Origin of the sequence: Salipiger bermudensis, from assembly GCF_017309175.1 — a bacterium.
GTDB lineage: Bacteria > Pseudomonadota > Alphaproteobacteria > Rhodobacterales > Rhodobacteraceae > Salipiger > Salipiger bermudensis.
In genome coordinates this window covers 1-57,671 of sequence record NZ_JAEKJV010000015.1, presented here as the reverse complement: position 1 = coordinate 57,671, position 57,671 = coordinate 1, and the positions used below count along the sequence as shown (strand labels likewise).

Annotated in this window: 45 protein-coding genes and 2 pseudogenes; 27 read left to right on the top strand and 20 right to left on the bottom strand. The window is 66.9% G+C overall.

From position 1 onward, the window contains the following. Positions 1-214: 214 nt before the first annotated feature. Complete coding sequence (locus JF542_RS18250; RefSeq protein ID WP_207076891.1) at positions 215-3,376, top strand: CARDB domain-containing protein; 3,162 nt, start codon at positions 215-217, stop codon at positions 3,374-3,376. Positions 3,377-3,400: 24 nt separating this feature from the next. Here the strand turns inward: JF542_RS18250 and JF542_RS18245 are convergent, their stop codons facing one another. Genes JF542_RS18245 through JF542_RS18235 form a run of 3 tightly spaced genes read right to left on the bottom strand, consistent with a single transcriptional unit; the run spans position 3,401 to position 5,957 of the window. Then, on the bottom strand, positions 3,401-4,126 hold the full coding sequence (locus JF542_RS18245) for a GntR family transcriptional regulator (protein ID WP_207076890.1): 726 nt from the start codon (positions 4,124-4,126) through the stop codon (positions 3,401-3,403). Beyond that, positions 4,114-5,130 carry an asparaginase gene (locus JF542_RS18240; RefSeq protein WP_207076889.1) on the bottom strand — a complete coding sequence of 339 codons (1,017 nt, stop codon included), beginning with the start codon at positions 5,128-5,130 and terminating at the stop codon, positions 4,114-4,116. The genes JF542_RS18245 and JF542_RS18240 overlap by 13 nt, the downstream gene beginning before the upstream one ends. Beyond that, positions 5,127-5,957, bottom strand: a complete 831-nt coding sequence (locus JF542_RS18235; RefSeq protein WP_207076888.1) for a sugar phosphate isomerase/epimerase family protein — start codon at positions 5,955-5,957, stop codon at positions 5,127-5,129. The genes JF542_RS18240 and JF542_RS18235 overlap by 4 nt, the downstream gene beginning before the upstream one ends. Positions 5,958-6,171: 214 nt before the next feature. On the opposite strand from JF542_RS18235, the gene JF542_RS18230 reads away from it, so the two are divergent. The 8 genes from JF542_RS18230 to JF542_RS18195 all read left to right on the top strand — a co-directional run bounded on the left by JF542_RS18230 (position 6,172) and on the right by JF542_RS18195 (position 14,163). Next, positions 6,172-6,924: an amino acid ABC transporter ATP-binding protein gene (locus JF542_RS18230; RefSeq protein WP_207076887.1), complete on the top strand. Its 753-nt coding sequence runs from the start codon at positions 6,172-6,174 to the stop codon at positions 6,922-6,924. A 100-nt stretch (positions 6,925-7,024) separates the two neighbouring features. After that, on the top strand, positions 7,025-7,855 hold the full coding sequence (locus tag JF542_RS18225; protein ID WP_007798916.1) for a transporter substrate-binding domain-containing protein: 831 nt from the start codon (positions 7,025-7,027) through the stop codon (positions 7,853-7,855). A gap of 81 nt (positions 7,856-7,936) precedes the next feature. After that, on the top strand, positions 7,937-8,599 hold the full coding sequence (locus tag JF542_RS18220) for an amino acid ABC transporter permease (RefSeq protein ID WP_007798917.1): 663 nt from the start codon (positions 7,937-7,939) through the stop codon (positions 8,597-8,599). Positions 8,600-8,602: 3 nt separating this feature from the next. Next, the gene (locus tag JF542_RS18215; RefSeq protein WP_007798920.1) at positions 8,603-9,334 is read left to right on the top strand and encodes an amino acid ABC transporter permease; all 732 of its coding nucleotides are present in this window, start codon (positions 8,603-8,605) and stop codon (positions 9,332-9,334) included. After that, positions 9,331-10,710 (top strand): MmgE/PrpD family protein, encoded by a 1,380-nt coding sequence (locus JF542_RS18210; RefSeq protein ID WP_207076886.1) that lies wholly within the window; start codon positions 9,331-9,333, stop codon positions 10,708-10,710. Before JF542_RS18215 ends, JF542_RS18210 begins: the two co-directional genes overlap by 4 nt. Next, entirely contained in the window at positions 10,695-12,194 is a 1,500-nt protein-coding gene (gene argH, locus JF542_RS18205) for an argininosuccinate lyase (RefSeq protein ID WP_207076885.1), read from the top strand. The genes JF542_RS18210 and argH overlap by 16 nt, the downstream gene beginning before the upstream one ends. 106 nt (positions 12,195-12,300) lie before the next feature. Beyond that, positions 12,301-13,314 (top strand): SIS domain-containing protein, encoded by a 1,014-nt coding sequence (locus JF542_RS18200; protein ID WP_207076884.1) that lies wholly within the window; start codon positions 12,301-12,303, stop codon positions 13,312-13,314. 54 nt (positions 13,315-13,368) lie between these two features. Beyond that, the gene (locus tag JF542_RS18195; RefSeq protein ID WP_207076883.1) at positions 13,369-14,163 is read left to right on the top strand and encodes a PfkB family carbohydrate kinase; all 795 of its coding nucleotides are present in this window, start codon (positions 13,369-13,371) and stop codon (positions 14,161-14,163) included. A gap of 11 nt (positions 14,164-14,174) precedes the next feature. Here JF542_RS18195 and JF542_RS18190 read toward each other — a convergent pair whose 3' ends face one another. The 8 genes from JF542_RS18190 to JF542_RS18155 form a co-directional block, all read right to left on the bottom strand. Further along, positions 14,175-15,248: an ABC transporter ATP-binding protein gene (locus JF542_RS18190; protein WP_207076882.1), complete on the bottom strand. Its 1,074-nt coding sequence runs from the start codon at positions 15,246-15,248 to the stop codon at positions 14,175-14,177. Next, on the bottom strand, positions 15,236-16,942 hold the full coding sequence (locus JF542_RS18185; protein WP_207076881.1) for an ABC transporter permease: 1,707 nt from the start codon (positions 16,940-16,942) through the stop codon (positions 15,236-15,238). Before JF542_RS18185 ends, JF542_RS18190 begins: the two co-directional genes overlap by 13 nt. Further along, complete coding sequence (locus JF542_RS18180; RefSeq protein WP_207076880.1) at positions 16,939-17,910, bottom strand: ABC transporter substrate-binding protein; 972 nt, start codon at positions 17,908-17,910, stop codon at positions 16,939-16,941. The genes JF542_RS18185 and JF542_RS18180 overlap by 4 nt, the downstream gene beginning before the upstream one ends. A 246-nt stretch (positions 17,911-18,156) precedes the next feature. Continuing rightward, positions 18,157-19,164 (bottom strand): endonuclease/exonuclease/phosphatase family protein, encoded by a 1,008-nt coding sequence (locus JF542_RS18175; RefSeq protein ID WP_207076879.1) that lies wholly within the window; start codon positions 19,162-19,164, stop codon positions 18,157-18,159. Continuing rightward, complete coding sequence (gene ugpC / locus JF542_RS18170) at positions 19,161-20,234, bottom strand: sn-glycerol-3-phosphate ABC transporter ATP-binding protein UgpC (protein WP_207076878.1); 1,074 nt, start codon at positions 20,232-20,234, stop codon at positions 19,161-19,163. Before ugpC ends, JF542_RS18175 begins: the two co-directional genes overlap by 4 nt. Then, entirely contained in the window at positions 20,234-21,076 is an 843-nt protein-coding gene (gene ugpE / locus JF542_RS18165; RefSeq protein ID WP_007798950.1) for a sn-glycerol-3-phosphate ABC transporter permease UgpE, read from the bottom strand. The genes ugpC and ugpE overlap by 1 nt, the downstream gene beginning before the upstream one ends. A 4-nt stretch (positions 21,077-21,080) precedes the next feature. Next, the gene (locus JF542_RS18160; protein WP_007798951.1) at positions 21,081-22,052 is read right to left on the bottom strand and encodes an ABC transporter permease subunit; all 972 of its coding nucleotides are present in this window, start codon (positions 22,050-22,052) and stop codon (positions 21,081-21,083) included. Positions 22,053-22,169: 117 nt separating this feature from the next. Continuing rightward, on the bottom strand, positions 22,170-23,465 hold the full coding sequence (locus JF542_RS18155) for an extracellular solute-binding protein (RefSeq protein ID WP_007798953.1): 1,296 nt from the start codon (positions 23,463-23,465) through the stop codon (positions 22,170-22,172). Between the two features lie 208 nt (positions 23,466-23,673). Here JF542_RS18155 and JF542_RS18150 point away from each other — a divergent pair, with 208 nt between their 5' ends. Genes JF542_RS18150 through JF542_RS18120 form a run of 7 tightly spaced genes read left to right on the top strand, consistent with a single transcriptional unit; the run spans position 23,674 to position 30,013 of the window. After that, entirely contained in the window at positions 23,674-24,129 is a 456-nt protein-coding gene (locus JF542_RS18150; protein ID WP_207076877.1) for an NUDIX domain-containing protein, read from the top strand. Beyond that, entirely contained in the window at positions 24,116-25,750 is a 1,635-nt protein-coding gene (locus JF542_RS18145) for a phosphotransferase (RefSeq protein WP_207076876.1), read from the top strand. Before JF542_RS18150 ends, JF542_RS18145 begins: the two co-directional genes overlap by 14 nt. Next, positions 25,743-26,624, top strand: coding sequence for a GAK system ATP-grasp enzyme (locus tag JF542_RS18140; protein ID WP_207076875.1), 882 nt, complete (start codon positions 25,743-25,745; stop codon positions 26,622-26,624). The genes JF542_RS18145 and JF542_RS18140 overlap by 8 nt, the downstream gene beginning before the upstream one ends. After that, positions 26,621-27,697: an HprK-related kinase B gene (locus tag JF542_RS18135; protein ID WP_207076874.1), complete on the top strand. Its 1,077-nt coding sequence runs from the start codon at positions 26,621-26,623 to the stop codon at positions 27,695-27,697. The genes JF542_RS18140 and JF542_RS18135 overlap by 4 nt, the downstream gene beginning before the upstream one ends. Continuing rightward, on the top strand, positions 27,690-28,394 hold the full coding sequence (locus tag JF542_RS18130) for a histidine phosphatase family protein (protein ID WP_207076873.1): 705 nt from the start codon (positions 27,690-27,692) through the stop codon (positions 28,392-28,394). Before JF542_RS18135 ends, JF542_RS18130 begins: the two co-directional genes overlap by 8 nt. A gap of 27 nt (positions 28,395-28,421) precedes the next feature. Further along, on the top strand, positions 28,422-29,723 hold the full coding sequence (locus JF542_RS18125; RefSeq protein ID WP_207076872.1) for a metallophosphoesterase: 1,302 nt from the start codon (positions 28,422-28,424) through the stop codon (positions 29,721-29,723). 17 nt (positions 29,724-29,740) lie between these two features. Next, entirely contained in the window at positions 29,741-30,013 is a 273-nt protein-coding gene (locus tag JF542_RS18120; RefSeq protein ID WP_007798966.1) for an amphi-Trp domain-containing protein, read from the top strand. Positions 30,014-30,296: 283 nt separating this feature from the next. Here the strand turns inward: JF542_RS18120 and JF542_RS18115 are convergent, their stop codons facing one another. The 7 genes from JF542_RS18115 to JF542_RS18085 all read right to left on the bottom strand — a co-directional run bounded on the left by JF542_RS18115 (position 30,297) and on the right by JF542_RS18085 (position 43,091). Continuing rightward, on the bottom strand, positions 30,297-36,872 hold the full coding sequence (locus tag JF542_RS18115) for a choice-of-anchor I family protein (RefSeq protein WP_207076871.1): 6,576 nt from the start codon (positions 36,870-36,872) through the stop codon (positions 30,297-30,299). Positions 36,873-37,203: 331 nt separating this feature from the next. Next, positions 37,204-38,436 carry a four-carbon acid sugar kinase family protein gene (locus JF542_RS18110; RefSeq protein WP_207076870.1) on the bottom strand — a complete coding sequence of 411 codons (1,233 nt, stop codon included), beginning with the start codon at positions 38,434-38,436 and terminating at the stop codon, positions 37,204-37,206. Between the two features lies 1 nt (position 38,437). Next, the gene (locus JF542_RS18105) at positions 38,438-39,703 is read right to left on the bottom strand and encodes a RuBisCO large subunit C-terminal-like domain-containing protein (protein WP_207076869.1); all 1,266 of its coding nucleotides are present in this window, start codon (positions 39,701-39,703) and stop codon (positions 38,438-38,440) included. A gap of 7 nt (positions 39,704-39,710) precedes the next feature. Beyond that, complete coding sequence (locus JF542_RS18100; protein ID WP_007798975.1) at positions 39,711-40,250, bottom strand: VOC family protein; 540 nt, start codon at positions 40,248-40,250, stop codon at positions 39,711-39,713. An 8-nt stretch (positions 40,251-40,258) separates the two neighbouring features. Next, positions 40,259-41,536 carry a TRAP transporter large permease gene (locus tag JF542_RS18095; protein ID WP_207076868.1) on the bottom strand — a complete coding sequence of 426 codons (1,278 nt, stop codon included), beginning with the start codon at positions 41,534-41,536 and terminating at the stop codon, positions 40,259-40,261. Further along, entirely contained in the window at positions 41,533-42,078 is a 546-nt protein-coding gene (locus tag JF542_RS18090) for a TRAP transporter small permease (RefSeq protein WP_207076867.1), read from the bottom strand. Before JF542_RS18090 ends, JF542_RS18095 begins: the two co-directional genes overlap by 4 nt. Then, a complete protein-coding gene (locus JF542_RS18085) occupies positions 42,078-43,091 on the bottom strand; it encodes a TRAP transporter substrate-binding protein (protein WP_207076866.1) in 1,014 nt (337 codons plus the stop codon). The genes JF542_RS18090 and JF542_RS18085 overlap by 1 nt, the downstream gene beginning before the upstream one ends. A gap of 152 nt (positions 43,092-43,243) precedes the next feature. On the opposite strand from JF542_RS18085, the gene JF542_RS18080 reads away from it, so the two are divergent. From JF542_RS18080 to JF542_RS18045, 8 genes are all read left to right on the top strand, one after another. Then, the gene (locus JF542_RS18080; RefSeq protein ID WP_207076865.1) at positions 43,244-44,275 is read left to right on the top strand and encodes a LacI family DNA-binding transcriptional regulator; all 1,032 of its coding nucleotides are present in this window, start codon (positions 43,244-43,246) and stop codon (positions 44,273-44,275) included. A 580-nt stretch (positions 44,276-44,855) separates the two neighbouring features. Continuing rightward, a complete protein-coding gene (locus JF542_RS18075) occupies positions 44,856-45,983 on the top strand; it encodes an ABC transporter substrate-binding protein (RefSeq protein ID WP_207076864.1) in 1,128 nt (375 codons plus the stop codon). Between the two features lie 10 nt (positions 45,984-45,993). Next, positions 45,994-46,863, top strand: a complete 870-nt coding sequence (locus JF542_RS18070) for a branched-chain amino acid ABC transporter permease (RefSeq protein ID WP_007798987.1) — start codon at positions 45,994-45,996, stop codon at positions 46,861-46,863. Positions 46,864-46,874: 11 nt separating this feature from the next. Continuing rightward, the gene (locus JF542_RS18065; RefSeq protein ID WP_207076863.1) at positions 46,875-47,750 is read left to right on the top strand and encodes a branched-chain amino acid ABC transporter permease; all 876 of its coding nucleotides are present in this window, start codon (positions 46,875-46,877) and stop codon (positions 47,748-47,750) included. Then, positions 47,747-48,511 (top strand): ABC transporter ATP-binding protein, encoded by a 765-nt coding sequence (locus tag JF542_RS18060; protein ID WP_207076862.1) that lies wholly within the window; start codon positions 47,747-47,749, stop codon positions 48,509-48,511. Before JF542_RS18065 ends, JF542_RS18060 begins: the two co-directional genes overlap by 4 nt. After that, positions 48,508-49,218: an ABC transporter ATP-binding protein gene (locus tag JF542_RS18055; RefSeq protein ID WP_207076861.1), complete on the top strand. Its 711-nt coding sequence runs from the start codon at positions 48,508-48,510 to the stop codon at positions 49,216-49,218. Before JF542_RS18060 ends, JF542_RS18055 begins: the two co-directional genes overlap by 4 nt. Continuing rightward, on the top strand, positions 49,218-50,804 hold the full coding sequence (locus JF542_RS18050; protein ID WP_207076860.1) for an AMP-binding protein: 1,587 nt from the start codon (positions 49,218-49,220) through the stop codon (positions 50,802-50,804). Before JF542_RS18055 ends, JF542_RS18050 begins: the two co-directional genes overlap by 1 nt. Beyond that, positions 50,801-51,259, top strand: a complete 459-nt coding sequence (locus JF542_RS18045) for a MaoC/PaaZ C-terminal domain-containing protein (protein WP_007798996.1) — start codon at positions 50,801-50,803, stop codon at positions 51,257-51,259. Before JF542_RS18050 ends, JF542_RS18045 begins: the two co-directional genes overlap by 4 nt. A gap of 435 nt (positions 51,260-51,694) precedes the next feature. On the opposite strand, the gene JF542_RS18040 is transcribed toward JF542_RS18045, so the two are convergent. Then, positions 51,695-53,134, bottom strand: coding sequence for a DUF6880 family protein (locus JF542_RS18040; protein WP_207076859.1), 1,440 nt, complete (start codon positions 53,132-53,134; stop codon positions 51,695-51,697). A gap of 587 nt (positions 53,135-53,721) precedes the next feature. Between JF542_RS18040 and JF542_RS18035 the strand changes: the two genes are divergently transcribed. Beyond that, positions 53,722-54,774 carry a phage late control D family protein gene (locus JF542_RS18035; protein WP_207076858.1) on the top strand — a complete coding sequence of 351 codons (1,053 nt, stop codon included), beginning with the start codon at positions 53,722-53,724 and terminating at the stop codon, positions 54,772-54,774. Between the two features lie 31 nt (positions 54,775-54,805). Here the strand turns inward: JF542_RS18035 and JF542_RS18030 are convergent. After that, positions 54,806-55,502, bottom strand: a pseudogene (locus JF542_RS18030) (integrase core domain-containing protein); the annotation flags it as partial. Here JF542_RS18030 and tnpB point away from each other — a divergent pair. Next, positions 55,415-55,861 carry an IS66 family insertion sequence element accessory protein TnpB gene (gene tnpB / locus JF542_RS18025; protein WP_242533822.1) on the top strand — a complete coding sequence of 149 codons (447 nt, stop codon included), beginning with the start codon at positions 55,415-55,417 and terminating at the stop codon, positions 55,859-55,861. The pseudogene JF542_RS18030 and the gene tnpB overlap by 88 nt on opposite strands. Before the next feature lie 54 nt (positions 55,862-55,915). Then, a pseudogene (gene tnpC, locus JF542_RS18020) lies at positions 55,916-57,455 on the top strand (IS66 family transposase). The last annotated feature ends 216 nt before the right edge of the window (positions 57,456-57,671 follow it).

The following is a 57,671-nucleotide window of genomic DNA, read 5'->3' as shown; positions in this document are numbered from 1 at the left end:
CGCGCTGGGAGGGCTCGGGCGGAGCAGGTGCCATGCCCGCGCACATCGCCCCCGCGGGACGGCGCCCTGCAAGCGTCGCAACCTTCGGATCTCGCTGGTTTCTCATCGTGAGAATCGCCTTAAAGTGGTATTGTCCTCGCATTGAATTCACCATTTTTCTTTGCGAGGTGTTATGGTCCGGTCTTTTCACTTTCGTTTAGTGGCCTGTTTATTAATGGCCTTTCCTGCGTCCGTTGCCGCCGATCTGGATCGTGATTGTCGTGACGAGCTGGTGGTGGGGCGTGACGCGGGAGACAATCACAGGTGGTTCGTCTTCGGAGATGATCCGTCCGGCTATGCACTCGAAACGCGTGGCGGCGACGGGTGGGGTATCGCACGCGAAGCGCTGTCGGTCGCGGTCGGCGACATCGACGGCGACGGGCGCGACGAGTTCGCTGTCGGGCGAGACGGCGCCGCTTCGCAGTCGGTGCGTGTGCTGCTTTTCGACGATGCCAATGCCGGCTTCGGGCAGATCGCCTCGCTGGGCAACGGCTGGGGCGCCGGACGCAGTGCGACCGCCATCGCCTTCGGCAATGTCGATGGCGATGCCGCGCTTGAGATGGCCGTGGGCCGGGACGCGCCGGACGGGATGCGGTTCGAGATCTACGATGACCGCGACGCCAATTTCGCCGTGCTCCACACCGGGGGCTCCAGCTGGGGGAGCGACCGCCGCGTGACCGCGCTTGCCTTCGGGGACGTCGATGGCGATGGCCGTGACGAGCTGGTCGTCGGGCGCTCGGGCGGGGCCGTGGCGCGGCCGCGCTGGATCGTGGTGGACGACGCAGCCGGCGGCTTCGCCGAGATGATCGCCGCGGGAGCCAGCTGGGGCGCCGGGCGCCGGGTAACCGCGCTCGCGACCGGTGACGTCGACGGCGACGGCTTCGACGAGATCGCCGTCGGGCGCGATGCCGGCGCCAATTTCCACTGGGGCGTCTTCGACGGGGCAGACGGCAATTTCGCGCTTCTTCAGAGCGGCGGAGACGGCTGGGGCACGACGCGTGAGACCACGGCACTGGCGCTCGGAGACCTCGATGGCGACGGCATGGACGAGCTGGTCGTGGGGCGCAACGGCGGCTCCGGTGTGCGCGTCCTGACCTTCGATGATGCGGCTGCGGGCTTTCGGATGCTGGAGGAGCTGGCCTCCGGCTGGGGTGTCACCCGCGGGGTGCGGGCCATCGCGGTGGGGGATCCCGACGGCGACTTCGTCGATGAGATCGCCGTCGGGCGCAACGGCGGCTCGGGGCCGCGCTGGTTCGTCTACGACGACCGCCTGCGCGGCTTCGAATTGCTGCAGGATGGTGGCGACGAATGGGGTGTCGGCCGTGCGGTCAACGCGCTGGCCTTCCGCGCGGCGCGACCGAGCGGCATGGACAGCGATGTCGACGGGCTGTTCGATGTCTGGGAGCAGGCCGGGATCGATATCGACTGCGACGGCGTGGCCGATTTCACCCCGCCGGGGGCCGATCCGGACCGCAAGAACGTCTATGTCGAGATGGACTTCATGACCAACCACGACCCGAACGACGACGCGGTCAACGACGTGATCGCGGCCTTCGCGACTGCACCTGTCAGCAATCCGGACGGCAGCACCGGCATCGATCTGGTGATCGACCAGGACGATCAGATCCCGGAGGTGCTCGACATCACCACATGGGGTGATGTCGACGACATCAGGGAGGCGAATTTCGGCACCGCGGCCGAACGGGCCGATCCCGATGCCGACAAGATCCTCGCGGCCAAGGCGCTGGTCTATCGCTACGCGCTCTACGCCCACGCCCGCGATGGCGGCAAGTCCTCGGGCCGGGCGAAGCGCGGCAATTTCGTCGTCTCGCTCGGTGACGGCTGGGGGCAGGACGCGAGCGGGCATAGCGTCGGCACGCGCCGGCAGCAGGCAGGCACCATCATGCACGAGCTTGGCCACACGCTCGGCCTTGGTCACGGCGGCGGTGACAATGTGAACTGCAAGCCGAACTATCTCAGCGTGATGAGCTATTCCTTCCAGACCCGGCACATCCCCAACCCCGGCGCGACCGGGCCAAGGCTCGACTATTCGGGTCTGGCGCTGCCGGATCTCGACGAGTCGGCGCTGAACGAGGGGCTGGGCATCCAGGACGGCACCGACAACACGATTTTCGGCACCGACGGCAGCACCAACGTCGTCGGCGCGGGCAGCGGCGCGATCGACTGGGACCAGTCGGGCGGTATCGACGCCGGCACCGTGCCTTCGGATATCAACTTCACCACCGCCAGTGCCTGCGCGGCCTCGCCGGGCGAGACGCTGCTGGGGTTCGATGACTGGCAGAACCTGTTCCTGCCGACCCGCTCGGCGCCCGGCCAGCCGCTCGACGACGTGATGTTCCCGCAGGACGAGCTGACCGCCGAGGACGCGGCCGCGATCGAAGCCTGCGCCACCGGTGAAGACAGCGCGCGCTGCACCATGCCGCCCTTCGAATACGCCGCCAAGTTCGTCTGCGGCGTGCAGGATGATCCGGAGACCCTGCGGCTCACGCGCGGGGTCTATGGCACGACGGTCAATGTCCACAACCCGTGGGACCGTGACGCGCTGTTCTACAAGAAGGTCGCGGTGGCCTATCCGCCGGCAGAACAGGCGGCGGGCGATATCCTGCAGATGGGCAAGGACCTGCTGCGCTACGACGAGGCGCTGAAGGTGGATTGCGAGGATATCCGCGAGAAGGCCTTCGGCGGGCGCTTCCCGACGCCCTATGTCGAGGGCTTCGTGGTGATCCAGAGCTTTGACAGCCTCGACGTCACCGGCGTCTACACCACCGCCGCGCTGATCGATGACGGCGCCGCCTGCTGTGGGCGTCAGGACCGGGAGGTCCGCAACACCGGCATGGAGATCGTGGAGATCGACGAGCGTCGCAAGCCGCGCCGACCCGACCCGGATCCCGATTTGGGCGCCCCCGACCTGCTGCCTGAACCGGTCTTTGCGCCGCCGCCCTCGGATGCGCCGGGCACCTTGCCGCAGAATTACTGCGGCGAGTTGCCGGCAGGCGTCCCGATCAGCGCGCTGCAACTGCACCTGCGCATCCGCAACCAAGGCGACGCGGGGGCGGGTGCGTCGACCACGACGGTGCTCTTCAGCCCCTCGGCGCAGCTTGATCCTGTGGCGGGCACAGTCGATCTGGCGACCCCGGCGCTTGCGGCTGGCGCCGCCCATGAGCACGTGGTCGACATCCCCCGGCGCTGCTTCCCCGGCGGCGGCTCGGGCTGTTCCTTCCGCATCACTGCGGATGCGGCCCAGCCCGAGGATGTGGCGGAATCCGACGAGGGCAACAACGTCGCGCAGAGCTTCTGCCCCGGCATCGCGCCATGATCGGGCTGATGGCGCGGGGCGGTTTCACTTGCGGACGAAGCTGAACGAGAACGCCGAGCCGCGGTGGTAGTCCTTGGCGAAGATCACCCGGGTTCCGTCGTCCGAGAAACAGGTCTCCTCGATCAGCAGCGCGGGGCCGAACTGCTCGAGCTTGTGCAGCTTGGCGACAAGCTCCGGCAGCATCGTCGCGCTGATATTCGCGGTCGAGGCGATGGGGCGACGGTCCATCTCGGTCAGCATCTCGACGATGGATCCCGCCCAGTCCATGCGGCCCTGTTGGCCGTCGTGGAACAGGGCGACGGGGATCCAGTCGAGCGAATAGACCAGTGGTTCGCCATTGGCATGACGCAGACGCTCGACCCGCATCACCGGGTCGTCGACGGCGATGCCGAGCGCGGAGGCGACCTCGGCATCGGCGGGGATGGTCGAGAAGCCGAGGATGCTGGTCTCGGCGACGTAGCCGTGGCTGCGGACCATGTCCGAGACGCTCTCGAACTTGGTGATCGGCCGGGCGATGGTCAGCATGGCGCCGGCGGTCACGAAGCGGCCCTTGCCCTGCTGGGCCTCGATGATCGAGTCCTGTTCGAGCAGCTTCAGAGCCTCGCGCAGGGTCGGGCGGGACACGTGGAACCGCTCGCTCATCTCCTTCTCGGAGGGCAGTTTGTCCCCGAGCGTCAGCCCGTCGTCGCGGATCATCTCGAGCACGCTGCTCCGCAACCACTCGATGCCGCCGGTCTTCAGCTTCTCCATGTTGGCCTCCCTGCTTCGCCTCGCCTGTCAAACAACTCCGCGATCTGCGCGGGCGATCTTTGCGATGCCAGTGCATATTGCAACAATATTCGAGCTTTTGCCGGGGAAAACCCTGCGGCAGGAAGAAAGCCGTGGCCCCGGTTGCGGCTGTTGCCGGGCACTCGGCCGAAAGCCTGCGAGGCGGCAATGACGATGCCGTCGCCCTCACGCGCCCAGGTCTCGAGCGCCTTGGCCTGCCGGCTCGTGGCATAGCCCGGTGCGAAGCCTGCGATCACGATCCCGCGGGCCCCTGCGGCGATGAACGCCTCGATTGCGGTGGCGTCGCCGTCGCTGTGGCAATGCAGGATATCGACGCGGGGAAGGGCGCCGAGCCGATGCCAGGGCAAAAGCGGGCCGGGCGCGGCAGAGCGGGCGAAGAGGTCGAGCTCTGAGCCTGCGAAGCGCCCCAGCGGACCGAACCTGGGCGAGTGGAACGTGTCGAGCGCGCTGTTGTCGAGCTTGGTGACATCACGCGGGTCGTGCAAGACGCCTTCGAAGGCGACTGCGACCGATCCACCGAGGCGCGGGTCCGCGGCGGCGGTCAGGGCGTGAAACAGGTTCATCGGCCCATCGGCGCCCTGCGCCGACGCTGGGCGTTGCGCACCGGTAACCACCAGGGGCACGTCGAGGTCCCAGCACAGGGACAGGAAAAACGCCGCCTCGGCCAGGGCGCCCGTGCCGTGAGTGAGCACGAAACCCGAGATCGATGGGGCCTCCTTCAGCGTCGCGGCGCAGGCGGCACAGATTGCGGCCCAGCGCTCGGCCCCCATGTCGAAGCTGGGAGCCGGGTCGACGGGCACGTTTGTGACGTCGAAGCGCCCGCGAAGCTGCCCAGAGCGCTCGAGCAACGCGTCGGGGGAAAGGCTCCCGGCGTCGCCGTAGTCGTTGATCTCAAAAGGATCTTCGGCAAGGGCGGTGATCGTTCCGCCGGCGACGATCAGCCCGATATGCGGCAGGGCGCTCATGCGGCTTGCAGCATTGCTGCGCGGGCGCTTTCGAGCGGCGTCCGCGGGTCGAGCCAGTAGGCCTGCGACACGAATTCGAAGCTGTAGTCGCCTTGGTAGCCCGCGGCTTCCAACTCGGCGACATACTGCGCCAACGGCAGGCTGCCGTCGCCCCAGGCGAGGTGCCCCTCGGGCGTGCCGTCACAGACATGCACATGCCGCAGCGCGTCTCCGAACCGGGCGAGGTAGTCTGCCGGGGTCTCTCCCGCCGCGGCCATGGCATTGAGGTCGAGGATGGCGGCGACCTGCGGTGAGGCGAGCTCGGCCATCATGCGGGCGAGCTCGGCACTGGTGGTGATGAGGTTCGATTCCGTGCGTGAGAGCGGCTCGAGCAGCAGCGTGACACCCTCTCTCGCGGCTTCGTCGGCGAGCGCGCCGAGCTGGTCTCGGGCGCGCTCCCACGCATCGGAGGCGGGAGCGTCGGCATAGCCCCATCCCGCCGTCACCAGCAGCTGCCGGCAGTCGAGCGACGCGGCGCTATGCAGGGCCCTGCGGAAGTAGTCGAAACTACGGCGCGCGGTGCCGGGATGCTCCGAGGCGAGGTTGATCGGGTAGACGCACTGCTCGGGTGTGAAGCAGCTGAGCGAGAGATCACGGGCGGCGATCATGCGCCGCACATCGCGGAGTTCCGTGGCGGAGGCGTCATCGAGGCTGAGATGCGGCATGCCTGCCCAAAGTTCGATTCGTGCAAAGCCGAGCGCCGCCGCATCGTCAAGGAATCGCGTCAGGCTGTGACGGAAATAATGGATGTTCATGGCGGCCAGCCTGCTGGACAAGGTCTGCGACATGAGGCGACTCCCTTTGATGTATTGTTTGACAACATAAGGTCACCACTCGGGGATTTGCGCAAGTATTATCCTTGTTTACATGGGTGTAATCGAAATTCATTCAAGAAATTCAAAAGCCGATTGACAGTGCTCGGAGCTTTATGCTGGTATCTTGTCAAACAAGTTGCAAGATCTGCCAGCGAAAGAGTGGTGCGATCGTTCGGAAAGGTCAGGGATGCCGGTGATGGATGCGGAGCGGGACGGGATCAGCTTCCGGAAGGTGAATAAGTGGTTCGGCCGGATGCATGTCCTTCGCGACATCGATCTGGGTGTCGCGAAAGGTGAGAAGGTCGTGGTCTGTGGTCCCTCGGGGTCGGGGAAGTCGACGATGATCCGCTGCATCAACCGCCTCGAGGAGCACCAATCCGGCGCCATCCTCGTCGACGGAATCGAGGTCAACGACAACAAGGCCAACATCGGTCAGGTGCGCGAGCGCGTCGGCATGGTGTTCCAGAACTTCAATCTTTACCCGCACCTGACCATTCTCGACAATTGTACGTTGGCGCAGCGCTGGGTGCGCGGCCGGTCACGGGCCGAAGCCGAGGAGCGCGCGATGCACTACCTGGGCCGGGTGCGCATTCCGGACCAGGCCAACAAGTATCCCAGCCAGCTTTCGGGTGGCCAGCAGCAGCGCGTGGCCATCGCGCGTTCGCTGTGCATGTCTCCTGACATCATGTTGTTTGACGAGCCCACATCGGCGCTCGACCCGGAGCTGGTGCGCGAGGTGCTCGACACCATGGCAGAACTGGCCTCGGAAGGCATGACGATGGTCTGCGTGACCCACGAGATGGGCTTCGCCCGGCAGGTCGCCGACCGCGTCATCTTCATGGATCAGGGGGCCGTGGTCGAAAGCGCTCCGCCGCAGGAGTTCTTCGACGCGCCGAAAGAAGAGCGCACGCGGCGCTTCCTCAGCCAGATCCTGCACTGATTTCTCACCGGATTGTCACCGGCCCAAAAAGAAGGCCGGGATCGCGGCGGCGCGTCCGCCCACTTCCACAGATTACGTCCATAACAACAGGGAAATACTCATGAAAACGACCTTTACCTCTGCCCTCGCGCTGCTGGTCGCGGGGCTCGCTGCGGCCCCGGTTGCCGCCCAGGACTTTCCGCCGCTGCCTGCCTCGATCGAGGAGCAGGGGGTTCTTCGCATCGGCGTGAAATGCGACAGCCCGCCCTTCGGCGCCTCGGGTATCGACGGCACCCCGATCGGCATCGAAGTCGAGATGGCCAAGAAGATCGGCGAATACGCCTTCGGCTCGGAAGAGGGCGCCGAGCTCTCCTGCGTGACCTCGGAATCGCGCATCCCCTCGCTCAATTCGGGCAAGATCGACCTGATCCTCGCCACGCTGGGCCGTTTCCCGGCGCGCGAGGAAGTCATCGACTTCTCGAACATCTACTTCTGGGGCACCTCGAACGTGCTCGTGCCGGTCGACAGCCCGGTGCAGGAGCTTTCGGATCTTGCCGGCGAGACCCTGCTGATCGTCAAGGGCGGCTCGCAGATCCGGTGGCTCGAGGAGAATATCCCCGACATCGAGATGATGCAGCTCAACACCACCGCCGACGGCATCCAGGCGCTGCTGCAGGGCCGCGCCGCGGGCTATGTGGGTGACGGCGGCCTGATCTACACTCTGGCGGGCAACTACGACCAGCTGCGCGTGGTCGAAGAGGGGCTCGATCTCGGCGTGAACGGCATCGGGCTGCGCAAGGACGAGCCGGAACTCATGGCCTTCGTCAACGCGGCGCTGGACCAGCTTCGTGCCGAGAACTTCTACGAGACGGTGATCACCGAGTTTGTCGAAGAGCCCGCGGTCGCAGACGTCATGACGCGCGGTTTCACCGAAGAGCCGCCGCAGATGTAAGCTGTTGCATCGCGCGAGGGAGGCAGACCGCCCCCTCGCGTCCCTCCTACTTCCAAGACGCAAGAGCGGACCAATTCCACCATGATCGACTGGGCCTATATCTGGGCAGCGGTGCCGGACCTTATGCGGGGTCTGGGCATGACGCTGATCGTCAGTTTCCTCGCCATACTGTTCTCACTGATCGGCGGGGTGATCGGTTGCGCGCTGCGTGTCTCTCCGATCAAGCCGCTGAGTTGGCTGGTGGCGGGCTATGTCGAGTTCATTCGCGGCACGCCCTACCTGGTTCAGGTCTTCTTCGTCTTCTACGGTCTTCCCAGCCTCGGGCTGCGGCTGTCGATCTTCTGGTCGGGCGTGGTGGCACTGTCGCTCTGGGCCAGCGTCTTCCATATCGAGAGCTTCCGTGCGGGGCTGTCTTCGGTCAGTAAGGACATCCGCAACGCCTCGGCCTCGCTCGGCCTGCGGCGCTGGCATCACGGGCTCTTCGTGGTGCTGCCCATCGCGGCGCGCTCGGCGTTGCCCTCGACGCTGAACACCATCGTGTCGACGATCAAGAACTCGGCCTACCTGCAGGCGATCGGCCTTGTCGAGCTGACCTTCGTCGCGGTCGACCGGATCGCCTACGAGTTCCGCTCGATCGAGATGTTCCTGTCGATCTGCGTGATCTACCTCGCCGTCGTCCTCGTGGTCTCGACCCTTGGCCATCGTCTCGAACGCCGGCTCGACCGGCCCTATGCGGGGCGCTGAACCATGTCGCTGCTCTACGAATATCGCGTCTTCCTCTTTTCCGGCTTCGTCCAGACCCTGCTGATGTCTCTGGTCGTGGCGCTCGGGACCACCGCCGTCGCCATCCTGCTTGTCGCAATGTTGCAGTCGAAGCTTCGTCTCGTCAGCCGGCTCGGCTATGCACTGGTCGAGGTGCTGCGGGACATCCCGCTGATGGTCAACGTGCTGATGGTCTACTTCATGCTGCCGCTGATCGGGCTGGGCTTCGGGCCGTTCTGGTCGGTCTGTGTCGCCATCTCGATCTGGGGCGGGGCGAACGGGGCGCAGATCCTGCGCGCCGGGCTGCACTCGGTTGGCCAGGGCCAGCGCGAGACCGCCGCGGCCTTCAACTTCGGTCCGGTGAAGACTCTGTTCCTGATCGTCCTGCCGCAGGCCATGCCGGTGATCCTGCCGCCCTATATCAGCCTGATGACCGCCGTGGTGCAGGCAACGTCCCTCGGTGCGGTGGTCGGCGCGACCGAGCTGCTGCGGGCCGGGCAGATCCTCATCGAGCAGACCACCATCATGCGCGGCGGCAGCCCTGCCTACCTGGTCTACGGTTCGATCCTCGTCGTCTACTTCGTTCTCTGCAGCCTGATCTCCTTTGTCGGCGCCCGTCTCGAGGCCTATTACCAGCGCCCGTACCGGACCGACGCCAGCCGCAAGATCGATGCCAGGGCGCACGAGATCGAAGCCACGGTGCAGACCAGCGCATGACCTCTGCGGCCCTCATATCGCCCTCGCTCGACACCGGCCTCGCCCAGCTTGTCGCGGCGCCCGTGACCGAGACCGAGCGGCTCGCTTCGGCGGCGACGATCTGCGACACGCTCGCGGTCGCGCTGGCGGGGGCGGCTGACCCGCGCGCCTCTGCACTGCTGGCGACGCTGGCCGGTGGCCGGGTGCGGGCGCCTGGCTGCGCGCGCGGCTTGGCGGCGGTGGATGTGGCGCTCTGGTTCGGGCTCTGCGCCCACCTCCTGGATTACGACGACGACGAGACCGAGCGCGCCATGGCGCATCTTTCGGTGCCCTGCCTCGCAGCGGCCCTTGCGCTTGCGGGCGATGACGGCGCGCTGCTGTCAGAGGCCTATGTCACCGGTTGCAAGGCCATGCTGATGCTTGGCGCGGCATGGAACCCGGCGCTGCACGGCGCGGGCTGGCATCCGAGCTCGGTGCTGGGCGTGTTCGGAGCGGCGGCGGCCGCGTCCCGGATGCTGGCGCTGTCCGAGGCGCAAAGCGTCGAGGCGCTGCGGCTGGCAGCGGCGCTGGCCTCGGGCACGCGCGGTGCCTTCGGGGGCATGGGCAAGCCGCTGCAGGTGGGGCAGGGCGCGGCCTCGGGGCTGCGCTGTGCCATGCTCGCCGCGCGAGGTTGGCAGGGCAGCGCCGAAAGTCTGGACGGTCTCGCCGTGGCGCTCTTCGGTCGGCCAGGGCGGCTGCCGGAGGAGCAGGCGCCGGAATTCCCGCCGCAGGGCTTCGTCACCAAGCTCTACCCCAGCTGCACCGCGACCCACGCCGCGATCCACGCGGTGCTGACGCTTCGTGCCGCCCGCCCGGGCGCGATCCCGGCCCGGATCCGCGCCGGCCTCGACCCGCGTGCGCTGGCGATCCTGATCCCGCACCGGGCGCGCACCGGCGACGAAGGGCGGTTCTCGCTGGGCTATTGCCTCGCCGTGGCCGCTGCCACCGGCACGGTCACGCTCGGGGCCTTCGAGGCGGCGGCCTTCGACAATGCCTTGCCCGCCGACCCGCAGGTGCGGGCGCTGCTCGACCGGATCGAGGTCGTAGAGGCTGATGATCTGCCGTTCGGACCCAGCGGCATCGCCACCGGCGCTCATGTGGAGATCATGTGGCCGGACGGGGGCACCGATGGCCTGACCGTCGACGCCGCCCCCGGCAGCCGCGCACTGCCCGCCCGATCCGAGGCGCTCGAGGCCAAGTGGCACGACTGCCTCGCGCGCCATGCAGGGGCGGAGGCCGCAACCGGGCTGTTGCCGCTCCTGCGCCGCGCCACGCAACCCGGAGGGATCGCCGACTTGCGCGCCGCCCTCGCTGACCTCCCCCAATTTCAAGGCAAGGAAGAATGCAGAATTCCGTAAGTTCCCGTCTGGCCGAGGCGGCCGCGCCGGAAGTGGCGCAGACGATCTATGCCCCGCCGATGCGCGGCTTCGATGCCGCGGCGCTCGAGCGCATGTGCGCGCTCAACGAGGCCCACGCGCTGATGCTGGCCGAGCGCGGCCTGATCGCCCGCGACACCGCCGAGGCGATCCTCAGGGGCATCGCGCAACTCCGTGCCGAGGGTCCGGAGGCCATCGACCTCGATCCGCAGTTCGAGGACAGCTATTTTGCCTTCGAAAACCGTCTCGGGCAGGTGATCGGCAAACCCGCCGCGGGCTGGCTGCACATCGGTCGCAGTCGCAACGACATCGGCTCCACCATTGATCGCATGACCACCCGCGAGTGGTGCCTGCACCTGCTGGCGCAGCTCAACGTGGCGCGTCAGGCCTGCCTCGAGGCGGCCGGGCGCCACGCGGACACGGTGATGCCGGGCTACACCCACCTGCAGCCCGCGCAGCCGATCACCTTCGGCTACTACCTCGCCAACGTGGCGCGCGGGATGGAGCGCGAATACGATCGCGTCGCGGCCGTCTATCCGAGGGCCGACGATTGCGCGCTGGGCTCCGCCGCCTTCGCAGGCACCTCGTTCCCCATCGACCGCGACATGACCGCCTCGCTTCTGGGCTTTGGCAATATCGCGACGCCGGGCCTCGACGCCGTGGCATCGCGCGATTTCGTCACCGAGCTTCTCTGGGCGGTGACCAGTTGCCAGGTGCTGCTGTCGCGGGTCGCGCAGGATCTCTACACCTTCACCACCTGGGAGTTCGGCACCCTGCGCTTTCCCGATGGCGTCGCCGGCACCTCGTCGATCATGCCGCAGAAGAAGAACATGCTGCCGCTCGAGTTCTTCCGGGCCGAGGCCGGTCGCAGCATCGGCGCGCTTGCCGGCGGGCTCTCGGCGGTGAAAGGCTCGAACTATTCCATCGGGCTCGACAGTGTCCGCGAGGGCCTGAGCGATGCGTGGCCGGTGTTCCAGCGCTTTGCCGACGCTCTGCCGCTGCTGCGCCTGGTGTTCGAGACCGCCGAGCCCGACACCGACATGCTGCTGGCCCGCTGCTCGGCCAACTTCTCGACCGCGACCGACGTGGCCGACGGGCTGGTGCGCGAGCACGGCATCTCGTTCCGCGAGGCGCATCACGTGGTCGGGCGCGCCGTGCAGATGGTAATCGCGCGCGGCGCCGATGCCTCGGGGCTTGACGTGGCGACCCTCAACGCCGCCGCCGAGGCCGAGATCGGCCGCAGCTTCGAGATCGCCGAAGACACGCTCCGTGGCTGGACCGATCCGGCCTCGGCGGTGGCAAGCCGCGTTGTCACCGGCGGGCCTGCGCCCGCTCCGATGCGGGACATGCTCGACGGCATGACCGCGAAACTCGCGGCTGACGCTGCGGCGCTCGATGCCCGCCAGACCCACCTGCGCGACAGCGCGTACCAGCTTTCGGAGCGGATCTCGGCCTTCCTCGGCTGAGCCCGCGCCACCCTCACGCCCCGCAGGGCAAACCCCGCCGTCCCGATGATCGGGCGGTGAACGCTAGAGCTATGCCCGTGGACGGGCGAACTGCAAAGGACTGATCATGCTCAATTTTGACGAAGCCCGCTTTCTCGAGATCCAAGGCGGCGCCGTGGCGCTGGCGCCGCGCATCGATGCGGTGATTGCCGAAGCGATCTCGGCCGGGGCGACCAATCTCTACTTCCTCGGCACCGGCGGTGTTGCCTACCTGATGGAGCCCGCCGTGCAACTGCTGCACCGCCGCTCGGGGTTTCAGGTGTTCAAGGACTACCCCGCCGAGGTGGTGCTGACCGGCACCGCCAACCTCACCGACAAGTCCATCGTGGTGATGCCGTCGCTCTCGGGCACGACCAAGGAGAGCGTCGCGATGCTCGAGAAGGTCAAGGAGATCGGCTGCACGCTGATCACGCTGGTGGGGCACGCCCAGACGCCGCTCGGCCTTGGGGGCAACCCGGCGCTGGTGAACTTTGCCGAGGACGACACGTCGTCGGAGTCCTTCTACATCCAGTCGCTGCTCATCGCGCTTTCGGTGATGAAGGCCCGCGGAGAGATCGACAATTACGACGCGCTGGTGGCCGAGATGCAGACCGTGCCGCAGGCGCTGCTCGACGCCAAGCGCGCCTTCGAGCCGAAGGCCGAGGAGTATGCGAGCATCATCGCGGGTGCCGACTATCACATGTTCACCGGTGCCGGGAACATGTGGCCCGAGGCGCTCTACTATGCGACCTGCATCCTCGAGGAAATGCAGTGGATCCGCACCCGCCCGGTGCACGCATCGGACTTCTTCCACGGCCCGCTGGAGCTGATCGAGACGGGCGTGAGCCTCATTCTCTTCCGCGGCGAGGATGCCTATGACGCTCTGGCAGAGCGCGTGGCGCAGTTCGCGCCGCAATACACCGACCGCTTCACCGTGCTCGACGTCGCAGAATTCGCGCCGCGCTCGCTGTCGGACGAGATGCGCGCGCTGCTCTCGCCTGCCATGATGGCGACGCTGCTCGAGCGGCTGAGCGCCCATCTCGAGGTGATGCGCGACCACCCGCTGGTGACCCGCCGCTATTACAAGCGCGTCGCCTACTGATGTTCTGACGGGGCCCGGTGCGATGCCGGGCCCCTTTTCCTGCCGGAGACCTTCGTGACCAGACTTCGACTTGCTGCCGCCGGTGACAATTGCATCGATCGCTTCCTGACCCGCAAGATCGCCCGTGTCGGGGGCAACGGGCTCAACGTCGCCGTGAACTTCGCGCTCGCAGGTCATGGCTCGGCCTATTTCGGCGCGGTTGGAGACGACGCGGACGGGCGCTGGACCCGCGCCGAGCTGAAGGCGAGGGGGGTCGATGTCGACCATCTCGAGATCCGGCCCGAGCCGACCGCCTACACCGACATCGCGCACACGCCGGAAGGCGACCGCCGGTTCCTGTTCGAGGAGTTCGGCGCGAGCGGAGCCTATTTCCCCTCCGACGAGGCCGTGGAGACGCTCGGGACGATGCAGCATCTGCATCTGGGGCTGCTGCATGGCAGCGAAACGCTGGTGGCCTGTCTTGCGGGGGGCGGGGCGACGATCTCGGTCGATGGTGCCGTGAACCCGTTGCCATTGCCGGTCGATGTGGCCTTCGGCTCTGTCGGTGAGGATCTGGCGGCGGCGCTCAGCGAGCGCGATCGCCTGCTGGCAATCGGCCACCGGCTGGTGATCGTGACCCGGGGCGCCGACGGCGCCATCGCCTCGGACGGCCAGAGCAGCTGGTCCGTGGCCGGCAAGCCGATCCGCCCGGTCGATACCACGGGCGCGGGAGACAGCTTCATCGCTGGCTTCATCGCGTGCTGGAAGGAAACGGGAGACGTGGCGGCCGCGCTCGACGCCGGGACCGAGCGCGCCGCGGTAACCTGCATGACGCTCGGGGGCTTCCCGCAGGACGGGCGCGCGCTCTAGCGGGGCGGCCCTCAGGCCTCCGCCATCGCGCGTGCCATCAGCACCTCGCCTTCCGGGTCGTGAAAGCTCCACAGGTCGTGCAGGCTCAGGCCAACGGTCTCGCCGAGGCGGGCGCGTTGCGTGGCGAAGGCGGTGAGCGTCTCTCCGGCGGCCTCGAGCGTCAGGCGGAAGCGGCCGCCGAGATAGGTGCAGCCGGTGATCCGGCCGCGCAGAGGGGCGTCGTGCGACAGGCGGATGTTCTCGGGGCGGATGCTGGCATGGGTCGGGCGACGCGTGTTGGTGCGGGTCGGCACGCGACAGCCCAGCACCTCGATCCGCAGCGCGTCCGGGGCCGGTTCGCAGGCCCGTGCCGAGACCACCGCGCCGTCGCCCACGAAGCCCGCCACGAAGCAATCCGCCGGCTCGCGGTAGAGCACTTCGGGCGCAGCGAACTGCCGGATGCGGCCACGCTCCATCACCGCCACCCGGTCGGCCAGTGCCAGCGCCTCGCCCTGATCGTGGGTGACGTAGAGCATCGTGGCGCGGGTGCGCTGGTGGAACATGCGAAACACCTCCTGCATCGAGGCCCGCAGCGCCAGGTCGAGATTGGCCAGCGGCTCGTCGAGCAGCATGGCGCGCGGCTCGAACACCAGACAGCGCGCCAGCGCCACGCGCTGCCGCTGCCCGCCCGAAAGCTGCGCCGGCATGCGATGGGCGAACGCGCTCAGCCCGGTCAGCGCCAGCGCCTCGGCAACGCGGGCGTCGCGCTCGGGCTGCGGAACGCGGCGCACCTCGAGCGGAAACGAGACGTTGCGCGCCACGCTCTTGTGCGGCCAGAGGGCGTAGGACTGAAAGACGATGCCGATCTCGCGCGCCTCCGGGGCGACGAAGCGGGTGGCGTCGGCCATGACCTCTCCGCCAAGCGTGACGCTGCCCTCGCTCGGTGCCTCGAACCCGGCAGTGAGGCGCAGGAGCGTGGTCTTGCCGCAGCCCGAGGGGCCGAGCAGCGCCACGAATTCGCCCGAGCCGATATCGGCGCTGACGCGGTCGAGCGCGGCCGTGCCGTCGAAGCGCTTGGTGAGGCCGGAGAAACTCAGCTCTGCCATGGGATGGTACCTTTCGGAAAATGCCGGGCGCCAAGCTGCACCGCTGCCATCAGGGCTACGATCAGGCAGGTGATCGACATCGCCAGCGCCGAGGCCATGACGGTCTCGCCGCTGTCCTCAAGGTTGAAGATCACCACCCCCAGCGTCTCGGTGCCCGAGGACCAGAGCAGCGCCGACACCGTAAGCTCGTTGACCGCGGTGAGGAAGACGAGGATCGCGCCAGCCGCCGCTGAGGGCGCGGCGAGGGGCAGCACGATGGCGCGCAGCCGCCGCCCCAGCCGGGCGCCGACGCTGGCCGCGGCCTCCTCCATCGCCGGGTCGAGCTGCGCGAGGCTCGACTGGATCGGCCGCAGCATGACCACGAAGAACCGCGCAAGATAGGCCATCAGGATGATCCAGATGGTGCCGTAGAGCGTGAGCTCAGTGAAGGGCAGGCGCGTGAAGGTGAGGATGCAGGCGATCGACAGCACCACGCCGGGCAGCGCATAGGGCAGGTCGATCAGCCCGTCGAGCAGGCGGGTGATCCGCGAGGGGCGGCGTTCCATCAGCCAGGCCAGAGGCAGGCAGATGGCCATCAGGATCAGCGCCGCCGCGACCGCGAGGAACAGCGAGTTGGCATAGGCCCGGCGGGTGACCGGCTGCACGAAGAGCGCCTCGTGCCAGGCCTTGAGTGTGGCGGTCTCGAAGCTGAGCGGCACGCCGTAGGCCGGGATCAGGGAGGTCGTCAGAAGCGCCAGCAGCGGCAGCACGAGGATCATCGCGATGAAGGCCCAGAGCGCAATCTCCACCGGCAGCCGGGCGCGCCCGAGCGAGAATGCCAGCGGCGTGCCCGAGAGGCCAACGAGGCCGAAGCCACCGCGCGACAGGACGGCCCGTCCGGCCAGCACGCCGGCGATTGCAACCAGCCCGATCAGCAGCGACAGTACCGCCACCTCGGGCAGCACGCTGGGGCCAAGCCCAACGAGACGCTGGTAGATCAGCGTCGGCAAGGTGGAATACCGGGCCGGAATGCCCAGCATCGCGGGAATGCCGAAATTGCCGAGCGCGGTGACAAAGGCCATCGCCGCCCCGGCGATCAGCGCCGGCATCGACAGGGGCAGCACCACCTGCGCCCAGACCCGGAGCGTGCCGCCGCCGCACATGCGGGCGGCCTCGACGAGATCGGCGGGGATCATGCGCAGCCCGGCGCGCAGGGTGAGAAACACCAGCGAGGCGTGCTGGATGCCCAGCAGCAGAACGATGCCTTGCGGGGAATGCAGCGGCTGCGGGCTGCCGAGCGGCGGCGCGAGGCCCAGCATCTTGAGCAGCACCGAGGAGGGGCCGGTGACCTGCATCCACGCCAGCGCGGTGATCTGCGGCGGGATCATCATCGGCACCATCAGGCAGAACACCAGCGCGCCCTTGCCGCGGATGTCGGTCAGCGCCACGAGAAAGGCGAAGCTCGCGCCGATCAGGATCGAGACCAGCGTGCCGCCGCCGGCGGTCACCAGCGAGTGCAGCAGTGCCGTGCGCGTGCCCTCGCGGGTCAGCACCGTCGTCAGGTGCTCGGATGTCAGCCCGTCGCCAAGGCCCACGCCCTCGAGCAGCAGCCGCAGCACCGGGCCGAGCGCGATCAGCGCGACCGGCAGGAGGATCAACGGCAACAGCCGGTCCAGGGACCGGCTGCCACCTTTTCGCAAACGCGTGGCGATCATTGCACGCCGAAGATCTCGGCGAAGCGGGCCTTGTTGGCCTCGGCGTCGTCAAGCGCCTTGGCGGGGTCGAAGTCCATTAGCGTGATCTCGTCACGCGAGGGAAAGCCCTCGGGGCTGGCAATGCCGTTGCGGGCCGGGATGTAGCCCATGTCGACCACCAGTTCCTGACCGGCTTCGCTGAGCACGAAGTCGACGAATTTCTGCGCCGCGACCTTTTTGTCGCTGGCCTCGAGGATGGCGACCGGCTCGGTCACGTAGGAGACGCCCTCCTCGGGGAACACGAACTCGACCGGCGAGCCGTCGGCCTTGGCGCGCAGCGCGAGGAAGTCGACCAACACGCCATAGGGCTTCTCGCCGGAGGCCACGGCCTTGAAGGTGCCGCCATTGCCGCCTTCGGCGCGGGCGTTGTTGTCGGCCAGCGCCTGGTAGTAGTCCCAGCCCAGACCGTCGGTCTCGGTCAGCGTTGCGAGGTGGATCAGCGCGGCGCCGGAATAGAGCGGCGAGGGCATGGCCACGAGGTTGGCCATCTCAGGCTTGGCAAGATCGGCCCACGAGGTCGGCACGGTCTCGGCGCCGGTGTTGTAGGCGATGCCGGTGGTGATCAGCTTGGTCGAGTAGTAGTGGCCGTCGGCGCTGTAGAGCGCGGCGTCATAGGCCTCGGCCTCGGGCGAGTCGTAGGCCGCGAGCAGGCCCTGCTGCGCCATGCCCTCGAGCGTCACGGTGTCGGCGATCAGCAGCACGTCGGGAGAGGGGGCACCCGCCTCGATCTCGGAGGTCAGGCGGGCCATCAGCTTGGTGGTGCCGTCGCGGACCCAGTCGACGGTGATGTCAGGGTTGGCTTCCATGAAGGCATCGACGGTCTGCTGCGCGTCCTGGTTCGGCTGCGAGGTGTAGAGCGTCAGGGTCTCGGCGGAGGCAAGGGTCGGCAGGGCCAGCGCGCAGGCCGCAGCAATGAGGGAACGGGTCATCGGAAACTCCGGTTGGGTTGCTCTTGTCCGAAGGCCGGTCGGGGAGATGCCTTCGGTTGCGGACCGTCTAGGGGGCTTCGATGACAGCTGAATGACGTGCTTCAAGATATTGAAAATAATGACGAACGTGACGTATTGGCAAAGCCTGTCAGGGCTGCCCGATGGCCGGGGCAGCCTGTTGCATGGTGTCGGAATATGATGCCGATGGCTGCGCACAGGCGCTGATGGCTTGCCGGCGTAGCGTCCCTAGGTCTCCGGCGTCTCCGGCCTCTGCGGTGTCATCAGGTCGGTGATGCGCGTCACGATGGCGTCGTGATCCGAGAGCGGCCGGCTGGTGTCATCGAGCGAGGAGCGGATCTTGGTCTCTTCGAGGCGCAGATTTCGGGCGAGGAACCAGTCGAGCTTCATCTGCCGTTCAGGCCAGCGGGTGATCAGGCTGGGCCGCGTGGTCGGCTGATCCTCGGGGCCGCCATGTACGGTGAAACCGGCCTCGCGGGCGGCGTCGAACAGCCCCTCGGCGCGCCAGTCGCCTTCGTTGTGGTTGCCAGTGTTGAGATCGCCGCCGATCAGCACCGGCAGGCCGGGGAAGGCCGCGTCCAGCGCCGCGATCAGGCCGCGGATCTGCATCTCGCGATGCTCCGGGCCGCAGGCGCTTTCGAGATGGGTGGAGATCGCCAGCAGCGGGCCGGCCTCGGTGTCCATTGTGGCGCCGACCGCGATGCGCTCGCCAAGCCGCGGCTGCTCGGCATCCGAGAACCACTGCCGCTCGCCCCAGAGCCGGAGCGCGAAGGGATCGCGCAGGTCGGTCTTCGCCATCAGCGCGTTGCCGTGGTAGCCGAGCGCATTGTGATCGTCCTCGCAAAACGCGTGCTCGATCGGCGAGCCGAGCCCCAGCTCGAGAAACTCGACCGCGTAGGCGTAGGCCATGCCGAGCCCGCCCGCGATGTCGCGGGTGGTGTTGCGCTGGCCGGTGCGGGCCATGCCGTGATCCATCTCCGACAGCAGCAGCAGGTCGCAATCGGCCATCTTCTGCGCCGCCGCCTCGGGAAACAGGCAGCGCTCGAGGTTCCACGCCCCCACGGTCAGGGGCAGGGCGAGCGCCGCTGCGGGCGCCGCGCCGCCGGTCTCGATGAGGTTCATCCCCGCGACCTGCGCCATGTGGGTGTCATGAGCGCTGAGGCTGCGCGGCAGGGCGCGCAGCGCGAGGTCGGCCTCGGTCGGGACCGGCAGGTCGGGAACCGTGTCGCGGATCATTCGGCGGGCACCGCGACGGGCTGCGATGCGGTCTCGATGCGGCGGCCGGTGCGGGCGTCGAAGAGATGCACGCGCGAGGGCGCGACCCCCAGATGCACGGTCTCGGGCAGGGGGGCTTCGCTGGTGTCGATGATCGCCAGCGCCTGCTCGCCCACGAAGCCGTGCACGATGCGCTGCGCTCCAAGTTCCTCGACATGGTCGACCCGCATCGGTACGCCGCCGGGCGTGATGCGCAGATCCTCGGCCCGCAGCCCGAGCGTGACCGGCCCGGCCTCATGCGCCACCGGCGCCAGAGCGTGGCCGTCGAGCATGACCTGGCCGTTCTCGACATGGGCGTCGAGCAGGCTCATCGCCGGGGCACCGATGAAGGAGGCCACGAAGGTCGAGGCCGGGGCGCGGTAGACCTCGAGCGGCGCACCGATCTGCTCCACCCGGCCGCCGTTCAGCACCACCAGCCGATCGGCCAGAGTCATCGCCTCGAGCTGGTCGTGGGTGACATAGAGCGAGGTCGTGCCAAGCCGCTTCTGCAGCTTGCGGATCTCCATCCGCATCGACACGCGCAGCTTGGCGTCGAGGTTCGACAGCGGCTCGTCGAACAGGAAGGCCGAGGGCTGGCGCACGATGGCGCGGCCCATGGCGACGCGCTGGCGCTGGCCGCCCGAGAGGGCGCGCGGCTTGCGGTCGAGATAGGGGCGCAGCTCGAGCATCCGCGCCGCCTCGGCGACGCGCTCCTCGATCACCGCCTTGCTCTCGCCGCGGTTCTTCAGGCCGTAGGCCATGTTGTCGCGCACGCTCATGTGCGGGTAGAGCGCGTAGTTCTGGAACACCATGGCGATGTCGCGCTCGGCCGGGTCAAGCTGGTTGACCAGCCGCTCGCCGATGCGGATCTCGCCTTCGGTGATGGTCTCGAGCCCGGCCACCATGCGCAGCAGGGTGGACTTGCCGCAGCCCGAGGGGCCGACGAGCACGATGAACTCGCCGTCGCGGATCTCGATATCGACATCGGCCACCGCTGCTTGGGCGCTGCCGCCATAGGTCTTGCCGACATTGGTCAGAGAGAGATGTGCCATTACTTGTCGCTTTCCGTCAGGCCCTTGATGAACATGCGCTGGAAGATCACCACCACCGCAACCGGGGGGACCATCGCCAGCACCGCAAGGGCAAAGGCTTCGTTGTAATCGGGGATCTGGCTGCCGACCCAGACCTGCAGGATCGACTTGATGCCACGCATGAGCGTGAAGAAGCTCTCGTCGGTGGTCATCAGCAGCGGCCAGAGATACTGGTTCCAGCCGTAGATGAACATGATGATGAAGATCGCCGACATCATCGTCTTCGACAGCGGCACCAGCACGTCGATGAAGAACTTCACCGGGCCGGCGCCGTCGATGCGCGCCGCCTCGAGCAGCTCATCGGGGACCGAGCGGAAGAACTGCCGGAAGAAGAAGGTGCCGGTGGCCGAGGCCAGCAGCGGCACGATCAGGCCGGTATAGGTGTTCAGCAGGTGCAGCTCCGACATCACCTGGTAGGACGGCATGATGCGCACCTCGAGCGGCAGCAGCAGCGTCGCGAAGATGGCCCAGAAGATCAGCGTCGCAAAGCGGAAGCGGAAATAGACCAGCGCGTAGGCCGCCATCATCGACAGCACGATCTTCCCGACCGCGAAGCCCAGCCCCATGATCATCGAGTTGGTGAGCATCAATAGCCCGGTCACGTCGCCGGTAAAGCCGCCGCGGCTGGTGAGCACCTTGGTATAGGTCTCGGCGCCATGGCTGCCGGGGGTGATGTAGAGGCCGTTCGAATGGATATCGATCGCGGCATGGGTGGAGGACATCAGCGCCATCACCACGGGCACGCAGAGAAACAGCGCGCCGAGGATCAGGATCAGGTGGTCGAGGGGTTTGATCTTCTGCATGGCCTTACCCGTAATGCACGCGGCGTTCGAGGAAGCGGAACTGCAGCACCGTGAGCAGCGCCACCACCACCATGAGGATCACCGACTGCGCCGAGGAGCCGCCGATGTCGTTGCCTTTGAACCCGTCGAGATAGACCTTGTAGACCAGCGTCATCGGGTTGTTGGCGGGCTTGTCCTTCACGATGACGTCGATGATCGGGAAGGTGTCGAACATCGTGTAGGTGATGTTGATGACCAGCAGGAAGAAGGCGGTGGGCGCGAGCAGCGGCAGGGTGATGTCGCAGAACCGGCGCCAGCCGGATTTCGCGTCGATCAGCGCCGCCTCGCGCACCGAGACCGGCACCGATTGCAGGCCCGACAGGAAGAAGATGAAGTTGTAGGGGATCTGCTTCCAGACCGAGATCACGATCAGGGCGCTGGCGGTGTCCCAATAGTCGATGCCGACCCGCAGGTCGTGGCCGAACCAGGCGGCGATCTGGGTGAAGGGGCCCATATGCATGTCGAAGAACATCATGCCGATGAGGCCCGCCACCGGCGGCGCGATGGCGTAGACCGAGATCAGCAGCGTCTTGTAGGTCTCGGCGCCGCGGATCACCTTGTCGGCCTTGACCGCGAGCAGCAGCCCTAGCCCGAGCGACAGCGCAGTGACCACGACGCAGAAGAAGGCGGTGAAGGCGGCGGTGGACATGTAGCCGCGGCTGGTCAGCGCGTCGGTGTAGTTGTCGAGGCCCACGAAGGTGGCGCCAAAGCCGAACGGGTCCTCGAGATAGAAGGACGAGGTCACCGCCTGCACCGAGGGCCAGTAGAAGAAGATCGCCACAACCGCGAGCTGCGGCAGCAGGAACATCCACGGCGTCAGCGGGCGGTCGAACTGGACGCGCTTGACGGGGTTGGCGGTCTCACCGGACCACCAGCGGCGGAGCCGGGTGAACAGCGTGCTGTCGGCCTCGGCGAGGGAAAGGGGGGTGTCGGTCACGGGCGTGTCCTGATCGGGGGCGGGTCGTCCCGGTTTGCGCCGGGCGCGGCAACAAGAGCGGCAACGGAAACGGGGGCCGGGCGCTTGGCCCGACCCCCAGGTGCGGTCGATGCTGGCTTAGTTCGCGGTCTTGGCGAAGCGCGCGAGCAGGGCGTTGCCCTCTTCCTCGATGATCGAGAAGGCCTCATCCACCGACACTTCGTCCGAGAAGATGCGGTTGAACTCGCGCTCCATCACCGAGCGGATCTGCGGGTAGAAGCCCATGCGGTAGCCCTTGGACCATTCACCGCCTTCGAGCATCAGCTGCTGGATGCCGACTTCGGCCACCGGCTGGTCGTCGTAGTAGCCTTCCGACTTGGCCAGCTCGTAGGCCGCTTCGGTGATCGGCACGTAGCCGGTGCTGCGGTGGTAGAAGAACTGGGTCTCGGGCGAGGTCAGGAAGGTGAAGAACTGCGCGGTGCAGGCGTTCTCTTCCTCGGACTTGCCGGCCATGGCGAAGAGCGCCGCGCCGCCGATGAAGCTCTGGGTGCCGGCGCCTTCGATGCTGTCCCAGTAGGGCATGTAGACGGCGTCGAAGTCGAACTCGGCCGACTGCTGCAGGCCGCCGAAGGAGCCCGAGGAGCCGATCCACATGGCAGCCTCACCCTCTTCGAAGGGCTTGAGGTTGTCGGCCCAGCCGGCACCGTAGAAGCCGTAGAGATCTTCGTCGGCCCAGGCCTTGAGCTTCTCGAACATCATTTTCTGGTTGTCGTCGCTGACGAGGATCTCGGTGCCCTCGAAGCCGTCATAACCGTTGTTGTTGGTGGCGAACTGCTGGTTGTTCCGCGACTTGAAGTTCTCGACCATCATCCAGGTCAGCTGCGAGGCGGTCATCGGGATATAGCCGGCATCGCGCAGGGCGGGGGCGATCTCCTCGAACTCTTCCCAGGTCTTCGGCGGCTCGACGCCTGCGGCCTCGAAGGCTTCGGTGTTGTAGTACAGGATCGGCGCCGAGGAGTTGAACGGCATGCCGATGAACTTGCCGTCGGCATCGGCGTAGAAGTTGCGCACGCCGGCGATGAAGGCCTCGCGGTCGAACTCTTCACCGGCGCCGGTGATCAGGTCCTCGGCCGGAACGGTCGCGCCCTTGGCGGCGATGATGGTGGCGGCGCCGGCGTCGAACACCTGCAGGATGTTGGGCTGCTCGCCCGAGCGGAAGGCCGCGATGCCCGAGGACAGCGCCTCTTCATAGGTGCCGCGCGAGACCGGCGTCAGGTTGCACTGGTCCTGTGCGGCGTTGAACTGCTGCGCGATCTCGTTGATCACTTCGCCGTTGCGGCCACCCATGCCGTGCCACCAGCTGATGTCGGTCGCGGCGTAGGCGGTGGAGGCGGTCAGCGCCAGTGCGATGGCGGTCGATGCCGTCTTGATCATGTCCCAGGTCCTTCTTCGGGGGTTTGTTCGTTGCGCGACGGCTAGGGGCGCTCTGTGACAGTAGGGCTTAGGATTTGTGAAACTTTCGCGTCATGCGAATAGGTTGCGGCGTGGGGAGCGGTCCGAAGTGCCTGCGGGACGCGCGATTCACCGAGACGGGACCTTGATCCGCCTTTAAACTGTCACCCTTCCAGAGGCATAAGGCGCCATGTTCGAAGACACTCCCATCCGTCCGACGGTTCGCGTCGTGATCCGCAAGGGCCCGCTGGTGCTGGTGCAGGTCAAGAGCCGCGAGGGCGGCCCGCGCTACCTGACCCTTCCCGGCGGGCGGCAAGAGCCCGGCGAGAGCATGGCGGATTGCGCCCGGCGCGAATGTCTCGAAGAGATCGGCGTCACTCCGGAGCTGGGTGACGTGCTGCACGTGGCCGACGTGTTCCGGACCCGCGAGGGTGGGCTGCGACAGCTCTCCGAGGTCCTCTTCGCGGCCACCGTGCCCGACAGCTACGTGCCCCGGCTCGGCAGCCATCCCGACAAGCGGCAAGTGGCGACCGACTGGGTTGACCCCGCAGCATGCGGCGCCGACTTCCTGCCGCGCTACGATCTGGCACTGACCGACCCCGACGCCCCCGTCTATCTCGGAGCCCTGCGCTGTGAAACGCCCTGACGCCGTCGAGGAGAACCTCTCCTTCCTGTTCGCCGAGCTCGACGGCCAGCTGGCGCGGCTGCTCGCCTATTTCGAAGCCCCGCGCCGCGAAATCGCCGAGGCATTGATCGCGCGGGCGGGCTATTCGCAGAACCTCGCCTCGCGGGTGCGCAAGGCCTGCCTTGCCGGCATGATGCGCGGCAAGCCTAACGCGGCGCGCGACCTGCGCCTGCAGGGGGTCGACACCATCGCCCGCAACCTCGACCTGATCTCGCGCCTTGCCCGCCGCTCGGTCCGGCACGCGGGCAATATCGAGCGCACCAAGCTGCTGCGCGCCGACGCCTATCTTAAGCCGCTCGGTCGGGTGCGCAAGGCGGTGGCCCGGGTGCAGGAGGCGCGGGCTGCCGGCGACAGTCGCCTGGCGGTGCAGATCGGCGCCATCCGGGCTGAGCTTGGCGCCTTTCACGACCAGCTCTTTCGCACCTACACCCGCGACATGCAGGGCTCCAAGCACGCCGACGACCTCGCGCATGGGCTGCTGACCCTGAACGAGGTCACCCGCATGGGAGAGGCGCTCCAGACCATCAGCGAGGCGATCCTGTCGACCAATATCGGCCAGACCGTGCAGTTCGAGCGCTACTTCACCCTGCGCAGCGTTCTGGCGGGCGTCGGCAAGGAGGACGAGGAGATCAAGCTGCAGCCGCTGGCCGAGACCCGCTCGGGCAGCGCGATCTCGAGCGTCACCATGCGCGACGGCAATGGCCGCTCGGTGGACGCGGTGTTCAAGGATGGCGACCGGCGCAAGGTCAAGGAAGAGCGCGTCGGGGTGAAGAGCTGGAACTCGGTCTATCCCGGGCTCGCGCCCGAGATCCTGTCTTACGAGAAGCGCGGCGACAGCGCGGCGCTGCTGATCGAGCACCTCTCGGGGCAGACCTTCGAGGACATCGTGCTGGGCGGCAGCGCGGCGGAGCTCGACGCCGCGCAAACGGCGCTGCACCGCACGGTGCGCGACATCTGGCGCCAGACGCTCACCGATGAGCCCGCCGAGATGCGCGCCATGGAGCAGCTTGGCAAGCGGATGAGCGATGTCTACCGGTTGCATCCGAAATTCGCCACCGGCACCCAGCGCCTCAACGGAGCCACGCTCGAAAGCTTCGACGCGCTCATCGCCGCCGCCGCGAGGCGCGAGGAGGCGCTGAAGGCGCCGTTCTCGGTCTATATTCACGGCGATTTCAACCTCGACAACATCATCTACGAGGCCGGCGAGAAGAAGGTGCGCTTCATCGACCTGCACCGCTCGCGCTATATGGATTACGTGCAGGACGTGTCGGTCTTCATGGTGTCGAACTACCGGTTGCAGGTGCTCGACGCGGGGACGCGCGCCCGCATCGCCTCGGTCGCTGTCGAGATGCACGACATGGCCGCCAAGTTCGCCCGGCGCCAGAAGGACAAGAGCTTCGAATACCGGCTGGCGCTGGGGCTGGCGCGAAGCTTTGCCAGCTCGACTCGCTTCATCGTCGACAAGAACCATGCGCGCCGCATGATGCTGCGCGCCCGCTACATTCTCGAAGCCGCGCTGGCCGTGCCCGAGGGCAAGGAAGCGCGGCTCAAACTGCCCATAAGGATGCTGTTCAGTGACTGACAAGATCGGGGTCATCGGAACCCCCGGAAAATGGTCGACCGAGGCGCTCGCGGATGCGATCGAGGCCCGCACCGGCTTTCGGCAGGTGATCGACATGGCGCGTGTGACGCTGGATCTCGAGGCCGGAACGCTGCTGTGCGACGGTGTCGATCTCTGCACGCTCGACGGTCTGGTGATCAAGAAGGTGGCCGAGACCTACAGCGCGCATGCGCTCGACCGGCTCGAGATGCTGCGCGTGGCCGAGGCCAAGGGCGTGAAGATCTTCAGCCCCGCCACCGCGATCCTGCGCCTGATGGACCGGCTGGCCTGCACCGTGACGCTGAACGCCGCCGGCGCGCCGATGCCGCCGACCACCATCACCGAGGATGAGATGGCGGCGCGCGCGGCTCTGGCGCGCTACGGGGCGGCGGTGTTCAAGCCGCTGTTCTCGACCAAGGCGCGCGGCATGGTTCTGCTGGAGGCAGACGCCCCCGATGCCGAGGCGCAGATCGCCGCCTTCAAGGCCGAGAATCCGGTGATGTATATCCAGAAGAAGGCCGACCTCTCGGGGCACGATCTGGGCATGGTCTTCCTTGGTGGCGAGTATATCTGCACTTATGCGCGGGTGAGCCAGACCGACAGCTGGAACACCACGATTCACTCGGGCGGCAAATACGCGCCCTACGAGCCCGACGCCGAGCTGATCGAGCTGGGCCGCCGTGCGCAGGCGCCGTTCGGGCTGACCTTCACCACCGTCGATATCGCGCTGACCCCGGACGGGCCGATCGTGTTCGAGGTCTCGGCCTTCGGCGGCTACCGCGGCGCGCAGGAGGGTTGCGGCATCGACGCCGCCGCGCTGGTGGCCGATCACGTGCTGGAACAGGTGCGCGCATGAGCCGGGCGCAGGACATTCTTTCGCAGCTTGATCTGTCACCGGCCGAGGCGGCAGAGCCGGTCCACCTGAAGGTCGGGCCGGTGGGCCTCAGCGTGTTTTGTCCCGGAGATCTGCGGGCCGAGCTGGTGGGCTATTTCCAAGACGCACTGAGCGACACGCCGGGTGAAACGCGCGTGCACCTGCTGCCGGGGCAGGCGCTGCCCGCCGAGCCAGAGTGGCAGGACTGGGCGCGCGAGGCCGGCAAGGCCGGGCGCAAGGATGCGATCCATGCGCTCGACGACGGGCGCCTGATCCGCAAGGTCCGCAGCGGCGTGACCTTCCTGCAGGCGCCGGGCGTGGCGGTGGCCTTCGGCCCGCTCGAGCAGAACGTCAGCACGGTGATCAACTTCATCAACACGCAGGTGTTGAACATCTGCCAGCGCGACGGCTGGCAGCTTTGCCACGCGGCGGCGGTGACCGGGCACGGCCGGACGCTGGCGATCTCGGGGCTGTCGGGCGGCGGCAAGTCAACCTCGATGCTGCGCATGATGGATCTGGAGGGCACCGCCTTCCTCTCCAACGACCGGGTGCTGGTCAGGGCAGGGCGCCCGCCGCAGGCGCTGGGCATCCCCAAGCAGCCGCGCATCAACCCGGGCACCATCCTCGGCAACCCGCGCCTGCACAGCATGCTCGGCCCCGCGCGCCGGGCCGAGCTTGAGGCGATGCCCGCCGCCGCGCTCTGGGATCTGGAAGAAAAGCACGATCTCATCGTGAGCGAGGTCTACGGGGCGGGGCGGGTGCGCTTCGACGCGCCGCTGACCGATTTCTGGGTGCTGAACTGGGCCCGTGATGCGGTCGAGCCAACGCGCGTGGCGCAGGTGGAGCTTGCCAGCCGGCCCGACCTTCTGGGCGCGATCATGAAGAGCCCGGGGCCATTCTACCAGCATCCCGACGGCCGGTTCGAGCCCAACGGCGCCACGCCGGAGCCGGGGCCTTATCTCGCAGCGCTGGACGGCGTTCGGGTCTGCGAGGTCTCGGGCCGGGTCGATTTCGACGCGCTCGCAGCCGAGGGGCGCCGGCTCTTCGATGTCTGAGCCGCTCATGCCCGAGAGCTACCACGCCATCATCCGCCACGGGGCCTATCACCAGCGCGAAGGCGCGCCCTCGGCCCGGCAGCCCTATGCGCTGACCGACGAGGGCCTGGCGCAGGCCCGGGCCTGCGGTGACGCGCTTGCGGCCATGATCGCCCAGCACGGTCTGCAACTCGCGCCGGTGATCCATTGCTCTCACCAGCTGCGGGCGTGGCAGACCGCCACGGAAATCGCCGACCGGCTGCGCGCGCATGGCCACGAGATCACTGAAATCCATGAGACCGGCGCGCTGGCCGAGCGCGGGCTGGGCTCGGCCGCCAACCTCACCGTGGCCGAGATCGAGGCGGTGCTGCGTGACGATCCGCGCCACGAGGCACCGCCCCCGGGCTGGAAATCCGACAGCGACTACCGCCTGCCGCTCGAGGGCGCCGAAAGCTTGATGATGGCCGGCGCGCGCGTCGCCGGGCACCTTCGGGACAGCGCCGGGGCCGGGGCGGGGCGGCTGACCGTCCACGTGGGCCACGGCGCCTCGTTCCGGCATGCGGCACATCATCTCGGCCTGCTTGAAAAAGAAGATCTGGCAAAACTCTCGATGTTCCACGCCCGGGCGTTACTTCTCTGTTACAGGGGCCATGATAGCTGGTCCCGTTTCGCCGGTGCGTGGAAGGTAAGGACCCCGAAAGAGGACCCGATCGACTAGCGCCGGACCGTCAGGAAAGGGCCGCCAGTGGATCAGATCAGCCAGTCGACAGAGGCCGCAGGACCGCTGTTGCCGCCCGTTCACGATCCTCTCGGGCAGCTCTCCGACCTGCCGCGCGAACTGGCGCCGTGGCTCGACCGCCCGGTGCCTCAGATCTCGGACTGCCTCGCCCGCGCGCGCGATCACGGCGGTTGGCACTGGCCCGAACAGCCGGTGATCTTCGTCTCCGACGCCCATGCCGATGCCGAGGGCTTCCTGCGCTCGCTGGTGGCTGCCGGAGTGATCCGGCGCGACGGCGGGGCGATCACGCTGACGCGGTTTGGCCAGAGCGCGCGGATCATCGTCGGCGGCGACAGCCTCGACAAGGGGCCGAGCAATCTCGACCTGCTCGACGCGCTGGCGGCGCTGCGCGCGTCGGGGGCACAGTTCGACCTGTTGGCAGGCAACCACGACCTGCGGATGCGCATGGCGGTAGATGCGGTGCGTGGCCCGCGCAGCGCCCTGCGCGAGCATCTCTTCGTGCGCATGGGGCGCAAGATCCTGCCCGCCCTGCGCGAGGTCTTCGATCGCTTCGTCACCTGCGACGATCTCGCCGCGCTTCCGGATGAGGCCGCCTGTGCCGCCCGCCTGATGCCCTCGAAGGGGTGGTCAAAGCGCTTTGCCAAGGCGGCGCGCGGGCAGCTTTCCGGCAAGGCGATCAAGAAGGAGATCACCAAGCTCGACGAGAAGCTGCGCAAGTTCGATCGCGAGCGCGCCAAGGTCGGCATGTCCCACCGCGAGCTTCTGGCGGCGGTGCTGAAATGCCATGACATCTTCTTCGTTCCCGGCGGTGCCTACGCGTGGTTCTACGACGAGATGGAGGTTGTGGCCCGCTGCGGCTCGCTGCTCTTCGTGCATGCCGGGCTTTGCGACGAGATGTGCCGCCTGCTGGTGCGCGGTGGCGCGGCGGAGGTCAATGCCCGCTACCGCACCGAGGCCGAGACCGCCTCGCTGGGGTTCTATTTCGGACCGCTCGCCAATCTCGTGCGGACCAAATACCGCGCCTCGGACTGCACGCTGACGCAGACGGGTGTCGAGCTGCTGCACCGCGACGGCATCCACATGATCGTGCAGGGCCACGTCAACAACCACAGCGGCCAGCACCTGCGCGCCAAGCGGGGCCTTCTGCATCTCGAGGGCGATATCACTCTCGACCGCGCCTCGCGCCGGCTCGAGGGGCTTGAGGGCATCGGCGCGGGCGCGACCTTGATCTTTCCGTCCGGAGATGTGATCGGTCTCAGCCGTGACCACCCGACCGCGAAGCACTTCGCGCCGGGCCGTCTCGTCTAGATCCGGAGGCCGCGTGCATGGGCAATTCGAAGACCAGCTTCAGGCATGACTCGCTGCAGGATGCCAAGACCCTCAAGTCGCTCCTGTCGTCGCTGTCGAAAGGCTTTTCGAAGGGTGAGCTGACGTTGAGCGACGATGACGATGAACTGGTGCTCGAGACCGGCGAGTTGATGAACCTGCGCATCAAGGCCGAACGCGAGGACGGGCGCTGCGTGTTCAGCCTGCGCGTCACCTGGGCCGATCCGGCAGAAGCGCCGCACGCCAAGGGCACCCCGCGCATCGACGTCTGAGCACAGCGCGCCCGTTGCGGGCGCGGGCCAGCCCACTCTTCAGAGAACGCAATACACCTACTGCGGGCGAGGGGCTCTCGGCGATCCGGCCGGTGCCACCGCCTGTCCCGAGAGCATCTGCGCTCGAGCGGTTCTCGCCCGGTTTGCCGGCGCGGCGGCACCGCGGCGCATCCTGTTCATAAAAGACGGGCCCGGCATCGACATGCCGGGCCCGATCTCGTTCTGACAGATCATCGATCGGGGCCCCGGAGCGTCACGGCGTGACGCTCCGGAGGCCGTCCGATCAGACGAACACGAAGTCTTCGTCGCGCGACACCAGGAACACCACGTCCTGATAGTCGGCGTCTCCGGTGTTCATCTTGTCCTCGACGCCCACGCGCAGCCCGCTGCCGTCGGCAACCGCGCCCGAAAGGAAGTGCTCGCGATCGTCGGCGCTGAACTCGGCACCCAGCGAGTGGTAGATGTCGAGATCCAGATCCACGCCGTTGTCCTGCAGCACCGGTTTGTCACCGGAGAAGTCGAACACCAGCTCGTCGCTGAGACCCTCGACCATATCCTCGCCGTCGCGGACCACGAAGAAGGCGAGTTCGGCCCCCTCGTCGACGTTGTCGATCTGGTAGCTCGCACCGCCCGCCGGCGATTTCACATCCGCTTCGAGGATGGTGACGTTGGAGGCCGTGCCGGTCTCGCGGTCGTAGTAGTAGTAGCCGAGCGAGTTGTGGTAGCCGGCCTCGGAGCTGTCCAGTTCGATGGTGAAATCGGCTTGGCCGTTGCCGATGAGGTAGTCGTCGAAGGCGATGCCGTTGATCTGGTCCTCGGAGACTTCCTCTGCTTCGCGCAGGTCGGCGCCGTTGCCGAGCAGATCGCCGACAAAGGCCAGCTCGGTGGTGTTGCCGTCAGAGGCGCTGAGGAAGCGGCCGGTTTCGAGATCCGCGTCGACCCCGAAGGTGGTGCCGCCGAAGCTGACCTGCTGACCGTCGACGAGCAGATCGGCGGAGCTGTGGGCGCCGCCGAAGGTACGCTGGAAGCCCTCGGTCACACCGGCGAAGCTCTTGCTGCCGAGGCTGACCTTGGCGAGCACCGGGTCGTGGTCCGACGCGCTCTCGTCGGTGACCGCGAACTCGCTGTTCACGTGCACCGCGTCGAACTCTGCGTCGAGGCCAAGGTTGTTGGACACGAGGATGTGGTCGAGCGACTGCGAGTTGCCCTGGAAGCTGTAGCTGTAGCGCTCGTCTTCCGGCAGCGAGTTGGTCAGGTTGACCAGCCCCGATCCCTCGAGCTCCTCCAGCGGGCTGACGAACTCGAACTCGTTGAAGTCGCCCAGCACCACCACGTTGGCGGCGCCGTCCTCGGCCAGAAGCTCGTCGACGAAGCCCTGAACCTCGGCGCTCTGCGCCTGGCGCTCATCGACCGCACCGTTGACCGACGGATCTTCCTGCAGGTCGGCGAACTCCTGATCGATCCCCATGATCGGGGCAGAGCCGCTCTTGGAGGAGAAGTGGTTGTTGACCACCGTCACCTCCTCGTCGCCGAAGGCGAAGCTTGCCACCAGCGGGAGGCGCCCGCCCTCGAAGGCCGCGCCCGCGTCCTGGCTCGAGATCGTCCGCACGCTTCCCTCGACCACCGAGACGCGCTCGGGGTTGTAGAGATAGGCGGTGCGGATGTTGCCACCGGGGATGCCGCCCGAGGTGTCGTCCGCGATGAAGGTGTTGTCGATATAGGCGTAGGTCGGACCGCCCGCCGCGGCGATGCTGTCGATCAGTTGCTGCAGCGTGTCGGAGGCCGAGGTGACGTCATCGGTGCCTTCGGCGCCGGTGTTGTCCTGGATCTCCTGCAGGCCGATGATGTCGGGCGTGTTGAGGTTGCTGACGATCTGGTTGGCGATCGCGTCGAAGCGGCCGTCGCCCAGGTCGTCGTCCACCGCGTTGTAGGTGCCCGGCAGGATGTTGGCCTCATCCTCGATCACCGGATCGAGGTTGAGCACGTTGTAGCTGGCGATCAGCAGCTCGCCCTCTCCGGCGGTCAGGGTGCTGACCTCCGGCTCCAGCCCGGCCGAGACGACCTGGCTCAGGAAGTCGACGGTCGGGGTGATCTGGAAGTTGCCGTAGTCGTAGTTCATCACGCCGGTGACGTTGCCGAGGCTGTCGCCGGTGTTGATGGCCGAGAGGTCGAGATCGAGCAGGTCGTAATCGGGATCGATCTGGATGCGCTCGGGGTTGAAGTCGCTCTCCGAGATGTTGAGCGTGCCGCGCTCGGACAGGCCCGAGGCGTTGGCCCCCATGTCGGTGACCGCGAAGAGCTCGTTGTAGGCGTTGGTGCCGCTGACGGCGACCATGTCCTGCGCGGTGACCAGCATGCCCTCGAGGGCCTCGAAGGCATCAAGACCGTCGGTGTCGACGTCGAACTCGGCAAAGCTGTCGTCGTCGATCGACATGTCGGGCAGGATCACCCCGCCTTCGCCGATGATCGTGGCCGTGACCGGGCCGAGATCGGCGATGGTCTCGATCTGCGGGCTCACCAGCTGGGTGGTGGGCAGGTTGCCCGAAGCCGACCCGCCCGGGTAGTACTCGGCCACTTCGCCGGTCACCGCCACGCTGTCGCCGACCACCACGGTGGGCTCGCTGCCCGAGTAGACGAAGATCGCGTCGGAGGTGGCCGCGTCGCCGTCACCGGTGGGATCCTGCAGGTAGAAGCCGTTGCCGTCGACCGCGGTGACCACACCTTCCACCCGGACCTGTTGCCCCGAGTAGACGTTGTAGACCGAGGCCTCGGCATTGGCGGCGAGGAATTCGGCATCGGTCATGCTGCCGCGCACATAGGCCGAGACATGGCCCGCGCCCTGCACGTCGCCGATGGTGGTGTGCAGGGTGGCGACCTCGATCTCGTGCACCACGGTGGTTTTGCTGTCCTCGTTGGTGACGATGAGCAGCGGCTTGCCCGAGGGGCTGTCCTGCATCGAGACGAACTCGAGCCCTTCCGGCTCGCTGTCGGCTTCGTCGCTGATCAGGTTGACATAGGCCGGGTCGGTCGGGTCGGTGACGTCGAACACCGCCACCGCGCTGGCGCGCTCCAGCGCCACGAAGGCGAAGGTCTGGCTGCCGATCTGGCCCACGGTGACGTTCTCGGGCTCGGTGCCCTTGTTGTCCGAGCGGCCATCCGGGTAGATGCCCGCCGCGTCGGCGATCTCGGCCAGCGCCGAGCCGCTGTCGAAGACGAGGTTGCCCTCGGCGTCGAAGATCGAGAACGAGCGGCCACCGTAGGAGTAGAGCGCGTCGTAATCGCCGTCACCGTCGGTGTCGCCGTCGATGCCGGAGATCTGCAGGCGGCCCATCACGGCGTTGTCCTGAAGCTCGGCGGCGTTGGGGAAGGCGGTTTCGTCGAGGGTCACGTCGGCGAGGCGCACGTCGCTGTCGCGGGCGTCGCCCTCGTTGGCGGTGATGAAGTAGGCCTGACCGCCGACGGTGAAGCTTGTGAGGCCGTCGGGCATGCGCAGGCCCTTGACCGGCGCGGTGTCGAGGGTGAGCACGCCGTCTTCGTCGTTGGTGTCGATCTCGTTGCCGTCCAGCGCGTGATCGACGGTGCCGAGCCCCTCGATCGAGACGATCTCGCCGGTGGTCAGGTCGACCGTGGCGATGGCGTTGGCCTCCTGCAGGGTCACGAAGGCCTGGCTGCTGTCGGCCGACACCGCGATGTACTCGGGCTCGAGATCGAATTCCGGCGTCTTGCCCGGGAACAGGCGCACGCCCGCCGCGTCCAGAGTGGCCGCGTCGAAGCCCTCGAAGCCGTTGACATCAGCGGTCCAGGTGGCGGCATCCGCCGGGGTCACGTCGATGATCGAGATCGAGCCGGCCGGATCGATCGGATCGTCATTCTCGCCTTCATCGGCGGTGAGCACCTTGGTGCCGTCCGGCGTGAAGGTGACCATGTCGGGGCCGATGCCCACTTCGACGGTGGTGATCAGGCTGCCATCTGCGGTGTTGAAGAAGGCGGCGACACCGTTGGTCTGGTTGCCGTCCGCGTCCTCGACCTGCACCGCGGCCACCAGCACGCCGTTCTTGACGTCGACCGAGGTCACCGCCGAAGCACCGGGCACCAGCGCCGCGATGTCGAGGGTCTCGATCTGCGAGGCGGTCAGGTCGGAGGCGAGGGTTATCATCTCGACCGAGGTCTCGCCACCGGCCACGAAGATCTTGTTGGTGGTCGGATCGAAGGCGGGGATCTCGGCGCCGCTCTCGGAGCCGACGCTCAGCTCGCTGCGGATGAAGGTCAGCTGCTCGGTGGCGACGGGGCCTTGCGGCGCGCTGTCGACCGCGTCCACATCGATGATCCGGGTGTCGCCGGCGAGGCCGGTGTCTTCTTCCGCGTAAGCGGTGCCGCCGTTGGCAGGGTTGTAGACGTCGTCGAGATACTCGGCCAGCGCGTCCTGCTCGGTGCCGTCATCGGCAAAGGTCGCATCGCCGGTTGCGCCGTCATTCTCGCCGTCGCCGTCGAGATCATAAAGGTCGACCCGGTCGGCGGCCGCAAGTGCGTCGAACGGGTAGCCGTCGCCGCCTCCCGCAAGGTAGTTCAGCGTCACGATGCGGAAGCCCTCGCTCGCGTCGCCCACCAGAGCGCCGTCGGACATCAGCTCGGCGATCACCTCACCGGTCTCGGGGTCGACGATGCTGGCGTCAACGACCCGCGACCCGGCCTCGTTGTCGGCATCGTAGGAGAACTGCAGGCCCGAGACCTGCGGGAAGCGTCCGCCGCCGATGTCGCCAAGCGCGTGCTCGAGCACGTTGATCAGCTCCTGACGGGTGACGGTGACCAGCGACAGGCCGTTGTTGAAGGCCAGCGCCGCCTGGATGTCATTCTGGCTGATGCCGCCCTCGGGCTTGACCACGTTGCCGTCGCCGTCGGTCACCTCGGAGTTGGCGCTGCGCACCGCTTCGGTGCCGGCGGCGGGAACGATGGTCTCGCCGATCGAGGCGCGGATGCCGCCGCCGTTCTTGATCGAGACCACCACCGTCTCGTCCACCGCCTTGGCCGCGGCGAGGTTGGCATCCGCGGTGAGGTTGCCGAGATTGGTTTCCTGGGTGCGGACGCCGTCGGGATCGTCAACCGCGCCGGTGCCGGTGCGGTTGCCGTTCAGGAACACCTCGGAGACACCGAAGACGTTGCTTTCGGTGGCGACAATCTGCGCCTCGATGGCGTCGGCGATGTCCTGGATCTCGGGATCGATCAGGCCCTCGGCCTCCAACGCGGCGACACCTGCCTCATCGGTGGCATAGGCGCCCGAGATGGTCTCGTCGTAGCTTTCGGCAATGATGTTGCCGTCGGCGTCGAAGTCGATGACGAGGCGGCCGACATACTTGTAGGAGCCGTCGGTGTTGACCACCGCGGTGTTGGTCCCGCCGGCGTTCTCGACGAAGAGCGGGTACTGGCCCTGATCGCTGTCACCGGCGCGGGGCGTGTCGTCGTCGTCAAAGAGGCGGGTGTTGGAGCCGCCCGCAACGATGATGTCGACATCGGTCAGACGCTCGGCCAGGTCGAGCTCGATGCTGATCTGCTGCATGTGCGCCAGCAGAACCACCTTGTTCATCTCCGGGTTGGCCTCAAGCAGGGTGTCGACCTCGGACTGGATCTCGGCGGCCAGCGCGTCGAGCTCGGCGTCGGTGGGCGTGCCGCTGGCCCATGCGGGATTGACCGTCACGTCGCCGGGGCTCGAGATCGTGGCGAGCGTCGGGGTGGTGGCGCCGACCACGCCGATCATCTCGCCATTGCTGTCGATGACCGTCGAGGAGGAGACCACGTTGGCCTGCGGTGCCTGGCCGCCCTCGGTGACCAGCCCCGCCATGTTGGCGTCGGTCGAAAAGTCCAGGTTGGTCGAGAGGTAGGGCATGTCGGTGCCGGTGAAGTCGAGACCTTCCAGCGTGGAGCCGGTGAGAGCCGAGAAGTCACCCTCGGCGGAGCCGTCGATCAGGCTCGCGAGCAGCTCGGTGCCGTAGTCGAACTCGTGGTTGCCAAGCGCGATGGCCTGCACGCCCAGCTCGTTCTGGATCTGGATGTCGGCGATGCCGGCCGAGCCGAACACCGCCTCGGAGGCGTCGAAGAACAGGCCGGGGATGATCGCGTCGCCCGAGGACAGCACCAGGGTGTTGTCGGCAAGGCCGTCCTCGCCGAGATCTTCGGCGCGCAGCGCGTTCAACACGGCGGAGAGGTTCGGTGCGTCGACCACGGCCGCGGCGGCGGCCTCCTGGTCGGTGAAGTGCAGCAGCTCGAGGGTGAAGTCGGCATCACCGGGCGCCGCAGGCGCCAGCGCGTCGGCGTTCGCCACGGAGCCGGGCGAGCCCACGTTGGGAACATTCGCCGCGTCTCCGCCCATGGCGTTGGTGGCCACGGCGCCGTCGACGCCGGCCTGCGAGAAGGCCTGGGCGGCGACATCCCAGGTCTGGCCGTCATTGGCATCGGTGTCGGGGTAGGCGGCGCTGTCGATCACGTCCCCTGCATCCACACCGTCGCCCGCGCGGTCGGCAAACAGGGTGACCGCGTCACCGCCGCCGCCAAGACCGGCCGCGCTGTCGATGGTGCCGATCTGTACGTTGCTGAGGTCGCGCACGTCGCCCCAGGCGGCCTCGAAGGCTGCAATATCGGTGCTGTCGACCAGAACGATCACCGACTCGCCCGGCGCGATGGCGGTCAGCCCGGTGATGGCATCCGCCGTCGTCGCATCCTCGGACTCGTCGTCGTAGAACAGGTCGGCATCCACGCCCTGCACCCAGGCGGTCGTGCCGATGTTCGTGATCTCGAACCAGTCGGAGGTCAGGTCGCTGCCGCTTTGGCCCGAGAAGATCTCGGAAATACGAAGGTCGAAAGCCATTGTCTTGCTCACCCTGTGATCATGCACAATTGAAAAGAGTCATTTCCGCGGCAGTTGGCATGGACCCATTGCAACCGTGAAGGTGAAATGCGATTATTTACAAATATTTCATATGTTTAAGGGAATTTCAGGAAGCTGTCATCGGTCTGTCATCTTGCGTCACAAAACTGAGAGGTCGACGCATTAGGGTGTCTGGTTTTCCCTGCGAAGCGCTCCGGTTTTCCCGTTTCCCGCTTCCCGCTTCCCGCTTCCCGGCAGGCAACGCGGCTCTGACCGGTATGGCTGCAAGCAGGCCGACAGGGTGGGCAGAATGTCGTTGGAGCGGCCGCCCTTACGCCGAGCAGCCGTGGAAGCGCCGCGCTTCGAAGGCGTCGAAGAGGTCCCGCGGTCCCATCTGCCCGCCCTTGAGCATCACCCGCATGCGATCCCTTTGCGGAGCGGCGTGGCTGGCGACGCAGATGCAGACGCCCGGGGCAAGCGTGTGTTCGAAAGCGAGTGCGTCGAACCCGAGCTGTGCGCAAATGCGGCTCGAGGTGTCGCCGCCGGCAAGGCCCAGATGCCCGACCTCGGCGCGGTCCAGCAAAGCTGCGACGAAGGCGGCGCATTGGTCGGCCAGCGCATCGGGGGAGAGCCCGTAATCGGCTTCGGGCAAGAGATGCACGAGCGTCGGTGTGCCGGCGCTCAGAAGCTCCCGGGCCGGTGGGATCAAGGCCCCCGACCGCAGGGCCTCGGGCGTGAGGGCCAGCTTCGTGTAGCTGCTGGCTTCGGCGACTTGCGTCGCCGTGGTCTGCGAGCGGCTGCCGGCGAAGAGCAAAATGTTGTTCGAGGCAGGAGGGAGCACCGCATTGGAGGGCTCCCGATGCGTCCCGGCGCCGAGGATTTCGGCGACGGAACTTGCGCCAACCAGAAGCTGCCGTCCACCGGCGAGGCGCAGGGCTTCGGCGATCCTTGGAAGGTCGTCCGCATGGGTGGCGTCGATCAGGGCCGGACCGGCGCGCAGGGTCTTTGCCACGTCCTCCGGGGTGCGGAGATCCGAGACCGAGATCAGGGCGAGCCCGTCCAGTCCCTGCGCGGCAAGGTGTCGGCGCAGGTCGGCCTCCCGCATCGGGGTCACCGGGTGCCGGCTCATGATCGGATGGCGGTCGATACGATGGGTCTCGCCGTCGGGTCCGCGGGCAAAGAGCGTGCCGAAGGCGCAATGGCGACCAAGGCTCGGCTGGCCGCCGATCACCGCCACCACATCCGGCGAGAAGCGGTCCGTTAACTCCTGCGTCACGGCGCCGATCGACCCCACCTCGGGCGCGGAGTCGAAGGTCGAGCAGACCTTGAAGTGGATCACCTGCGGCGCCTCCGCCGCGACCCGTGGCCAGAGGCGGGCGATCTCGTCCCGGGCGCGCGCGGGCGCCAGAGAGCGCAGATCCGTGGGCAGGCCGAGCGCCTCGAGCCCGTCGCTGCCTGCGGCACCCAGCACCATGCGGGCGCGCATACCGGCCCGTTCATAGGTCGCGAGGCTGTCCGACGCGCCGGTGAAGTCGTCGCCGATGAAGACGATCCGCGCGCCCATCTCAGGGCGACCCGAAGAAGTCGAGCGCTGCGGCCAGCGCCGGGCGGTCGGCCGCACCCTCGGCCAGCGTTCCCCCCGAGCGGAGCACCTCATATGCCTCGCGCAGCGAGGCGATGCCTGCGTCCGGCCCCTGCGGGTGGGCGAGGATGCCGCCACCACACATGAACATCAGGTCGGAGGACTGCGCCGCCGCCAGCGTCTGCGGCAGGGTGCCAGCCCACTGGCCCGATGAAAACGCGGGCATGACCCGGTCATCGGGGCCGTCCTTGCTGAGCGCTGCGAGGCAGGCGCGGGCGGCGTCGGTGACTTCCTCGGCGGTGTCGACGAACTTGCCGCCGATGCCGTGCACGTGCATGTGGTCGATCCCCGTCAGCCGGAACAGCGCGTGATACGCCTGAAATCCCATCCCAAGCAGCGGATGGCGGCTCATGGCGCCAAAGCCGTTGCGATGGGCGTGGATCGCAAGCGGGGTGTGGGTGCGCAGGCTTTCCATGCCCGAGAGGCCGCACCAGTTGAGGCTGGCCATGACGCAGGAGCCGCCCTCGCGCGCCACCAGATCGGCATGGCGGCGCATGGCGTCGGTCTCGTCGGTGATGTTGAACGCCATCATCACCTTGCGCCCGGTGCGCTCCTGCCACTTGCGGATCACCGCCATCACGGCGGGCACCCGCTCGGCCAGCGGCGCGATGTCGGGGTTGGCGCAAACCTCGTCATCCTTGATGAAGTCGACGCCCGCGGCGCAAAGCTGATCGACCAGCGCCGCGATGTCGTCCGGTCGCATCCCGACATTGGGCTTGATGATCGTGCCGAAGATCGGTGTGTCGGTCACGCCGAGGCTTTCGCGCGTGCCGGCGATGCCCTGTGCCGGGAGTTCAAAACGCGTCCGATAGGCCGCCGGGATCTCGAGCGAGAGCAGCTTCAGCCCGGTGATCTCACCGATATCGAAGAGGTTGCCCGACACTGTCGCCGCCAGCGTCGGCAGGTTTCGCCCGATATTGCCGGTCGGAAAGGCGATGCGGATGCGGGCGCGGCGGAACGGCCCGGCAGGCTGCTTGCGCGCGATGTAGGCCGAGTGCAGCGTCGGGGCATCCGCGTGGTCCAGCTCTTCGATCGAGAGCACCTCGGCGGCGGCGCGGGCGCGCAGCTCTTCGGTTTCTCCGGCGACGCGCACGAAGGTGCCCGAGCTTTGCTCGCCCGCCATCATCGCCGCCACGTCGGCGAGCGGGTAGGGGGTTTCGAGCAGGTATTCGGCGATGATCCGTTCCATGCCGGCCTCAGAGCTTGCTCAGGTCGGGGAAGGGGCGCACAGGGTCCGAGCCGTCCCAGCCCTCGGAGGCGGTGCGGATCATGTCGAACATGGTGCCCTTGGGGCCCAGCACCTCGGAAAGTTCGATGCAGGTGCCGGGGTGATGCTCCTCGGCGAAATAGGCGAAGCGCCCGTTCTGGCCGACGCAGCCCGACATCTTCACGGTGAAGCCGCGCTCCAGCATCCGTTGCAGGTCGGTCTCGTAATCCGTCGTCCAGAAGGCCACGTGCTGCAACCCGCGAAGTCCTTTCTGCATGTAGTCGCGATACATCGAGGGAACGTCGTTGCGGGTCTGGATCAGCTCGACCTGCATGGCGCCGGAATTGGCCAGCGCGACCGAGTTGTGCGGCTGGTAGCTTTGGCCATCGTAGAGATAGTCCTCGATCGGAACCTGCGGATTGTAGAACCACGGGCCGACGCCCATGGTCTCGGACCAGTATTTCATGCCCGCCTCGATATCGTCGACGACGTAGCCGAGCTGGCGGATGGGGCCAAGAAGGGTGCTCATTGGGAACCTCAGTTCATCAGGGTTTCGGGGAGCCATGTGGACAGCGCCGGGACGGCGGAGACCACGAGCAGGGACAGCAGCAGCGGGATGAAGAACGGCATCACCCCGGCGATCACCTGGGTGATCGGCATGCGCGAGATGATCGAGATCATGTAGAGGCTCATGCCCACGGGCGGGGTCAGCAGACCGATCATCAGGTTCAGCACGAAGACGATGCCCAGCTGCAGCGGATCGACGCCGGCGGCGGTCAGTGCCGGCGCCACGATCGGCGCGATGATCAGGATCGCCGCGATGCTCTCCAGCGCCATGCCGACAACCAGCAGCAGGACGTTGACCAGCAGGAGCAGAACGACCGGGTTCTCCGAGACGCCAAGCAGCAGCGCCGAGACCTTCATCGGCACCTGGTCGAGAGTCAGGACCCAGGCAAAGAGCGCGGCGGTGGCGACGACGAAGAGGATGTTGGCGCTGGCCTCGACGGTCTCGCGCAGGGCGCCGATCACGGCGCGGCCGCTCAGGCTGCGATAGATCGTGAAGCCGATGAATAGCGCGTAGGCCACCGTGACGCCCGCCACCTCGGTGGGGCCGAAATAGCCGCTCATCAGGCCGCCGATGAGCAGCACGGGCGCCATCAGCGCGGGGAACGAGATCACCGCTTTCTGCGCGATCTCGCGCGGTTTGGCGCTGACTTCGTCGCGCGGCAGGCCCTTGACCCGGGCGATGATCGCCACCTGCACCATCAGCAGCGCGGTCAGCAGCAGCGCGGGGACGATGCCCGCCAGCAGCAGCTTCACCGCCGAGACATTGGCGACCGAGGCGTAGATGATGATCGGGATCGAGGGCGGGAAGATCGGCCCGATGGTGGCGGCGGCGACGGTGAGACCGGCGGCAAACTCCTTGCGGTAGCCCTGCGCGGTCATCTGGTTGATCTGGATCGCGCCGAGCGCACCGATATCGGCCAGCGCCGCGCCCGAAACGCCCGAAAAGATCAGCGAGACGAAGACGCTGACCTGCGCCACCGCGCCCCGGATGCGGCCGAAGAGCATCCGCACGAGATCGAAGAGATGCGTGGTGACGCCGGTTGCGTTGAGCAGCGCCGCGGCGAAGATGAACAGCGGCACCGCCAGCAGCGGAGAGCTGTCGAGCGCGTTCAGGCTGCGCTGGGCCAGCACCGAGACCGGCAGCCCTTCGGTGACGATGACCACGGCGGCCGAAAGGCCGAGGCACACGGCGATCGGTGCGCCGAGTGCAAGCAGCACGGCGAAAATGCTCAGAAGGATCAGGCTCATGTGGGTTGTCCGGTCTCGTCGCGGGGATCGTGATAGTCGGCGCTCGGGTCGCGGCGGCGCAGGGCGCCGAGCAGCCGGTGAAGGGCCACCGCAAAGAGCAGGAGGCTGCCGGTCAGCGCGAGGCTGTAATAGACCCAGTTCGGCACCCGCAGCGCCGGGGTCAGGAACTTGCCGGCGCGCGGCAGGAACTCGGCAAAGCTCCAGAGCATCAGACCGGCGAAGGCAAGCGTGGCGAGGTCGGCCACAAGCACCATGGCGCGGCGCGGTCCGGGCTTCGACATGTCCGGCAGCATGGTCACCGCGACCATGACCTGCCGGCCCGCAAGCGCGGGGACCGAGACGAACACCAGGCCGATGCAGGCGAAGCGCGCCAGTTCGTCCGCCCAGGGCAGGCCCAGGTCGAGGAAGTTGCGCGCCGCCACCTGCAGCACCACGAGCGTGGCCATCAGCGCCAGAAGCGCCATGCCGAGCCAGATGCCCGCGTTGGTGAGCCGCGCGAGAACCGCGCGGCCCGTGGCTTTGGTCGGGGGCGTGCCCGGCATCAGCCGACCGCCGCGATCTTGGCGTAGAGGTCGCCGTATTCGCCGCCAAAGCGCTCGTCCACCAGCGCGCTGACCGAGGCGCGGAAGGCCTCGAGATCGAGCCCGTCCTCGGCACCGATCACGGTCATGCCGAGATCGCGCAGCTTCTGGGTCTCGGTCTCCTCGTTGTCGAGGATTGCCTTGGTGGCCTTCTCGCGGGTCTGCTGCGCGGCTTCGCGCACCGCGTCCTGCTCGGCGCCCGACATGCCCTGCCAGGTGTCCTCGTTCATCACGACGACCTCGGCGTTCGACATGTGGCCGGTCAGCATGAGGTGCGACTGCACCTCGTAGAGCTTGACGTTGAGCACCACGTTGACCGGGTTCTCCTGTCCCTGCACGACGCCGGTGGCGAGTGCGGTCGGCACTTCGGACCAGTCGACCGGCACGGCGACGGCGCCCATGCCCTCGACCGCGGTGGTGTAGATCGGGAACGGCACGGCGCGGATCTTGGTGCCCGCGAGGTCCTCGGGCGACATCACCGCCTTGTTGCAGGTCAGGTTCCGGCGGCCGAAATAGTGCGCATAGATGACGCGCACGTTGGCCGCGGCGATCAGCCCCTCGTTGAGCTCCTGCATCACCGGGCTGTCCACGTCGGTCACCTTCATCAGGTGGTCGACGTCGCGGTAGAGATAGGGCGTGTCGAGCGCCGCGAACGGCTGGTAGAGCGAGCCGAGCGCACCCGCCGTGTTGTGCGAGAAGGCGATGGTGCCGAGCGAGACGGCCTCGGCGAGCTCCTGCAGCTTGCCGAGCTGGCTGTTCGGGAAGACCTGCACCGAGATATCGCCGCCCGAGCTCTGCCCGAGCGCCTCAGCGAACCAGTCGGCCTGCGCGCCGGCGACCGACGCGACCTCGTTGTTGTGGCCATACCGCAGGCTTCTGGCGGCAAAGGCCGGGCGCGCGATGAACGGCGTCGCAAGCGCTCCGGCGCCGGTGAGCAGCAGGCTGCGACGGGACAGTCCCTTGGTGGTCTGCATCTGATCTCCTCCCTGAAGTTTTGATGCTTTTTGATGTGTATCCCGCGATGTGTCCGCAAGTTTTACATCAGATGGGTAGCTATTGACGAAAGCTATCGTTTTGCACCAGCATCAGTCAAAGCAAATAAGATGATGGGTTTTGAGGTTTATTGATGGGCTCAGGCGGCGAACATCCCGCGAGCGAGCGGCCGCAGCAGGCCGACGTGGCGGCGCGGGCCGGCGTGTCATTGGCCACCGTTGACCGGGTGCTGAACCGCCGCAAGGGGGTGAAGGAGCGCACCCGGCAGCGGGTGCTCGAAGCGGCGCGTGAGCTTGGCTTCCTGAGCGAGACCGAGGAGGCGCGGCTCGGCAACGCGCGTCCGCTCAATATCGTCGTGTTGCTGCCGGCGGGCTCGAACCCCTATCTCCGGCTGCTGGGAGAGCGTCTGCGCGCGCGGCTCGAGCGCACCGGCGCGGACGGGCCGGCGTTGCGCTGTTTCTTCATCGAGAGCTTCAGCGCGCAGGCACTGGCCGAGGCGCTGCGCCGGAATGCCGGCTGGGCCGACGGCATCGCCTTTTTCGCCATCGAGCATCCGGTGGTGCGCGAGGCCGCGGCGGAGGTGGCTGCCACGGGCACGCGTCTCGTGTCGATCGTCTCGGATCTCGGCTCGGTTCCGGGGATACCGCATGTCGGGCTCGACAATCGCGCGGTGGGGCGCACGGCGGGCCTGCTGATCGGCCGGCTCTCGGGCGGCAGGGCAGGGGCCGTCGCGCTGGTGGCGGGCTCGCGGCACTACCGCGCCCATTCCGAGCGCGAGGCGGGCTTTCTCAGCATCCAGGAAGAGCTGTTTCCCCAAATGCGCGTCCACGGCATGCGCGAGGGGCATGATGACGCCGCCGAGAACTACCGGCACACGCTCGCCCTGCTCGATCAGGTGCCCGATCTGGTCGGGATCTACAACGTCGGGGGCTCCTCCGGCGGCATCACCCGGGCGCTGCGAGAGCAGGGCCGGCAGGATGTGATCTTCATCGGCCATGGCCTGACGCAGGACACGAGGAAGGCGGTGCTCGAGGGCACGATGGACGCGATCTTCGATCAGGATCCGGACACGTTGCTCGACCGGGCGGTGGCGTGCCTGAATGACCCCGCCACCACCGCCCGGCCTCTGAAGCTCGACATCTATTTCAGCGAAAACCTGCCCTGAGCCTTCCTTGGGCGCTCACCTTGGGCGCTCAAACCCCGGATCGCCCTGCTTGTGTGGGACATGACGCGGCACCCTGCCGTGGTGCCGCCAGAGCGCCGACCGTCTCTGCCTTCAGAGCCGGGCGCGCCCCTCGAGCATCTGGCGCGGGGGCAAGCTGCGTGGTCGGGTCCTAGGCCATCACCCGACTTCGGGTCTGTTTCCAGGGCTTTCCGCAACGCGTGCGCGTGGGTTAATCACGAAATCTTCTCTTGGTGAAATGCCATTCTTTATGTAGAACGGATTCGCGCAGGGGTTGCCACTTGATCGGAAACGACATCCGAAATCGAGATCGGCGCGCCTGCCAGGGAGGACAATCTAACACAAACAGCCATTTGCATTTTGCGCGTGGTTGCGCCCGCAAGCCTAGCTTTGCGGGACCGGCGACGCACACGCGACATCGCGCGAGGCCTTGGCCCTGCGCATGACGTCAAAGCCTGTTCGAAGGTTTGACCCGACGCGCAATTGCGCGGCAGCGGGCCGGGGAGACTGATCCCCGCCCAATCGCCCCGTCAGGAAAGCGGGGCCGGAGAGGAGGATCACGATGACCAGACGTTTCACCCTTGCAGGCGCGATTGTTTCGCTTGCCTGTCTTGCGATGCCCGCCGCGGCCGAGGAGCACACCATTGGCGCGATTTTCCCGCTCTCGGGAACGAACGCCGTCTACGGCGATGTTTTCATGTCGGGGGCTGACCTTGCCGTCGAGCACATCAACGCCGACGGGGTGCTCTCGGGGCCGCTGTCGATTGCCTATGAGGACAGCCAGGCCCTGCCGCAGCCTGCGGTCGTCGCGATGACGAAGCTGGTGAACGTGACCGGCGTGCCCTACACGCTTTCCGCTTTCACCGGCGTCTCGAAGGCGATCTCGACGCTGGCCACCCGCAACTCGGTCGTCGGGGTGAACGGTGGCGGCGTGGGGCCGGACCTCGCCGAGCTCGGCGATTACTTCTGGAACGTCATCCCCCTCGCCAATCTCGAGATGCGCGCGGTGGTGCCGTTCCTTGTCGAGGAGCGTGGCCTGAAGAGCTTTGCGCTGGTCTATGTCGACGATCCGCTGGGCGACGCCATGCACGAGGAACTCGAAACGATCCTGCCGGAAGTGGGCGGCGAGCTCGTCGACAGCTTCTCGGTGCCGACCACGGCGCAACAGTTCTCCGGGGTTGCGGCGCAGGTGCGCGCCTCCGGGGCCGACGTGGTCTATGTCGCGAGCTACGGCAACCAACAGCTCCAGATCGTCAAGCAACTGCGCGACAACGGGGTCGATGCCCAGCTCGTGGCCTATTCAGGCTACGCCGTGCCCGACGCACTCGCGCTGCCGGAATCCGAGGGCATGATCATCACCGGGCAGGGCGTCGATTTCGACAGCGAAGACGCGGTGACGAAGCGGTTCGTGGAGGACTACACCGCCAAGTTTGATCGCGCGCCCACCGCTTACAATGTCAACTATTACAACGCCGTTCTTGTCTACGGCGCGCTTGCGGCTGCAATCGAGGCTGAAGGTGGAGAGGTGACCGGCGAGGCCCTGCTCGAGGCGCGGCGCGCCACCGAGAGCTTCGATCTGGTCGGCGGCACCGTCTCCTTTCAGGACAACGGCACGCTGCTCTTCCCGATCCAGGTGAAAGAGATCCGCGACGGCGCCGCCCATGCCCTGACCTCCGTGACCTTCGACTGAGGTAGGCGACATGCTGGCGATCCAACTGGCCATCACCGGGCTGCAGACGGGCGCGCTCTATGCGCTCACCGCGGTGGGGTTCTCGCTGATCTTCGGATCGACGCGGATCTTCCACTTCGCGCATGGCGCCACCTTCGTCATCGCGGCCTATTTCTTCTATGGCGTGTTCGGAGCGGGGCTCGGCCTGCTCCCGAGCATCGCCGCCGCGGGACTGGGCGCGGTCGCCTTCGGGGTGCTGCTCGACCGTCTGGTCTACGCGCCGATCCAGCGCCACGAGGGGTCATTCTTCACCGTGTTCGTCGCCTCCTTCGGGGTCGGCATCGTGGTGCAGAACCTGATCGGCATGGTGTTCGGGCGCGGCTTCGTGACGGTGAACACGCCGCTTTCACGTTCGGTCGAGATGATCCCGGGGGTTTATGTTTCGCCGCTGGCCTGGATCGCCATCCTGTGCACGGCGATCTTCCTGGGTGCGTTGCAGTTCTTCCTGCGGCGCACCCATACCGGCATGGCGCTGCGGGCGCTGGCCGACAACCCCGAGCTGGTGCGCACCTTCGGGCTGAACCCGCGGATGATCGCGGCGACCGCCTTTGCCGTGGGGTCGGTTCTGGTGGTGCCGGCGGCGATCATCACCTCGGCGACCACCGGGCTCAACCCGGCGATCGGCCACCACGTGATGCTGATCTCGCTCGCGGCGACCATCGTCGGCGGCATCGGGTCGGTGTCGGGCACCATGCTGGCGGGTCTGCTGCTGGGCCTCGCCGAGAGCCTCGCGCTGCTGGTGGTAGACAGCCAGTGGACCGAGGCGGTGACCTTCGCGATCCTCTTCGCCTTCATCATCATCCGACCCGCGGGCCTGCTTGGCCGGGCGACGGCGCACTGAGGGGGAGCCAGATGGAAGCCTATATCTTCAACCTCGTGAACCTGATCGCGATCTACGCGATCCTCGCGGTCACGCTCAACTTCATCATGGGCTATGCCGGGATCTACTCGCTCGCACATGCGGTCTTCTTCGGGCTGGGGGCCTACACCTCGGCGTGGGTGGCGCAAAACGTGCATCCGTCGATCCTGCTTACCATCCCGGCGGCGATGATGGCCTCGGCGGCGCTGTCGCTTTTGCTGGCGCTGCCGGCGCTGAGGGTGCGCGGCGAGTATTTCGTTGCCGCCTCGCTGGGGCTGCAGGTGCTTGCCGTGACGATCTTCTCGGAATGGAAAAGCTTCACGGGCGGCATCGGCGGCGTGCTGGCGATCCCGCCGGCGAACGTGTTCGGCATCGAGGTGTTCAAGCCGGCGCATTTCGCCATCCTGTCGGTGGTCGCGCTGATCATCGTCATGGCACTGATCAACGCGCTGGTTCACTCGAGCTTCGGGCGCAACCTCCGCGCCATTCATGACAGCGAAAGCGCCGCCGCCTCGTTCGGGAAGAACGTGCCGATGATCAAGACCATCTCGGTGGTGATCTCGGCGGCGCTCGCCGCGGTCGCCGGAGCGCTCTACGCCAGCTATCTGAGCTTCATAAATGTCGAAAGCTTCACGCTCGACGCCTCGGTCCTGGTGATGGCGATGGTCATCATCGGCGGCACCGGCACCGTGGCCGGGCCTATCGTGGGCGCGGCGCTGCTGATGCTGCTGCCCTCGCTGATCTCGTGGTTCGACTTCCTGCCGCAGACCGAGATCGGTGCGCTGCAGCAGATCATCTACGGGCTCGGCATGACCTTGCTGATGATCTTCCGCCCCGGCGGCATCGTGGGACGGAGGGCCAAGGCATGAACATGACAGCGTCCGCAAACGATGAGCCGCTGATGCAGATCCGCAACCTCGACAAGAGCTTTGGCGGCGTGAAGGCCGTGGATGATGTCTCGATGGATCTGCGCGCCGGGATCGTCACCACGCTGGTCGGGCCCAACGGCGCCGGCAAGACCACCTTCTTCAACCTCATCACAGGAAACCTGACCCGCGACGGCGGGCAGGTGACGTGGCTCGGCCGCGACACCGCGGGCATGAAGCCCTACCGCATTGCGCGGGCGGGCGTGGGGCGCACCTACCAGGACCTGCGACTGTTCGATGGCATGACGGTCTGGGAGAACGTGCTCAACGCCACCGAGCATGGCGCCTTTCCGGTGCCGATCTCTCGCGCCCATCGCATCGCGCGACGCGAGCGGATCGAGCGCGTGCTCGAGCGCACTTGCCTTGCCGATAAGCGCAACACGCGGGCCATTGATCTGGCCTATGCCGAGCGCAAGTTCCTGTCGATGGCGCGGATCATGGCGACCGAGGCGAAGCTCTGGCTGCTTGACGAGCCGGCCTCGGGTCTCGACCCGAACTCCTACGAGCGCTTCCTGGCCATCCTGCGTGAGGACGTGGCCGAAGGCGTCACCGTCTGCATCATCGAACACAACCTCGACATCGTCATCGGGATCTCGGACCGGATCGCCTTTCTCGACCGCGGGCGTCTGCTTGCGGATGGGGATCCGCACACCGTGATGAATGATCCCGAACTGGCAAAGATCTATTTCGGAGACCGGGAATGAGTGCCGTTCTTGAAACCCGTCAGGTCGCCGCCGGATATGGCGGCCGGCCCGTTATCACCGGCATCGACGTTGCGCTGCAACCGGCCGAGGTTCTCTGCCTCATCGGCCACAACGGCGCTGGCAAGTCGACACTGCTCAAGACCATGTTCGGGCTGATGGCGCCCGAGGCAGGCGAGGTCCGGATCAATGGCGAGCCCGTCTCGGGGCGCTCCCCGCGCGAGATTGCGGAGATGGGCGTTGCCATGGTGCCCGAGGGGCGCGGGGTCTTCCCCTCGCTCACTGTGACCGAGATCTTTGCGCTGGGGATGCACGCAACCGGGGTGCCGAAGGCCGAGCGCGCGGAGCGCGTCGACTGGGTGCTGGGCATCCTGCCGGTGATCCGTGAATTCATGCATCGCCCAGCCTCGACCCTGTCCGGCGGGCAGCAGCAGATGGTCTCGATCGGGCGGGCGCTGTTGTCGCGGCCGCAGATCCTGCTGATGGACGAGCCCTCGATCGGGCTTGCGCCGAAGCTCTTCCAGGACCTGCTGGCGCCGATCCGGACGTTGCAGCAGCGCGAGGGGCTGTCGATCCTGCTGGTCGAGCAGAACGTGCGCGAAGCTCTCAAGATCTCGGACCGCGCGGTGGTGATGAAATCCGGGCAGATGATCTGGGAGGGCGGTCCGGATGAACTCTCGGACAACGAAAAGCTGATGGAGCTCTACTGATGCAGGACGATCCGACCTTCGACGGGCTGATCGCCGAACGGCTGGCGCGCGCAGAGGTGCGTCCGGTGCTGGTGACCGGGGACGGCCTCGAAATCTTGCCCGACGCCTTCGAGCGCATGGTGGGGCAGGCGGCCGCGTGGCTGCAGCGGCAGGGCATCGGGGCAGGGGATGTCGTCGCGATCTGGCTCTCGAACCGCCCGCAATGGCTTGCGCTGCTCTTTGGCGCGGCGCGGATTGGTGCCATCGTCGCCGCGGTCAACACACGCTACCGCAGCGCCGAGCTGCACCACATCCTCGCAAGCTCCGGTGCGCGGCTGCTGATCTTCGAAAGCGCCGACCGCCACGCGGATTTTCATGCCATGATCGCCGAGCTCGACCGCGAGACCCTGCCGGAACTCGCGGCGCTCGCCGCCATCGGCAGCGGAGAGCTTGCGCCGGTTCTGGGACTGGAGGTGGCGCATTGCGCCTTCGACGATCTCGAGCCGCTGCCGTCGCAGGGCGCGCGCGCCTCCGATCCCGTGCTGCTCTTCACCACGTCAGGAACGACCTCGAAACCCAAGCTTGTGCTGCACACGCAGGCCAGTCTCGCCCGCCACGCGCGCAACTCGGCCCGCGCCTACGGCTTCGATGGCGAGGGCGCGGCCTATCTCGCGGCGATGCCGTTCTGCGGCGTCTTCGGCCTCAATCCGAGCTTCGCGGCACTCGCGGGCGGGGCGCCGATCCACCTGATGTCGGCCTTCAAGGTCGGCCCTGCCCTGGAGATCTGTCGGCGCGCCGGGATCACCCATTTCTGTGGCTCGGACGAGATGTTTCGCCAGATGTGGCAGGCGGATCGCGTGGCACTGAGCCGGGCGCGGCTCTGCGGCTACGCCTCGTTTACCCCGGGGCTTGGCGGTGCGTTGCAAGAAATGGCCGAGGCCGGGCTGCCGCTGGTCGGGGTCTATGGCGCCTCCGAGGTCAACGCGATCTTCGCCATCCAGTCGACCACGGCGCCGATTGCACAGCGGCTTCAGGGGGGCGGATATGCGGCCGGCCCGGGGGCCGAGATCCGGGTGCGCGATCCCGAGACCGGTGCGCTTTGCGCCGATGGCGAGAGCGGGGTGCTCGAGATCCGGGCCGACACCAACTTCTCGGGCTACTATCGCAACCCCGAGGCCACCGCGCGGGCGATCGACGCCGAGGGGTTCTTTCGCTCCGGCGATGTCGGCCAACTGCGCGGCGACGGCAGCTTCGTCTACCTCGCACGCAACGGCGACTTCATCCGCCTGTCGGGCTTCCTGACCGATCCCGCCGAGATCGAGGAGGTGATCGAGACCGCCGATGGCGTTGCCAAGGCGCAGGTGGTGGGGGTCGCCCATGAGAGCAGGACCCGGCCCGTGGCGTTCATCCTGCCGGAGGAGGGGGACGCCCCCGATCCCGAGGCGGTGCTGGCGCATGTCAACGCCCGGCTTGCCCATTACAAGGTGCCGCTGATGATCGTCCCGGTCGAGGCCTTCCCGACGACCGAGAGCGCCAACGGACTGAAGATCCAGAAGGCGCGGCTGCGCGATATGGCCGAAGCCCGCCTCGCAGGAGAGAGCGCATGAGCCACTCGATGTTCTACGGCGACTTCGAGCCCGGACAGGTTTTTGTCAGTCAGGGCCGGACGATGACGGAGACCGACCTTCAGATGTTCTCGATGCTCACCGGGGACTGGAACCCGGTGCACAATGACGCGGAATTCGCCAAGACGACGAAGTTCGGCCAGCGACTGATGCACGGGGCGTTCGGCATCGGTCTGGGGATCGGTCTGATGCATACGCTCGGGATTTTCGAGGACAGCGCGGTGGCCCTGCTCGACGTGGCGGAATGGAAGTTTCTCGAACCAGTCTATATCGGCGACACCTTGCATCTTCGTCTCACGATCCTCGACAAGTCGCTCGGGACGTCGGGCAACACGGGGCGCATCGGACGCCGCTTCGAGCTGATCAATCAACATGGGCGCCCGGCGCATTCCGGCCGCGCCGACGTTCTGGTGCGGGTCCACCGCCCGGTCGGGTAGGGCAAGGCGGCCCTATCGCGTTGGGAGAGCACTCAATAGGGGTGAGCAAGAGCCTGAGTCTGTCGGTCGAGTTGCGGTGTTAACTTTGGAAAGCTCGCCTGAAGCTTCGACGATCGCGCCGGGCGCGCGGATCTTCAGCTGAGCCTCTTGCACCGGAGCGGCGGGTGCCGCGAGAACGGCCCATGTCTCCGGCATATACGCCGACATCCGACATCGCGACACGCGTCAGTGCCCGCGCGTCGATGCCCGTGGCGGCGGCAAAGGCCGGGATCCTCTCGATCGGCATGCGCATCTCGCCGGATTTGAGCATGGAGATCACGTTGCCGCGCTCGAGGCCCTTCTGAGACTCAGCTCGGTGCCGATCTCCCGCAGGGTCTTGCCGCTTGCCTCGACGGCGTCGGTGATCATGCGGGCGGTGGGGTTGGGCGACTGTGCCTATGATGGTGTGACGCGGTCCCAGAAGGCCGACTTGCGCCCATGCGCAGTGCGCAGCTGCTCCACGAAGGCCCTATGCTCGGGACGGCCTTCATAGTCGGATATTGCAGCGTCGGCTGCGGCGCAGGCGTCGAGATGGCGCGCGGCGTGGCCGTAGCGGGTCGATCGTGCGCGCTTCAGTGCGAACTCGATCATCGAGCGCCAGATCAGAACTGCGGCCAGCGGGTGGGCGGAGGAAAGCGCCTCGGCGGTCGGGGTGAGGATCTCGTAGGTGTCCCCATCGATCTCGTCGGATCGGCTGAGCACCAACTGCGCTGCCAGCATCGTGTCCGGCCAGGACAGGCAGAACGCCAGGCCAGCCTCGATGGGGGTGAATGCCAAGACAACCTCGCGGGCGCGGTCTTCGGCCTCAACATCCTCGAAGTCCGGAAGGCGTTTCAGGAGGCGACGAAGCGCATCGGGGCAGAGGCGCCGCTCGAAGCGGGCCCAGAGCGCCTGGCGTAGCTCGTCTTCTCGTCCCAGTGCTTCAAGGCAAGCGAAGTGAGCCTCGTCCAGCTCCGGCGTGTCGAGCCATAAGCTGTCGCGCGCGTCGCGGTTCAGCGCGTTCTCCACAACCTGAAGTGCCTCCTCCGCACGCCCCGCCTTGAGCAGGCGCGCCGCAGCGTCCGGGGCGATGGTGTGATAGGTCAGCTGCTCGGCCGTGTAGCGTGCGAGCCATGCGTCGGCGTCGCCTTGAAGATCGGCGACGTCCTGCAGGATCATCTTCGATGTATGGTCGCGGCGATCCCGAGCGAGCTCTTCCTGCCTGTCGGGATCAGAGACGAAGTCATAGATTTCCAGCTGCGCGTCGGTCAGTGGCATTGCACACATTTCTTCGGCGAGCGCCTTCAGTCGTTCGAGACCTGTTTCGCCGAGTGGCTTGGCGAGAGCCGGCACGACATGATCGAATTCGCCATAGCCGTTGTCCCGTAGCGCGTCGAAAATCATCTCCGCGAGTTCGATCGGTTCCTTGCTGATCTTGGGGGAGAGGCGTGCGATGGCGTCCATCGCATCATCCATGACGTCACCGATCAACCCGTTGCTGTCATCGGTCCGCTCGTGGATGCCTGGCGCGAGATAAAGCAGATCCCAAAGGAGTTCGAAAGCGAGGTCCGGGCTGTCGGGGCCGATCCGGGTTTCGACCAAGGTGACAAGGTCGGTGAGTTCCTTCGCAAACTTCTTCTGTGTCTTCCATGAGATGAAACTCTGGGATCGGCGGATCGAGGCAAACCGCTTTCGAACATCCGCCGCAGCCTCCTGCGGGCTTTGGTCGGCCGAGAGCACCATGCGCACGCGCCGCTGTCGCGCGGCGTCGCCCTTCACGGCCTCGAGCAGCAGCTCTGCCAACGCGTCCGCACCGAGTTCGACGAGATTCTTCTTGTTGAGGGCTTTTCTGGCCATCGGGCACTCCTTCTTCACTTGTAAGTGCCGGATGCCCCCGAGATGCTCAACCCTTTCACCGGCGCAGGGCAAGGCGACCGCGCTGGAGGTGCATCTCTATGACAGGCAGGCGCTGACCGGGGCCTTCTTGATCCCGCAGGAACCGGATGACGTCGAGGCGCTCGGCGGGGTCGTCGCGGAACGCATCCTCCGCGACTGTGCCCGCCGGTCATTGCGGCTCTCGCAGATGTCTCTGGCGCCGACCGGCTGGTATCGGTCGGGCTTTTGGTGCGTAGCCGGAGCAGGTGCGGGTTGGCTGCGAGCCTCGGCTGCGCGATGGGACGGAGGGGGGAGGGATGTGCTCCGTTTTCTCTCCTTTCCTCGCACGCGACGCGCCTCTGTATGCCTTGCGCAGACACGCGCTCTCCGGATCGCGAGACTGAATAGTCTGTGCAGCACCCGGGTTGCTTCGGCGGCTTTGAATGTTGCCAAGGCCACTGTCGCTTCGCACTATGGTCGACAGCAGAGGATGGCCGGCGCGTCGGCCACGCAGGTTTCGCCGCGACGCGGGGCTCACGCTGGTCTCGTCGCATGTACAGGAAAGCCAGATGTCCCGTTCCGTGCTCTCACCCAATTCAGCTCTGGCCTCGTTCGAGATCCTGATCGACGGCACCCGGCTTCGCGACGATATCGTCGTCCGACGGATCGAGCTTCAGCGTGGTCTCAATAGCCTGCCTTCTCTCCGCATCGAGATCGAAGACGGCAGCCGCTCGGACCAGACCTTCGCGCATAGCAGCTCGGCGCTCTTCGTGCCGGGCGCCGAGATCGTGCTGAGGCTTGGCTATGACGGGCAGACCGCCGACGCGTTTCAGGGCATCCTCCTGGCCCAGACCATCCGCATGGCAGCCGAGCGTGGATCGGCCCTGATCGTCACCTGCGGCGACATCGCGCAAAAGCTCGCGCGCCTCGCCGTGCCGGACCCGCACGAGGGCACGGCCGACGACGCCGTGATCACCGCACTCCTTCGCGACGCCGGGCTCGGGCAGGATATCGCCCCGATGCCCGGGAGGTCGGCCCGCGAACTCTGGCAGGGTGACACCGCCTGGGAGGTGATGCTGCGCATCGCCGCGGCGAACGGGCTGGTGGTGACGGTCGCGAACGGGACGGTCACCATGGCGGCGCCGACGTTTGCGGCACCGGCTCTGAGCGCGACCTTCGGCGAGGACGTCATCGGCTTCGAGCTCACGATGGATGCCGCCACGCAAGATGCCGCAGTGGTCATCGAGGCCTACGATCCCGAGGGCCATGACCGGATCACCGCGCGGGGAGGGGAGCCCTCCGTCAACCTGCAGGGAGACCTGACCGGCGATGCGCTTGGCAAGGTTCTGGACGTTACCCGCCGGATCTCCAGCGGCTCCGCCATGCATCCCGACACTCTGCAGGTCTGGGCCAACGCGATCATGCAGCAAAACCGCCTGTCCCGTTTCCGCGGCAAGATATGCCTGCCGGGCAATCTCGGGCTGGTGGCAGGAGAGCTGCTCGAGCTCAAAGGCCTCGGCACGCGCTTTGACGGCAATGCTTATATCGGCGCGGTGCGCCACGTCCTCGCAGGCGGCGATTGGCAGAGCACGGTGACCGTGGGCGTGTCAGATCGGGACTGAGGGGGTGACCTGCCCCCTGCCGGTCCCTCATTCATAACGAGAGTCTGCAGGTTGGATTTGGGTATTTGGCTTCATCGTCTTGCGCAAGCGCGCCGGGCGCGGAGCCCTCAAATTGCTCAAGCGTCCGGCGCGCTTGCTGCGGTGTCTGGTTGGCCAGGGACGAATGCGGCCTGACCGTGTTGTAGTCGTAGCGCCACAGAGCCACCTTTCGCCGCACATCGTCCAGGTTGTCGAAGAGCTCCTCGTTCAGTAGTTCGTCCCTGAGGCTGCCATTGAAGCTTTCGATGAAAGCGTTTTTCTGGGGTTTGCCTGGATCGATGTAATGCCAAGGCACCGCGTTCTCATCGGCCCATTTCAGGATCGCCCGACTGGTGAACTCTGTGCCGTTATTGCCAACAATGCAGCCGGGCTTGCCGTAGACCCGGATAAGGGCGCTGAGCTCCCGGGCAACCCTTGCCCCGGAGAGGCTGGTGTCCGCCACGAGGCACAGGCATTCGCGCGTGCAGTCGTCGATCACGGCTAGGATCCGGAACTTCCGCGAGGCACCGAAGCTGTCGGATACAAAGTCCACCGATCCCGCTGACCGGCAGCGGTTTGCCTGCAAACCGCGAGAGAGGGCGCGCGTTGACGCCCGCGGCCGATGGCATCGGGGTTCTTGTGCCACGCGCTCGCTTGCGACCGCGCCGCCTTTTCACGGACAGCCCTTCCTCGCGGTAGATCCGGTAGAGCGCTCCGCCCTACAAAAGGTCCCCCGGACCTTTTGCTTTACGGGCTACGATGTGGTTCATGCTCATGCCCTTGCGACGGGCTCGCCGCCCTAGTCCAGTCCACGCTTGCCGAAGATCCTTTCACGGGGACGGTATTTGTCTTTCGCTCGAAGCGGGCCGACCAGTTGAAGATCTTGTTCTGGGACGGCAGCGGATTGGTCATGACTTACAAGCGCCTGGAGGAAAGCACCTTCACCTGGCCTGCCATCCGCGACGGCGCCATGACCCTGAACCGGGCGCTGTTCGAAGCCCTGTTTGCAGGCCTGGACTGGCGCCGGGTGCGATCACTGGAGGTGCGCCGTCCGGCTGTGGCAGAGTGACTCGGCCTGGGGAATATCCGCGCAGGGCGGTCTGAAGCGCGGTATCATCCGGCCGTGTCCAGCGCCCCGCCCATCGACCTGTCCGCAATCCCCGAGAGCCAGCGCGCCGCTGTTCTGGCTCTGCTGCAGGAGCGTGACGCGCTGAAGGACGCGAACCGGCGGCTGGAGCATCTCGTGGCCTGTCGTGCATGGCAAGCGGTCCGAGAAGCTAAGTGAGGACGACCGGCAGCTGGCCTTCGAGGACCTGGAAACGGCTGTCGCCGAGGTCGAGACCCGCAAGGAGCAGGCCGCACCATCCACCACGACGCCGCGCCCGGCACGGCAGCGCAACCTCGGCCATCTGCCTGCGGACCTGCTACGCATCGAGCGCGTCCTTGAACCCGCGATCCTCGATTGCCCCTGCGGCTGTGGCCGCATGCACCGGATCGGCGAAGATCGTACAGAGCGCCTCGACATCATCCCGGCGCAGCTTCGAGTGCTGGTAGACATCCGACCGAAGTATGCCTGCCGCATCTGCTCGGATGGGGGCACCCAAGCCGTCGCCGCGCCCCGGCTGATCGAGGGCGGGATGCCGACCGAAGGGGCCATCGCACACGTGCTGGTCTCAAAGTTCGCGGACCACCTGCCGCTCTACCGCCAAAGTCAGATCTTGGCGCGCTCCGGCATCCAGATCGACCGCAGCACCCTGGCGGATTGGGTCGGCACCGCCGCCTTCCACCTCGGCCCTGTCGTTGATCGGCTGATCGACGACCTGAAGGGACCGACCAAGCTCTTCATGGACGAAACGACGGCTCCGGTGCTGGACCCCGGGCGGGGCCGGACCAAGACCGGCTATCTCTGGGCCTTGGCGCGCGATGACCGGGGATGGGGCGGAGAGGACCCGCCCGGCGTGGTCTTCACCTACCAGCCCAGCCGCGCAGGCGCCCATGCCGAGCAAATCCTGCAAGGCTTCGACGGCATCCTCCAACTGGATGGCTATACCGGTTACGATCGGTTGACGCGCCCCTCCCGGAAGGGCGGCGCACCGATCACTGTCGCCCATTGTTGGGCACATGCGCGTCGCAAGCTGAAAGAAGTCTTTGATCGGGATGGCTCGGAAATCGCGGCTGACGGCCTCCGCCGCATTGCCGAACTCTACCGCATCGTGGCCGAGATCCGCGGCATGGGCCCCGGTCAGCGCTTGTCTGCCCGCCAGACCCGCAGCGCGCCCCTCGTTGCCGAGTTCGGTGACTGGCTGCAGGCACAGCGCCTGCGTATCTCGGTCAAGTCGCGGCTGGGTGAAAAGCTGACCTACATCCATCGCCAATGGGGCGGTCTGCAGACCTTCCTCCACGATGGCCGCGTCGAGATCGACTCCAACCCCATCGAAAACCTGATCCGCCCGATCGCCCTGACAAGAAAGAACGCGGTCTTCGCCGGCCACGACGAGGGCGGTCGCACCTGGGCCCGCATCGCCTCCTTGATCGCCACCGCGAAGATCAATGGCGTGGAACCCTTCGCTTATCTGAAGGCGACCCTCGAAGCGATCGCCGCCGGTCATCCGGCCAGCCGGATCGACGAGCTCCTGCCATGGAACTTCACCCCGTCAAGCTGAACTCACGTGGGCCCCAGACACCGGTTACTTATCTGCGCCTCGGTGAAACGGCTCTTTCGCATATGCCTGCTCCTTCAAAGTTGGCGCAGACTCTACAGATAGTGCCCCACGGCATGGTGTAGGAGCGTCGACCTTCGGAGAGGTCCGGGCCTGATCAGGATGCCACTGCGGGCAGCCTGACGGTTGGATTGTCGGTGACGCGGGCCAAGGTTTCAA

What these genes read in the sequence shown, in the direction of transcription:
- JF542_RS18245 (WP_207076890.1), bottom strand. Translation starts at nt 4,126, where the DNA reads ATGGAGAAGCTGAAGACCGGCGGCATCGAGTGGTTGCGGAGCAGCGTG.
- JF542_RS18045 (WP_007798996.1), top strand. Translation starts at nt 50,801, where the DNA reads ATGAGCCACTCGATGTTCTACGGCGACTTCGAGCCCGGACAGGTTTTT.
- JF542_RS18150 (WP_207076877.1), top strand. Translation starts at nt 23,674, where the DNA reads ATGTTCGAAGACACTCCCATCCGTCCGACGGTTCGCGTCGTGATCCGC.
- JF542_RS18115 (WP_207076871.1), bottom strand. Translation starts at nt 36,872, where the DNA reads ATGGCTTTCGACCTTCGTATTTCCGAGATCTTCTCGGGCCAAAGCGGC.
- JF542_RS18080 (WP_207076865.1), top strand. Translation starts at nt 43,244, where the DNA reads ATGGGCTCAGGCGGCGAACATCCCGCGAGCGAGCGGCCGCAGCAGGCC.
- ugpE (WP_007798950.1), bottom strand. Translation starts at nt 21,076, where the DNA reads ATGCAGAAGATCAAACCCCTCGACCACCTGATCCTGATCCTCGGCGCG.
- JF542_RS18200 (WP_207076884.1), top strand. Translation starts at nt 12,301, where the DNA reads ATGCTCAATTTTGACGAAGCCCGCTTTCTCGAGATCCAAGGCGGCGCC.
- JF542_RS18085 (WP_207076866.1), bottom strand. Translation starts at nt 43,091, where the DNA reads ATGCAGACCACCAAGGGACTGTCCCGTCGCAGCCTGCTGCTCACCGGC.
- JF542_RS18180 (WP_207076880.1), bottom strand. Translation starts at nt 17,910, where the DNA reads ATGACCCGTTCCCTCATTGCTGCGGCCTGCGCGCTGGCCCTGCCGACC.
- JF542_RS18220 (WP_007798917.1), top strand. Translation starts at nt 7,937, where the DNA reads ATGATCGACTGGGCCTATATCTGGGCAGCGGTGCCGGACCTTATGCGG.
- JF542_RS18050 (WP_207076860.1), top strand. Translation starts at nt 49,218, where the DNA reads ATGCAGGACGATCCGACCTTCGACGGGCTGATCGCCGAACGGCTGGCG.
- tnpB (WP_242533822.1), top strand. Translation starts at nt 55,415, where the DNA reads ATGGCATCGGGGTTCTTGTGCCACGCGCTCGCTTGCGACCGCGCCGCC.
- JF542_RS18060 (WP_207076862.1), top strand. Translation starts at nt 47,747, where the DNA reads ATGAACATGACAGCGTCCGCAAACGATGAGCCGCTGATGCAGATCCGC.
- JF542_RS18230 (WP_207076887.1), top strand. Translation starts at nt 6,172, where the DNA reads ATGCCGGTGATGGATGCGGAGCGGGACGGGATCAGCTTCCGGAAGGTG.
- JF542_RS18175 (WP_207076879.1), bottom strand. Translation starts at nt 19,164, where the DNA reads ATGATCCGCGACACGGTTCCCGACCTGCCGGTCCCGACCGAGGCCGAC.
- JF542_RS18055 (WP_207076861.1), top strand. Translation starts at nt 48,508, where the DNA reads ATGAGTGCCGTTCTTGAAACCCGTCAGGTCGCCGCCGGATATGGCGGC.
- JF542_RS18090 (WP_207076867.1), bottom strand. Translation starts at nt 42,078, where the DNA reads ATGCCGGGCACGCCCCCGACCAAAGCCACGGGCCGCGCGGTTCTCGCG.
- ugpC (WP_207076878.1), bottom strand. Translation starts at nt 20,234, where the DNA reads ATGGCACATCTCTCTCTGACCAATGTCGGCAAGACCTATGGCGGCAGC.
- JF542_RS18240 (WP_207076889.1), bottom strand. Translation starts at nt 5,130, where the DNA reads ATGAGCGCCCTGCCGCATATCGGGCTGATCGTCGCCGGCGGAACGATC.
- JF542_RS18110 (WP_207076870.1), bottom strand. Translation starts at nt 38,436, where the DNA reads ATGGGCGCGCGGATCGTCTTCATCGGCGACGACTTCACCGGCGCGTCG.
- JF542_RS18135 (WP_207076874.1), top strand. Translation starts at nt 26,621, where the DNA reads ATGAGCCGGGCGCAGGACATTCTTTCGCAGCTTGATCTGTCACCGGCC.
- JF542_RS18190 (WP_207076882.1), bottom strand. Translation starts at nt 15,248, where the DNA reads ATGGCAGAGCTGAGTTTCTCCGGCCTCACCAAGCGCTTCGACGGCACG.
- JF542_RS18235 (WP_207076888.1), bottom strand. Translation starts at nt 5,957, where the DNA reads ATGTCGCAGACCTTGTCCAGCAGGCTGGCCGCCATGAACATCCATTAT.
- JF542_RS18105 (WP_207076869.1), bottom strand. Translation starts at nt 39,703, where the DNA reads ATGGAACGGATCATCGCCGAATACCTGCTCGAAACCCCCTACCCGCTC.
- JF542_RS18075 (WP_207076864.1), top strand. Translation starts at nt 44,856, where the DNA reads ATGACCAGACGTTTCACCCTTGCAGGCGCGATTGTTTCGCTTGCCTGT.
- JF542_RS18100 (WP_007798975.1), bottom strand. Translation starts at nt 40,250, where the DNA reads ATGAGCACCCTTCTTGGCCCCATCCGCCAGCTCGGCTACGTCGTCGAC.
- JF542_RS18225 (WP_007798916.1), top strand. Translation starts at nt 7,025, where the DNA reads ATGAAAACGACCTTTACCTCTGCCCTCGCGCTGCTGGTCGCGGGGCTC.
- argH (WP_207076885.1), top strand. Translation starts at nt 10,695, where the DNA reads ATGCAGAATTCCGTAAGTTCCCGTCTGGCCGAGGCGGCCGCGCCGGAA.
- JF542_RS18155 (WP_007798953.1), bottom strand. Translation starts at nt 23,465, where the DNA reads ATGATCAAGACGGCATCGACCGCCATCGCACTGGCGCTGACCGCCTCC.
- JF542_RS18130 (WP_207076873.1), top strand. Translation starts at nt 27,690, where the DNA reads ATGTCTGAGCCGCTCATGCCCGAGAGCTACCACGCCATCATCCGCCAC.
- JF542_RS18070 (WP_007798987.1), top strand. Translation starts at nt 45,994, where the DNA reads ATGCTGGCGATCCAACTGGCCATCACCGGGCTGCAGACGGGCGCGCTC.
- JF542_RS18095 (WP_207076868.1), bottom strand. Translation starts at nt 41,536, where the DNA reads ATGAGCCTGATCCTTCTGAGCATTTTCGCCGTGCTGCTTGCACTCGGC.
- JF542_RS18185 (WP_207076881.1), bottom strand. Translation starts at nt 16,942, where the DNA reads ATGATCGCCACGCGTTTGCGAAAAGGTGGCAGCCGGTCCCTGGACCGG.
- JF542_RS18040 (WP_207076859.1), bottom strand. Translation starts at nt 53,134, where the DNA reads ATGGCCAGAAAAGCCCTCAACAAGAAGAATCTCGTCGAACTCGGTGCG.
- JF542_RS18215 (WP_007798920.1), top strand. Translation starts at nt 8,603, where the DNA reads ATGTCGCTGCTCTACGAATATCGCGTCTTCCTCTTTTCCGGCTTCGTC.
- JF542_RS18250 (WP_207076891.1), top strand. Translation starts at nt 215, where the DNA reads ATGGCCTTTCCTGCGTCCGTTGCCGCCGATCTGGATCGTGATTGTCGT.
- JF542_RS18210 (WP_207076886.1), top strand. Translation starts at nt 9,331, where the DNA reads ATGACCTCTGCGGCCCTCATATCGCCCTCGCTCGACACCGGCCTCGCC.
- JF542_RS18065 (WP_207076863.1), top strand. Translation starts at nt 46,875, where the DNA reads ATGGAAGCCTATATCTTCAACCTCGTGAACCTGATCGCGATCTACGCG.
- JF542_RS18035 (WP_207076858.1), top strand. Translation starts at nt 53,722, where the DNA reads ATGTCCCGTTCCGTGCTCTCACCCAATTCAGCTCTGGCCTCGTTCGAG.
- JF542_RS18120 (WP_007798966.1), top strand. Translation starts at nt 29,741, where the DNA reads ATGGGCAATTCGAAGACCAGCTTCAGGCATGACTCGCTGCAGGATGCC.